The sequence below is a fragment of the Dehalococcoidia bacterium genome (genome assembly GCA_025054935.1).
Taxonomy (GTDB): domain Bacteria; phylum Chloroflexota; class Dehalococcoidia; order SpSt-223; family SpSt-223; genus JANWZD01.
In genome coordinates this window covers 114,832-172,502 of the sequence record JANWZD010000003.1, presented here as the reverse complement: position 1 = coordinate 172,502, position 57,671 = coordinate 114,832, and the positions used below count along the sequence as shown (strand labels likewise).

General features: G+C 67.4%; 49 protein-coding genes (2 of these 49 only partly in view). 19 read left to right on the top strand and 30 right to left on the bottom strand.

Features of this window, described 5'->3' with window-relative positions:
- The 5 genes from NZ773_05590 to NZ773_05570 all read left to right on the top strand — a co-directional run.
- Positions 1–1,428, top strand: the 3' portion of a protein-coding gene (locus NZ773_05590; protein MCS6801397.1) for a DUF2079 domain-containing protein. The gene continues 576 nt to the left of window position 1, outside the view; 1,428 of the gene's 2,004 nt are visible here — the last part of the coding sequence; the start codon falls outside the window, past its left edge; the stop codon is at positions 1,426–1,428.
- Entirely contained in the window at positions 1,425–3,533 is a 2,109-nt protein-coding gene (locus NZ773_05585; protein ID MCS6801396.1) for a hypothetical protein, read from the top strand. Before NZ773_05590 ends, NZ773_05585 begins: the two co-directional genes overlap by 4 nt.
- The gene (locus NZ773_05580) at positions 3,530–5,569 is read left to right on the top strand and encodes a DUF4832 domain-containing protein (GenBank protein MCS6801395.1); all 2,040 of its coding nucleotides are present in this window, start codon (positions 3,530–3,532) and stop codon (positions 5,567–5,569) included. Before NZ773_05585 ends, NZ773_05580 begins: the two co-directional genes overlap by 4 nt.
- Complete coding sequence (locus NZ773_05575; protein MCS6801394.1) at positions 5,566–7,956, top strand: DUF2079 domain-containing protein; 2,391 nt, start codon at positions 5,566–5,568, stop codon at positions 7,954–7,956. The genes NZ773_05580 and NZ773_05575 overlap by 4 nt, the downstream gene beginning before the upstream one ends.
- A 329-nt stretch (positions 7,957–8,285) precedes the next feature.
- Positions 8,286–8,516: a hypothetical protein gene (locus NZ773_05570; GenBank protein ID MCS6801393.1), complete on the top strand. Its 231-nt coding sequence runs from the start codon at positions 8,286–8,288 to the stop codon at positions 8,514–8,516.
- 169 nt (positions 8,517–8,685) lie between these two features.
- Here the strand turns inward: NZ773_05570 and NZ773_05565 are convergent, their stop codons facing one another.
- The 3 genes from NZ773_05565 to NZ773_05555 are packed head-to-tail and all read right to left on the bottom strand — an operon-like array spanning position 8,686 to position 10,184.
- Positions 8,686–8,997 carry a hypothetical protein gene (locus NZ773_05565; GenBank protein MCS6801392.1) on the bottom strand — a complete coding sequence of 104 codons (312 nt, stop codon included), beginning with the start codon at positions 8,995–8,997 and terminating at the stop codon, positions 8,686–8,688.
- 32 nt (positions 8,998–9,029) lie between these two features.
- Positions 9,030–9,875, bottom strand: a complete 846-nt coding sequence (locus tag NZ773_05560; GenBank protein MCS6801391.1) for a metal ABC transporter permease — start codon at positions 9,873–9,875, stop codon at positions 9,030–9,032.
- A gap of 42 nt (positions 9,876–9,917) precedes the next feature.
- Entirely contained in the window at positions 9,918–10,184 is a 267-nt protein-coding gene (locus tag NZ773_05555; GenBank protein ID MCS6801390.1) for a hypothetical protein, read from the bottom strand.
- A 9-nt stretch (positions 10,185–10,193) separates the two neighbouring features.
- On the opposite strand from NZ773_05555, the gene NZ773_05550 reads away from it, so the two are divergent.
- Positions 10,194–10,325 (top strand): hypothetical protein, encoded by a 132-nt coding sequence (locus NZ773_05550; GenBank protein MCS6801389.1) that lies wholly within the window; start codon positions 10,194–10,196, stop codon positions 10,323–10,325.
- Positions 10,326–10,661: 336 nt separating this feature from the next.
- Positions 10,662–12,359 carry a biosynthetic-type acetolactate synthase large subunit gene (gene ilvB / locus NZ773_05545; GenBank protein MCS6801388.1) on the top strand — a complete coding sequence of 566 codons (1,698 nt, stop codon included), beginning with the start codon at positions 10,662–10,664 and terminating at the stop codon, positions 12,357–12,359.
- A gap of 105 nt (positions 12,360–12,464) precedes the next feature.
- Here ilvB and NZ773_05540 read toward each other — a convergent pair whose 3' ends face one another.
- A complete protein-coding gene (locus NZ773_05540; GenBank protein ID MCS6801387.1) occupies positions 12,465–13,259 on the bottom strand; it encodes a TerC family protein in 795 nt (264 codons plus the stop codon).
- Between the two features lie 59 nt (positions 13,260–13,318).
- Complete coding sequence (locus NZ773_05535; protein ID MCS6801386.1) at positions 13,319–15,040, bottom strand: hypothetical protein; 1,722 nt, start codon at positions 15,038–15,040, stop codon at positions 13,319–13,321.
- A gap of 26 nt (positions 15,041–15,066) precedes the next feature.
- Between NZ773_05535 and NZ773_05530 the strand changes: the two genes are divergently transcribed.
- Complete coding sequence (locus NZ773_05530) at positions 15,067–16,359, top strand: MFS transporter (protein MCS6801385.1); 1,293 nt, start codon at positions 15,067–15,069, stop codon at positions 16,357–16,359.
- Here the strand turns inward: NZ773_05530 and ribH are convergent.
- The 9 genes from ribH to NZ773_05485 form a co-directional block, all read right to left on the bottom strand.
- A complete protein-coding gene (ribH, locus tag NZ773_05525; protein ID MCS6801384.1) occupies positions 16,356–16,838 on the bottom strand; it encodes a 6,7-dimethyl-8-ribityllumazine synthase in 483 nt (160 codons plus the stop codon). The two genes, NZ773_05530 and ribH, sit on opposite strands and share 4 nt — an antisense overlap.
- 9 nt (positions 16,839–16,847) lie before the next feature.
- Positions 16,848–18,047, bottom strand: a complete 1,200-nt coding sequence (locus NZ773_05520) for a bifunctional 3,4-dihydroxy-2-butanone-4-phosphate synthase/GTP cyclohydrolase II (protein MCS6801383.1) — start codon at positions 18,045–18,047, stop codon at positions 16,848–16,850.
- A 19-nt stretch (positions 18,048–18,066) separates the two neighbouring features.
- Positions 18,067–18,675 carry a riboflavin synthase gene (locus NZ773_05515; protein ID MCS6801382.1) on the bottom strand — a complete coding sequence of 203 codons (609 nt, stop codon included), beginning with the start codon at positions 18,673–18,675 and terminating at the stop codon, positions 18,067–18,069.
- Positions 18,668–19,792 (bottom strand): bifunctional diaminohydroxyphosphoribosylaminopyrimidine deaminase/5-amino-6-(5-phosphoribosylamino)uracil reductase RibD, encoded by a 1,125-nt coding sequence (gene ribD, locus NZ773_05510; protein MCS6801381.1) that lies wholly within the window; start codon positions 19,790–19,792, stop codon positions 18,668–18,670. Before ribD ends, NZ773_05515 begins: the two co-directional genes overlap by 8 nt.
- Before the next feature lie 154 nt (positions 19,793–19,946).
- On the bottom strand, positions 19,947–21,473 hold the full coding sequence (locus NZ773_05505) for an RNA methyltransferase (GenBank protein ID MCS6801380.1): 1,527 nt from the start codon (positions 21,471–21,473) through the stop codon (positions 19,947–19,949).
- A 106-nt stretch (positions 21,474–21,579) separates the two neighbouring features.
- Entirely contained in the window at positions 21,580–21,933 is a 354-nt protein-coding gene (gene rplT / locus NZ773_05500; protein MCS6801379.1) for a 50S ribosomal protein L20, read from the bottom strand.
- 13 nt (positions 21,934–21,946) lie between these two features.
- Complete coding sequence (rpmI, locus tag NZ773_05495; protein ID MCS6801378.1) at positions 21,947–22,144, bottom strand: 50S ribosomal protein L35; 198 nt, start codon at positions 22,142–22,144, stop codon at positions 21,947–21,949.
- Positions 22,145–22,202: 58 nt separating this feature from the next.
- Positions 22,203–22,775 carry a translation initiation factor IF-3 gene (gene infC, locus NZ773_05490; protein ID MCS6801377.1) on the bottom strand — a complete coding sequence of 191 codons (573 nt, stop codon included), beginning with the start codon at positions 22,773–22,775 and terminating at the stop codon, positions 22,203–22,205.
- 217 nt (positions 22,776–22,992) lie between these two features.
- Entirely contained in the window at positions 22,993–23,583 is a 591-nt protein-coding gene (locus NZ773_05485) for a hypothetical protein (protein MCS6801376.1), read from the bottom strand.
- Between the two features lie 284 nt (positions 23,584–23,867).
- On the opposite strand from NZ773_05485, the gene NZ773_05480 reads away from it, so the two are divergent.
- Together NZ773_05480 and NZ773_05475 are read left to right on the top strand one after the other, a co-directional pair.
- Positions 23,868–26,807: a bifunctional alpha,alpha-trehalose-phosphate synthase (UDP-forming)/trehalose-phosphatase gene (locus NZ773_05480; GenBank protein ID MCS6801375.1), complete on the top strand. Its 2,940-nt coding sequence runs from the start codon at positions 23,868–23,870 to the stop codon at positions 26,805–26,807.
- Between the two features lie 3 nt (positions 26,808–26,810).
- Positions 26,811–28,280, top strand: coding sequence for an ATP-binding protein (locus NZ773_05475; GenBank protein MCS6801374.1), 1,470 nt, complete (start codon positions 26,811–26,813; stop codon positions 28,278–28,280).
- Positions 28,281–28,319: 39 nt separating this feature from the next.
- Here NZ773_05475 and treS read toward each other — a convergent pair whose 3' ends face one another.
- The gene (treS, locus tag NZ773_05470; protein ID MCS6801373.1) at positions 28,320–31,664 is read right to left on the bottom strand and encodes a maltose alpha-D-glucosyltransferase; all 3,345 of its coding nucleotides are present in this window, start codon (positions 31,662–31,664) and stop codon (positions 28,320–28,322) included.
- Between the two features lie 206 nt (positions 31,665–31,870).
- Between treS and NZ773_05465 the strand changes: the two genes are divergently transcribed.
- Positions 31,871–32,131, top strand: a complete 261-nt coding sequence (locus NZ773_05465; protein MCS6801372.1) for a hypothetical protein — start codon at positions 31,871–31,873, stop codon at positions 32,129–32,131.
- A 42-nt stretch (positions 32,132–32,173) separates the two neighbouring features.
- Here the strand turns inward: NZ773_05465 and NZ773_05460 are convergent, their stop codons facing one another.
- Positions 32,174–33,856, bottom strand: a complete 1,683-nt coding sequence (locus NZ773_05460; GenBank protein MCS6801371.1) for a hypothetical protein — start codon at positions 33,854–33,856, stop codon at positions 32,174–32,176.
- A gap of 144 nt (positions 33,857–34,000) precedes the next feature.
- Between NZ773_05460 and uppP the strand changes: the two genes are divergently transcribed.
- The 3 genes from uppP to NZ773_05445 are packed head-to-tail and all read left to right on the top strand — an operon-like array spanning position 34,001 to position 35,387.
- Positions 34,001–34,816: an undecaprenyl-diphosphatase UppP gene (gene uppP, locus NZ773_05455; protein MCS6801370.1), complete on the top strand. Its 816-nt coding sequence runs from the start codon at positions 34,001–34,003 to the stop codon at positions 34,814–34,816.
- Positions 34,749–35,060, top strand: a complete 312-nt coding sequence (locus tag NZ773_05450) for a hypothetical protein (protein ID MCS6801369.1) — start codon at positions 34,749–34,751, stop codon at positions 35,058–35,060. The genes uppP and NZ773_05450 overlap by 68 nt, the downstream gene beginning before the upstream one ends.
- A gap of 42 nt (positions 35,061–35,102) precedes the next feature.
- The gene (locus NZ773_05445) at positions 35,103–35,387 is read left to right on the top strand and encodes a hypothetical protein (protein ID MCS6801368.1); all 285 of its coding nucleotides are present in this window, start codon (positions 35,103–35,105) and stop codon (positions 35,385–35,387) included.
- On the opposite strand, the gene NZ773_05440 is transcribed toward NZ773_05445, so the two are convergent.
- From NZ773_05440 to NZ773_05415, 6 genes are all read right to left on the bottom strand, one after another.
- Positions 35,384–35,896, bottom strand: coding sequence for a hypothetical protein (locus NZ773_05440; GenBank protein ID MCS6801367.1), 513 nt, complete (start codon positions 35,894–35,896; stop codon positions 35,384–35,386). The two genes, NZ773_05445 and NZ773_05440, sit on opposite strands and share 4 nt — an antisense overlap.
- 152 nt (positions 35,897–36,048) lie before the next feature.
- The gene (gene recO, locus NZ773_05435) at positions 36,049–36,834 is read right to left on the bottom strand and encodes a DNA repair protein RecO (GenBank protein ID MCS6801366.1); all 786 of its coding nucleotides are present in this window, start codon (positions 36,832–36,834) and stop codon (positions 36,049–36,051) included.
- Positions 36,835–36,838: 4 nt separating this feature from the next.
- Complete coding sequence (gene recR / locus NZ773_05430) at positions 36,839–37,438, bottom strand: recombination mediator RecR (GenBank protein ID MCS6801365.1); 600 nt, start codon at positions 37,436–37,438, stop codon at positions 36,839–36,841.
- Between the two features lie 30 nt (positions 37,439–37,468).
- Positions 37,469–37,765: a YbaB/EbfC family nucleoid-associated protein gene (locus tag NZ773_05425; GenBank protein MCS6801364.1), complete on the bottom strand. Its 297-nt coding sequence runs from the start codon at positions 37,763–37,765 to the stop codon at positions 37,469–37,471.
- A 65-nt stretch (positions 37,766–37,830) separates the two neighbouring features.
- Entirely contained in the window at positions 37,831–39,435 is a 1,605-nt protein-coding gene (gene dnaX / locus NZ773_05420; GenBank protein MCS6801363.1) for a DNA polymerase III subunit gamma/tau, read from the bottom strand.
- 183 nt (positions 39,436–39,618) lie between these two features.
- Positions 39,619–40,779 (bottom strand): NAD(P)/FAD-dependent oxidoreductase, encoded by a 1,161-nt coding sequence (locus NZ773_05415; GenBank protein ID MCS6801362.1) that lies wholly within the window; start codon positions 40,777–40,779, stop codon positions 39,619–39,621.
- 120 nt (positions 40,780–40,899) lie between these two features.
- Between NZ773_05415 and NZ773_05410 the strand changes: the two genes are divergently transcribed.
- Positions 40,900–44,052, top strand: a complete 3,153-nt coding sequence (locus tag NZ773_05410; protein MCS6801361.1) for a putative glycoside hydrolase — start codon at positions 40,900–40,902, stop codon at positions 44,050–44,052.
- Positions 44,053–44,095: 43 nt separating this feature from the next.
- Positions 44,096–44,548 carry an ester cyclase gene (locus NZ773_05405; protein MCS6801360.1) on the top strand — a complete coding sequence of 151 codons (453 nt, stop codon included), beginning with the start codon at positions 44,096–44,098 and terminating at the stop codon, positions 44,546–44,548.
- On the opposite strand, the gene NZ773_05400 is transcribed toward NZ773_05405, so the two are convergent.
- The 7 genes from NZ773_05400 to NZ773_05370 all read right to left on the bottom strand — a co-directional run bounded on the left by NZ773_05400 (position 44,505) and on the right by NZ773_05370 (position 50,284).
- Positions 44,505–45,200: a Crp/Fnr family transcriptional regulator gene (locus tag NZ773_05400; protein MCS6801359.1), complete on the bottom strand. Its 696-nt coding sequence runs from the start codon at positions 45,198–45,200 to the stop codon at positions 44,505–44,507. The two genes, NZ773_05405 and NZ773_05400, sit on opposite strands and share 44 nt — an antisense overlap.
- Entirely contained in the window at positions 45,197–45,808 is a 612-nt protein-coding gene (locus NZ773_05395) for a hypothetical protein (protein ID MCS6801358.1), read from the bottom strand. The genes NZ773_05400 and NZ773_05395 overlap by 4 nt, the downstream gene beginning before the upstream one ends.
- On the bottom strand, positions 45,805–46,488 hold the full coding sequence (locus NZ773_05390; protein ID MCS6801357.1) for a glycerophosphodiester phosphodiesterase: 684 nt from the start codon (positions 46,486–46,488) through the stop codon (positions 45,805–45,807). Before NZ773_05390 ends, NZ773_05395 begins: the two co-directional genes overlap by 4 nt.
- The gene (locus tag NZ773_05385; GenBank protein MCS6801356.1) at positions 46,485–46,826 is read right to left on the bottom strand and encodes a hypothetical protein; all 342 of its coding nucleotides are present in this window, start codon (positions 46,824–46,826) and stop codon (positions 46,485–46,487) included. Before NZ773_05385 ends, NZ773_05390 begins: the two co-directional genes overlap by 4 nt.
- A gap of 51 nt (positions 46,827–46,877) precedes the next feature.
- Positions 46,878–49,070, bottom strand: coding sequence for a ComEC family competence protein (locus tag NZ773_05380; GenBank protein MCS6801355.1), 2,193 nt, complete (start codon positions 49,068–49,070; stop codon positions 46,878–46,880).
- Between the two features lie 77 nt (positions 49,071–49,147).
- Positions 49,148–49,510 (bottom strand): hypothetical protein, encoded by a 363-nt coding sequence (locus NZ773_05375; protein ID MCS6801354.1) that lies wholly within the window; start codon positions 49,508–49,510, stop codon positions 49,148–49,150.
- 6 nt (positions 49,511–49,516) lie between these two features.
- On the bottom strand, positions 49,517–50,284 hold the full coding sequence (locus NZ773_05370; protein ID MCS6801353.1) for a hypothetical protein: 768 nt from the start codon (positions 50,282–50,284) through the stop codon (positions 49,517–49,519).
- Positions 50,285–50,410: 126 nt separating this feature from the next.
- Between NZ773_05370 and NZ773_05365 the strand changes: the two genes are divergently transcribed.
- Genes NZ773_05365 through NZ773_05355 form a run of 3 tightly spaced genes read left to right on the top strand, consistent with a single transcriptional unit; the run spans position 50,411 to position 56,790 of the window.
- A complete protein-coding gene (locus NZ773_05365) occupies positions 50,411–52,531 on the top strand; it encodes a hypothetical protein (protein ID MCS6801352.1) in 2,121 nt (706 codons plus the stop codon).
- On the top strand, positions 52,512–53,510 hold the full coding sequence (locus tag NZ773_05360) for a glycosyltransferase (protein MCS6801351.1): 999 nt from the start codon (positions 52,512–52,514) through the stop codon (positions 53,508–53,510). The genes NZ773_05365 and NZ773_05360 overlap by 20 nt, the downstream gene beginning before the upstream one ends.
- Before the next feature lie 25 nt (positions 53,511–53,535).
- Positions 53,536–56,790 (top strand): DUF2298 domain-containing protein, encoded by a 3,255-nt coding sequence (locus NZ773_05355; GenBank protein ID MCS6801350.1) that lies wholly within the window; start codon positions 53,536–53,538, stop codon positions 56,788–56,790.
- Here NZ773_05355 and NZ773_05350 read toward each other — a convergent pair.
- Positions 56,781–57,671 carry the 3' portion of a hypothetical protein gene (locus NZ773_05350; GenBank protein ID MCS6801349.1) on the bottom strand. It continues 537 nt past the right edge of the window, so the window shows 891 of its 1,428 coding nt (coding positions 538–1,428); the start codon falls outside the window, past its right edge; the stop codon is at positions 56,781–56,783. The two genes, NZ773_05355 and NZ773_05350, sit on opposite strands and share 10 nt — an antisense overlap.

Here is a 57,671-nt window from a genome sequence, read left to right as displayed (position 1 = left end):
ACAACCCCGCTGCTGCTGGCAGCGATCTTCTTCTTCGACACGCGGCGGATGGTGCCGCTCGCGGGCTGCCTCGGGCTGGCGCTGCTCTGTCGCGAGGAGATCGCGATCCCGGTGATGGCGTTTGGCGTCGCGCTCCTTGCCGTCCGCCGCTGGCGGTGGGGGATTGGGCTGCTTGTCGTCGGAGCAGCCTGGCTGGCATTTACCGTCGGCTGGGCCGTGCCCTACTTCCAGAATAGCCCCGTCTACTACTTCGTCGTCCGCTACGGCAAGCTGGGCAATTCGATCCCGGAAATTCTGCTGACGATCGTCACTCGGCCGCTCTGGGTGCTCGACTATCTCTGGACCGTTCCGCGGCTGGAATATCTCGTCCGGCTGTTCGCGCCGGTCGGCTTGCTCGGACCGCTTGGGCTGCCGATCTTTGCGCTGTCGCTCCCGATTTTCGGCTACCTTCTCCTCTCCGACTATCGCGAACAGTACGACATCGTCAACCAGTACAGCGCGCCGCTGATCCCGTTCATCATGGGCGGGACGATCGTCGCACTCGGCTGGCTGATGCGGCGGCGACCGTTCGCGAGCCTCGCCGGCCGCTACGCCCTCGCCAGCTACGTGCTGATCGCGGCGGCGACGAGCAGCATCACCTTCGGCCCGACGCCGATCGGCCGCCGGCATGACCCAGAGCAGTTTGCCATCACCGAGCGGCTGCGCTACGCTGAAGAGGCGTTTCGGCGCATCCCGCCTGACGCCTCGGTCTCAGCGCAGTCTGACCTTGTTCCTCATCTTGCCCACCGCCGCCAGATCTACGTCTTCCCCAATATCCATGACGCCGAGTATGTCGTCCTCGACAACTTCGCCGACTACTGGCCGCTCAGCGCGGCAGACTTCGGCCGCGCGCTCGACGAGATGTGGAACAACCCGCTTTATGAGCTGCTCTGGCAGGACGGCGGCTACGGCATCTTCAAGCGCAAGCCAGTCCCGCCGATCCAACAGCCGCTGACGGTCGGCTTTGCGGCGGGCGGCCGCCCCCAGATTGAGCTCGTCGGCTACGACCTGCCGAAAACGATCCTCCAGCCGGGAGAGCGCGTGACAGTCGGCCTCTACTGGCGGATGGTGACACCGATCGAAGTGCGCCGCGTCCGCTTTCGGTCGACAACCTCGCTCCAGCTGTGGACCTCTGACGGCCGCGCCATCGCCCAAGTGGATAAAGAGCCGTGGGACGGCCTGCTGACGAACGACCGCATCGCCCAAGGGGTCATTCACTACGACCGCTATTTCCTCACCGTGCCCGCCGACGCGGCGCCGGGGCGCTACACCCTCGTCACAGCGGTCTACAGCTACTACAGCAAGCGCCCGTGGACCGTCTTCGACGAGGCGGGCAACTCGACCGGCCGGTTCTCAGCGCCGATCGCGACCGTCGAGGTAGCCGAGTGACAGCCATCGAGACTGCCTCCTCCGCAACGACAGCGGGTCCCCCGAGGGTATCGCCCGCCCAGCCCGCGTGGCGCCCCAGCCGCGCCTTCGTCGGGCTGCTCGCGCTCTTCGTCGCGTTCCGACTGGCAGCCCTCCTCTCGTGGCGGCCCGGCGGCTATGTCGTCGACTGGTCGGAGCGCTACTTTTTCGGCTTCTGGCTGCGCTACGTCGACGCCGGCTATCTGCCCTTCGTCGACTTTTGGATGGAGTACCCGCCCCTGCTCCCCTACTTCGGAATTGCGGCGCACTGGCTGGCAGGATGGCTCCCGCCGTGGCGCGACCCGCAGCTCTGGTTTTCGCTCACGACCGGACTGCCGCTGCTGGCGGTCGAAGCGCTGACCCTGCTCCTCCTCTTCCAGATCGGGCGCCGCCTCTGGGGGGACCTCGCCGCGCTGCTCGGAGCGGCAATCTGGGCGTCGCTGCTGGCACCGCTCTACTTCTTCCTCTCCGGGTTTGACGGGCCGGCCGTGCTGGCGATCCTCGCGACCCTCTGGCTCGCGCTGCCCGGCGCGCGCCGGCCGCTCCTGCGAGCCGCGCTCGCAGGCGTCATCCTCGGCCTTGGAGCGCAGTACAAAGTGCTGCCCCTCGCCGTCGCGCCGGCGGCGCTGGCCGCCTTCTGGTCAGCAGGGCGCGCGGCCGCCCTGCTCTTCGGCGCGACTCTCGGCCTTACCATGCTCGCCGTGGCGCTTCCGTTCTTCCTTGCCAATCCCGAGATGACGCTCGCCTCCTACGCCAGCATTGTCACCCGCTCTTCCTGGGAGACGATCTACGCGCTGATCGACGGCTATTACGGCGGCGGCCTCGTCGCCCCGGTCGAGCAGCGGTTTGACCCGACGGTCGCCTATCAGGCGCAGCATCCGGCACGCTTTCCGTGGACTGTCGTCACGCTCGCTGCCGGAGCGATCATCGGGCTCGCCGTCACCCGGCGCCACGATTGGCGCCAGCCCCTCACCGTGGTCGCGCTCGGGGCGTTTAGCCTCCTCGTCGTGCTGCTCGCCTCGAAGGGCTGGAGCGCGCAGTTCGTCGTCTACCCGCTGGCGCTGATTGCGTTGCTGTGGCCATCGCTGCGCGGGACAGTCTCCGCGCTGCTCCTCTCGGCGGTCAACCTCCTCGAATGGCCGTTCTGGCTGGCGATGCTCGGCGAGAATGCCGCGATCCTGACCTTCCTCGTCCTGTTCCGGACCGCGCTGCTGGCGGCGCTCGCCGCCGAATGCTGGGGGCTGCTTCGACCGCTCGTGATCCCGACAGGAATGCGCCGGGCGGCGGCGGTCGGGGCGACCGGCGTGCTGCTTGCCGGAACGGTGGGCATGGCGTGGGCGTATTACGACGACGCCTTTCACTCCCATCCCTACCGGCCGCTGATGGAGACGCTTCAGGCCGAGGGCGGAATGGTGCTGCTGACTGACCCCGTCCTTTACACCGCAATCCGTCCCTTCCTCGGGCTCCGCCAGGCGGTCCACCTGCTCGACGTCAGCAGCGCGGCCCCCGACTGGACGACCCGCTCCGCTCACCTCCTCGCTGAAGGCGGACGCAGCGGGCCGGTCGCCCTCGTCTTCTCCGGGACAGACGAAGACCGGGCGCGGAACGCGGCCGTCGAGCGCTGGCTAGCGGCGCGCCTCTTTCCCGCCGGCGAGACATGGCTGGAAAATGCGCGCATCGCCCGCTTTGTCGCTGCCGGGCCGCTCGACCCTGTGCCGGGAGCGGCATTCGGCGGCGGCGTGACGCTGGAGCGCGCCGAGGTGGGACGAGCCCCCCGCGCCGGCGAAGTCATCCCGGTCGCCCTCGTCTGGAGCGCGAGCGGTCCCTTGCCGCCGTATTCGGTCTTCCTTCATGCCTACGACGCCGCGGGGCAGCTGGTCGCCCAGCGCGACGGCCCGCCCGCCGGCGGAACGCGGCCGACGACGGAATGGCAGCCGGGCGAAACGGTCGTCGACCGGCGCGCGCTCGTTCTTCCTGCCGGGGAGTTCCGCCTGCGCGCCGGGCTGTACGACGCCAGCGGAGCACGCCTGCCGCTCGCCGGCGGCGGTGATGCCGCCGACCTCGGCGTCGTGCGGGTGCGGCCATGATCCTATCTCCGTCCCAGCGGCGCGCCGGCTGGGCGATCCTTGTGCTCGCCTTCGTCGGGCTGCGGATCGCTATCCCAGCGGTGCTGCGGCCGGTCGGCTACATCGCGGACTGGAACGACTACTACTTTTTCGAAGGCTGGGCCCGCTTCACCGATGTCGGCCGCTACCCCTACCTCGACTTCTGGATGGAACATCCGCCGCTCTTTCCGTGGCTCGTTGTCGTCGCCTATCGGCTGTCGGCGCTCATCCCCCTGTGGGACACCCCGCATTTCGGGTTCAGCGTCGTCTTCGGGACAATCTTGCTGCTGTTCGAGGTCGGCAACCTGCTGCTTCTCGGCTGGATCGCGAGCCGAGTTGGCTGGCCGGACCGCGGTCTGCTCGCCGCCTGGATCTGGGCGCTCCTTTTTCCGCCTGTCTTCTTCTGGGCGGCGGGCTTCGAAAGTTATCCCCTGTTCTTCCTGCTGCTCGCGCTGGCGCTGCTCCTGCGCGCCTTCGACGGCGCGGCGAGACGCTGGGCCGCACTTGCCGGCGCGGCAGCGGGGGTTGGGATCATGGTGAAGCTGATCCCGGGCCTTGCGGTTCCCGTCGGCGCGGTCGCCCTCTGGCGAAGCGGACGGCGCGGAGCGGCCAGCCTGCTCTGCGTGGCAGCAGCGGCGACGGCGGCGCTGATCGCGGCGCCGTTCGTCGTGGCCAACCCGGTAATGGCGCGCGCCTCGGCGGAGAGCCTGCTCGCGCGCGGCAGCTGGGAGACCGTCTGGGCGCTTGCCGACGGCTATTACAGCGGCGGCGCAGTCGCCCGGCCGGAGATGCGGCTCGACCCCGCGACCGCCACCCAGACTGAACGGCCGACACGCATCCCGATGCTGCCCGTGCTCGGCATCGCAGCGCTGGTCGGCGGCGGGATCGTGCTTCGGGTCCGCCGCTGGGAGGCGCAAACCGTTGTCGCGGCGACAGGCCTCGCCCTCGTGCTCTTCTTCCTCGCCTCGAAAGGTTACAGCCCGCAATTTCTCGTCTATCTCCTCGCCCCGCTCGTCCTCCTCTGGCCGGACGGACGCGGCCTCGGCTACGCCTTGGTTCTCTCCACGATCAACCTCGTCGAATATCCGCTGGCGCTGCTGCTCTTCGCCGACCAGCCGGCGGTGCTCGTCACGACGGTGCTGGCGCGCACGGGAGTGCTCCTTATCCTCGCGGTCGACCTCGCCGCGGCGCTCTGGCAGCGGCGTTCGCCGTTCACTCCCCGGCTCGCTGTTCCGGCGGGCCTCGCTCTCGGCGCGCTCCTTGCCGCCGTCACGCTTTCCGCGACCGCAACCTACGCCGCAACGCGCCTGCCAAGCGAGTCGGCGCGCGAGGCGGTGGAAGCGCTTCGAGCGGGCAGCGGGACGGCAATGTTCAGCGACCGCGGGCTGTACGACCGGCTGACGCCGCTGCTGCGGGGCCGCCTCGAGACGCGGCTTGTTGTCGCCGACCGACCGCCGCGGCTCCCCGCGGGCGAGGTCTGGGAGGTGTATATCGACAGCGAGGAAGGGCGGCGGGTCGGCCCATCGCTCACCGCCGCGCTCGCCCGCGACCGGTTTGCCGTCGAGACGCGGATCGAGTCGGGGCTGCGGCTCACCCGCTGGATGCCGCTGCCGCTGCCCCCGAGCCGGCGTCTCGACGCTGACCTCGGACAAGCACGGCTTGCTGCCGTGGCGCTGCCGGAGCGCGCGGCAGCGGGAACACTGCTGCCGGTCCGGCTCGACTGGGAGGCGACGGCGCCGTTCGCTGCAGACTACACTGTCTACCTCCACCTGCTCGACCGCGACGGCCGGCTGGTCGCCCAGCGCGACGCGCCGCCCGCCGCCGGCAGTCGGCCGACCTCGTCGTGGCGGGCCGGGGAGACCGTTGTCGACCGCCAAACCGTGCTGCTGCCTCCTGACCTTCCTGCCGGCGATTTCCGCCTGCGCGCCGGTCTCTATGACCCGCGGACAGGAGAGCGTCTGCGCGGCGCGGCAGGCGACGGCGTCGATCTCGGAACGGTTCGGGTGACGCGCTCATGACTGCTCCTCGTCCCGCGCGCTCCCTTCGCCCGCGGCTCTCGTGGCGCCGGCAACTGCCGCTGCTGCTGCTCGCGGTGATGGTCGTCGCTTTCGTGGTCTTTTTCGCCGCGCTCTCGGTCCACCGCCACCTCACCTTCGGCACCGCCGGCAACGACCTCGGCAACATGGACCAAGCGGTCTGGAACACCAGCCAAGGGCGGTGGTTCGAGTCGACGAACTGGCGCGGCGGAACGAACCGGCTCGGCGCGCACGTCGAGCCGATCCTGATCCCGATTGCTGCCCTCTACTGGATTGCGCCGACGCCGCTGACGCTGCTCGTCCTCCAAGCGGCAGTCGTCGGGCTGGGCGCGATCCCGCTCTTCTGGCTGGCAAGGCGGCGGCTCGGCTCGGGCTGGGCAGCACTTCCGTTCGCGGGGGCATACTTGATGTTCCCGGCGCTCCAAGCGGCGGTGCTGTATGAGTTCCACCCGCTCACCCTGACCGCGCCGTTCTTCGCCCTCGCTGTTGCCGGACTGCTGGAGCGCAAGACGGCGCTGTTCGTCGCCGGCACCGTGCTCGCAGTCGCCTGCAAGGAAGATATGCCGCTCGTGGCGATCGGCATGGGGCTGTATGCCATCGTCTTTCAGCGGCGCTGGTGGCTGGGCGGCGCGACCGTCGCGCTCGCCACCCTCTGGTTTCTCTTCGTCAACCTTTTGGTCATCCCGTCGTTCAACCCGAGCGGCGCGTCGCCCTATCTGCCGCGCTATCGCGACCTCGGAAGCTCGGTGCCGGAGATCATCTTCACGATGATCTTCCAGCCCTGGCGCGCCCTCCCCTTGGTCGCCGACGGTGACCCAGCCGGTTATCTGCTCGCCCTGCTGCTGCCGGTCGCCTTCCTCGCGCTGCTCGCGCCAGAGGTCGCGCTCCTAGGCTTGCCGCCGCTGGCAGAAAACCTCGTCTCAAACAGCCCGCTGCAGAAACTCCCCGAGATCAACCACTATCCTGCGCCCATCGTGCCCTTCATGGTTGCGGCCGCGATCGTCGGAGCAGCGCGGCTCGTTCGCTGGGGCGCTCGGTTCGGCTGGCGCAGCCCGGCGCTGGTTGGCGTGGCGGCGCTCACGCTCCTCTTCACGCTTGGCTACAGCCGGGTGCGCGGGTTTACGCCGCTCGCTTGGGATTTCGAGGTGAAGCCGGCGGTTCCGCACTACGAGGTCGCGCGGCGGATCCTCCGTCTCGTGCCGCCGGACGCCTCGGTGAGCGCAACGCCGCAGCTGAACCCCCACCTGACCCAGCGGCGGCAGGTCGTCGTCTACCCGCGCAATCTCGACTCTGATGTGGTTATCCTCGACACGTGGCCGGGCAATGTGCCGATGGTCGTGGAAGACCAGTATCAGACGGTGCGTCAGCTGCTGAGGAGCGGCTACGGGCTGGTGGCAGCGGAGGACGGCATCCTGCTGCTCCAGCGCGGAGCGCCGAACGCGGCGACGATCGAAGACAGCTACCGCAACCAGCTCCGGGAGGCCCCGCCCGCCGAGCGCGCTGTCGTCCGGTTCGGCGCGAGCCTGATCCTCGAGGGCTACACGCTTGTCCCCGAGCCGCCGTCGACGCCGTACCTCGTCTTGGCGCTGCGCGCCGGGCCGCAGCCCAACGACCGCGACCGCCTGTTCCTCGTCGTCACCGAAGGAGAGGGGCCGCCTTCAGCGCGCGACGAGACCTGGCAGCTGCCCGGACCGACCTTTCTGCCGCCGACGTTCTGGGGAACGAGCGCCTTCCAAGCGATGACGCCGACCTTCGGCCGCTGGCGGCGTCCCGGCCGGTTTACCGTCTCCCTTGTCGCGACAAATGGCGGCAGCCCCTGGGATATCGGCAGTCGGCTGCCCGCCCAGCTTGGGGAGAGTGACCGCGAACTGACCGTGCGCGACGGCATAGTGCGCCTCGCGGTGCTCCACGCAGACGGCCGAGCGGTGCACGACGTAACGCCGCGGCCGCTGCGCGAACTGCCGGCATCTGCCCGTCGTCTCGACACGCCCGTTGGGGGCGGGGTTCAGCTTGCGGGGATCTCGCCGCTTCCCGCAGAGCTGACCGCTGGCGGCGAATTGACGCTCGACCTTTACTGGCGTGCCGACCAGCGGCTAGAGCGCGACTACGTCGTCTTCCTGCATCTCGTTGGTCCGGAGGGGCAGCTCGTCTCACAGCGCGACGGGCCACCGGCCTCCGGCCTCCGGCCGACAACAAGCTGGCAGGCGCGGGAGATCATTGCCGACCGGCGCACACTCCCGCTGCCGCGCGACCTTCCTCCGGGCGATTATCAGCTTCTTGCCGGGCTGTACGACGCGCACAGCGGTGAACGGCTTGGCCCGCCCGGAGCGGATGCCGCTCTCGCCGGCGCTCTGCGCCTCAGACGCTGACCGACGCCGCAAGGAAATCGCTCCGCGAGCGGCGGGGCCGGCGGAGGAGAGCGCTAGGTGCGCCGTCGATGCGCCACGCGCGTGTCCGCCCGTCGCGGGCCGGGGGCGCCGGGGAGATAGACCCGCTTCGCCGGCGGCTGGACGACAGGCGCGTACAGCGGCCGGCCGCAATTCAGGCATTCCGGCCCGTCCTCGCTGCGGAGTATCGTGCCGCCGCAATGGGCGCAAACCACTCGGGCCATCTTTCACCTCAAGGACAGTAACGCTGCCCCGAAGCGTACCGAGCGGACGTAATGAGGGGATGATCGTCCCGTTCGCAGTCGGTTAACATGATGCAGGTCGCCGCGACAGCACAGCGCTGGCTCGCGGCAGCGGAGGAAACAATGGGCAACTGTCCGGTGCCATTTCTGCTCGCCTTTTTTGCGCCGTTTGTCCTCGGGCTGTTCCGCACTGCCGGCCGAAAGCCGAGCAGCGCCGGGATCACGCCGCTGAAGCGGACGCCCGGGCGCTATCTTCCCAAGCAGCGCGTCAGCGAGCAGGAGCCCCTCTCGGCGCAGTAGCGCTTCCGCGCGCTCGCGGCAGGACCATAGCAGCGCGTCAGCGGTCGCGCGCCGTCCCCCCGCCTCCGCGGCGCTCGCCGTGGCCATCAAACGAGAGTGACCCGAGCGCCGCCTCTTTTCGCTCGCCAGGAGCGTCACACCGAGCAGGGGCTTGCGCTGCGCCTCGCGGCTAGCCGAGGTCTTCCGCTTCTTCCCCCGCCTTGACGATGCTCCCCTCAGTGAAGAGGATCCGCTGCAGCATCGCCCGCCAAGCAGGCTTGCGGCGGAGCAGAAATTCCAGTTCCATGCCGAAGTGCTTGAATTCCTCATGCTGCGCGTCAGCCATGATCGCGCGCGCGACGGGATCCTGTTCGACAGCAATCCGCTGCTCGTACCAGCTGATCGCCTCAGCTTCTTCGATCAGCGACGCGATCATCCGCGTGAATGTCCGCGCCTCTGCCGGCAGCTCCTGCGGCGGCTCGTGATACCGGTCGAACCTCATGCATTCGCTCCCTCAGGGAAGTGAACCTCAGTCTAGCCCAAGCGCGAGGTCGGGCGCTCCGAGCGCCGCAGAGGCAGGAGAAAGCGCGGTCCCCGCCCGGCTTGCTGTCGGCGCGACCGTGAGGCAACTGCCCCGACGGGAGGCACGCAGCAGACGGCCGTGAGGGAGATCAGAGAAGAGACGGCCGTTATGAAGAAGCTGGGTGGCCAAGGAACGAGAAAGGCAAGTGTCAAGCCGGTCCAGACACTTCCCACGGCAAAGAGGAGCGAAAGCGCGATCGCGCGGCCGGGACAAGCAGTCAGCCGCTGCGCAGTCGCGGCTGGGGTGACGAGCAGCGCGAAGATGAGGAGGACGCCCACCACCTGCACGGCTGTCGAAACGGTGAGCGCAAGCAGAACGAAAAAGCCGACCCCCAAGAAGCGGACCGGCACGCCGCGCGTCTCTGCAACGTCAGGCGCGATGGAGGCGAACAACAGCGGACGATAGGCGATGCCGAGCGCGAGGAGGCACCCTGCCCCGAGCAGCGCGGTGATCCCCACCGCCTCGGGCGAGATCGCGAGCAGATCGCCGAACAGGATGCTTGTGGCGTGGCCGGCGAGTTTGGTCGTCTGGCTGAGGAAGAGATAGCCGAGACCGGTGGTGAAGGCGAGCACGGTGCCGATAGCGACATCGCGGCCGCGCAGCCGCTCGCCGAGGAAGCCGATCCCAACCGCGGCGGCCACCGTAAAAAGAACCATGCCCGCAACGAGGTTCGTCCCCAGCCAGACCGCGCCGGTCGCGCCGCTGAACCCGATGTGAGCGAGCGCATGCGCCGCAAACGAGAGTTGGCGCAGCACGACGAAATAGCCGACTTTCCAGCCGTCACCGCTGTGAAGAATGACGTGGGCGCTCTGGTAGGCGCGGGCAGCAGCGGCATCCGCCTAGTAGTCGTGAGGATCGATATCAGCGCCGCTGATGACGTTGAATACGCGGACGCAAGCGCCGCCAAGCTGCAAGGCGAGGCTGCCGTACTGGTTTGCCGTCGCCACGACATTCAGCGGCGCCGCCGGACAGTCAGGCCCGGCGCCCGGCATTCCGACCGCCGCCGCGCCGGGCTGGGTCGGCGCGGCGCAGCTGACCGCGCCTATCACCCCGACGAGGAGAAGACATCCAGAGAGCAGACGAGCGTTCATCAGCCACCACTCCATTTCTCGATAATGATATTCAGTATCATTCTCGCTGTCGAGATGGAGCGCCGGCAGGGCGGGCTGAGCGACGTGGCCACGCCGCCCTTGAGAACGATTGCCAAAGCGGTCGCCGTTCGTGTACAGTTATTGGCGAACGGCTGAGACGGAGAGGAGTAATCGAGCCGCCTCGGAAAGCGAGCCCGGTGTGGTGGAAGCGGGTGCGAGGCGCTCGGTGAACGTCGCTCCTGAGCTGCCGCCCGAACGGCATCTGCCCAGTAGACGCGGCCGGCTCGTCCCCCGTTAGCGGGACGCGAAGCGCGTGCGCTTCGGGAGAGTGGCCCACGCTGGTGGGCAAGTAGGGTGGTACCGCGGGACTGGAACGTCTCGTCCCTTGCCGGACGAGACGTTTTTGATTCTGAGCTCAATGGCGAGCTCTCCGACCGGCAATGACTGCCGAAGCTGAAGGGCGCAAGCGGCGCCCAAAAAAGGAGGCGAGCCATGCGATTGAGCGGTGCGCAAATCATTATGGAAGCCCTGGTGCGCGAGGGCGTGACGACGATCTTCGGGTATCCAGGCGGTGCGGTCCTGCCGATCTACCACGTCATGCCCGACTATCCTCAACTGCGCCATATTCTCGTCCGCCACGAGCAGTGCGCAGCTCACATGGCCGACGGCTACGCCCGCGTGAAGGGCGACGTCGGCGTCTGCATCGGCACCTCAGGCCCTGGAGCGACCAACCTCGTGACCGGGCTGTGCAATGCGCAGATGGACTCAGTGCCGATGATCGCGATCACGGGCCAAGTCGCTCGGCATTTCATCGGCCGCGACGCCTTCCAAGAGTGCGATATCACCGGCGTCACGCTGCCGATTGTCAAGCACAACTATCTGGTGCGCTCGGCAGCAGAGCTGGCGCCGATCTTCGCCGAAGCGTTCTACCTCGCTCGCAGCGGCCGGCCGGGCGTCGTTCATATCGATATCCCGAAAGATGTTCAGCTCGAACTGGCCGAGTTTCAGTATCCCACGAGCGTTTCGCTCCCTTGGTACGAGCCGCAGCTGGAAGGCGACCCTGAAGCGGTCAAGCGGGCCGCAAAACTGATCAACGAAGCGAAGCGTCCTGTCATCATCGCCGGCCATGGCGTCATCCTCTCACGCGCCTACGCCGAGCTGCGCGAGTTGGCAGAAAAGGCCCAAATTCCGGTGGTCAATACGCTGCTCGGCATTTCGAGCTTTCCCGGCACCCATCCCCTCTTCCTCGGCATGATGGGAATGCACGGCATGGCCTGGGTGAACTACGGGATGGGCGAGGCCGACGTCATTATCGGAATCGGCCAGCGATGGGACGACCGGGCGCTGGGCCGCTTCGTTGACTTCGCGCCGCAGGCGAAGCTGATCCATATCGACATCGACCCGAGCGAAGTCAATAAAAATGTCAAGATCACTGCTCCTATCACGGGCGACGCGAAGCGGGTCCTCCGCCAGCTCCTCCCTCTCATTCAGCCGGCGCAGCACCCCGAGTGGCTGGCGCGGCTCGATGAATTGAAGCGAGAGCATCCCTCGCTCGAGATCCCGAACACGGGTCGGCTGATGCCGCAGCACGTTGCGCGCGCGCTCTACGAGGTGACAAACGGCGAAGCCTATATCGCCACAGGGGTCGGCCAGCACCAGATGTGGCAGGCGCAGTTCTTCTGGTATGACCACCCGAACCGGCTGATCACCTCGGGCGGGCTGGGGACGATGGGCTTCGCTCTGCCCGCCGCGATGGGCGCTAAGCTGGCGGAGCCGGACGCGATGGTCTGGGCGGTCGAAGGGGATGGCGGTTTCCAGATGACGCTCCAAGAACTGGCGACCTGTGTCCAAGAGAACATCCCGGTCAAGATTGCGATCGTGGACAACGGCTATCTCGGCATGGTGCGCCAGTGGCAAGAGCTGTTCCACGACAATCGCTATTCGCAGGTGGCCATGATCGGCCCCGACTACGTCAAGCTCGCGGAGGCGTACGGCATCCCCGGCTTCCGCACCGACCGGGTCGATGAGGTCGAGGATGTGCTGCGCGCCGCGATGGCGCACGACGGCCCAGCGCTCGTGCACTTCCTCGTCGAAGCAGAAGAAAACTGCTACCCGATGGTGCCTCCTGGCGCGGCGCTCTCCGAAACGATCAAAGACCCGCGCCTTGAGCGCTCGCTCGCTCGCGTCTAACGACCCGTGCTCCGCCCTGTGCGGCCTGCTTCGGATTGTCGGAGCAGGCCGCTTTTTGTGCCACAGCGCGGCTGCGCTCGCGCGCGAGCAGAACCGCCCCAGCGGCTACTTCGGCAGCTCAGAGACAGGCGCGTCGGCCCTTCCTGCCGGCAGCACCTCGCGAAGATACGGCTGCCGCAGGTGGACCGGCTCCTCCACGCGCTTGCGTCCAGCGCGGAGATTGAGGATCTCGACGAACACCGAGAAGGCGATTGCGAAGTAGATATAGCCTTTCGGGATATGGAAGTGCAGCCCTTCGGCAACGAGGCTCATCCCTATCAGCAGGAGAAAGGCGAGCGCCAGCATCTTCACGGTAGGATGCCGATTGACAAAGCGGCTGACCGCATCAGCCGAAATGAGCATGATCGCCACCGCGATGACGACTGCGGCGACCATAACGGCGATCTCGTTCGCCATCCCGACCGCCGTGATTACGGAGTCGAGGGAGAAGACGATATCGAGCAGCATGATCTGGACGATCACGCCGGCGAATGAGGCGGCCATCGCAGCGCGCCCATGTTCACCAGGGCCTTCGAGCCGTTCATGAATTTCGAATGTCGCCTTCGCGAGCAGAAAGAGCCCCCCGCCGATCAGGATCAGGTCCCGGCCGGAGACTGGATGGCTCAGCACCGAGAACAGCGGCGCGGTCAGCCCTATGACCCACGAGAGCGAGAGCAACAGCGCGATACGCATGCCGAGGGCTGCCCCGAGGCCAAGCCGTCGGGCGGTCGCCTGCTGGTGAGGCGGCAGCTTGCTGACCAGAATAGAGATGAAGATGATGTTGTCGATGCCGAGAACGACTTCCAATGCCGTCAGCGTGACGAGGGCGATCCAGCTGTCCGGATTGACGATCCAGTCCACGTTTCAGCGTCTCCAGAGTAGGCGTCCGCGGGACGATACCGCGCCTCGGGCACCCGGCGCTATGCAAGAACCGACCGGATTCGCTCCACGATCGCCGCGGGCGTGGCGGCGGGCGGGAGGTCGGCGAGGAGCGCCTCTCCCCGGTGCGCTGCAAGCCAGCGGCGGACGATGATCCCTCCGCGATGCGCCGCTTCATCTGGTAGGACGTCGGCGAGCGCCTCCGCAGAGAGCGCGGCGAGCGGGCCGTGCCAGCGGAGCATGCCGTCAACGACAACGTAGGCGCGCTCCGGCGCGGCGGCGGGGAGGAGAACCGCCACATTCGCCGGAGGGGAAGAGCAGTCGCGGCGCTCGCCATTCGAGCGAGCCAGCAGCATCCGGAAGAGGCCGCGCAGCCAGTCGCTTTCGGCGCGGTCGCCGCGCGCCGCTGCGGCAGCAAGACGTGCCTGCAGTTCGCGAAGAGCCACGCCGACCTCTCCGGAAAGATACTGCGCCGCCGCCGTGACGAGGCGAGCGTAGGCATCCGCCGGAACCGTTCCGGTGCAGGGGCCGAGGCAGCGTCCCTGCTCCAGCAGCCGACAGGGCGGGCGCGGCTTCGTCCGGCGCGGGACGCCGATCTTGCGCGCACAGGTCCGTAAGCGAAAGATGCTCGCCGCCAGCCGCGCCGCGCGCTCGGCGTGCGCCGCGCTGGGGTAGGGGCCGAAGCGGGCGGGGCCCGGCTCGGCAACGCGCCGCAGCCGCGGGAACGGCTCGTGGAGCGCCGCCTCGACCCACACCCGGCCCGGCACAACGCGGCGCTGGGTGTTGAAGCGCGGCCGAGCTGCCGCGATCAGCTCCATCTCACGCAGAGCGGCGGCGAGGTCGTCGGGCATCGCTTCCCACTCGATTGCGGCGGTCAGGAGGCGAAGCCCGCTGAGATCCCGCTCCCGGTCGACCGGCTGCGTCAGATACGAGAGCACGCGGCGGCGAAGCCGCTTCGCCTTCCCCACGTATAAGAGCTCGCCGCCGCCACCTCGGAAGCAGTAGACGCCAGGAGCGTCCGGCATCGCGCGGGCCATCTCCAGCAGCCGGTCAGGGCTGCGGCGCGGCGCGACTGCCGCGAGCCGCAAGGCAAGCTGGGCGACCAGCACAGCGTCGGCGGCCCCGCGATGCCGGCGTCCGAGAGGAATGCCAAGCCGTGCCGCGACGCGGGCGAGCGCCGGCTTCTCCTCGCCCGTCAGCGCAGCGGCAGCGAGGAGCAGGTCATGCGCGCGATTGGTGAAGAGCGGACGCCCTGCTGCTTGGCACTGCGCGTTCAGAAAGCGCAGGGTCCAGCCGGCATCCCAGGCGACAAGGGCGGCGCCGCCGACAAACTCGGCGAGACGTTCGAGCGCCACGCCGAGCGGCAGCGCGTCGTCGACAGCTGTCGGGTCAACGCCGAGCCGCCCGGCGAGCCAGTCCGGAAGCCGGCGCGGCGGCAGAACGAGCGCATGGAAGCAGGGTCCCGGCTGCCCATCGACGATCCGGCACGCCGCGATCTGCACGAGCGCCGCCCGTGCCGGATCCTGGCCGGTCGTCTCGATCGCGACCGCGACCGTGCCCTCGTCGGCCGCTCCTTCCCCGAGCCGCCAGCCGGCATCGGGAAGAGGCGTCCGAACAAATCGCGGCGCGTCGAGCACGCGCAGGAGCAGTTGCTGCCATGCCGGCCCGCTGCCGCCGAAGAGGGCGCGCGTTAAGGCATCGTCGGAGAGCCACCCCCCAGCGGAGCGCAGCAGCTGTTCAGCCCGGTCTCGGATCGCATCCATGACGGGAAGATTGTAGGATGCGTCCGATGACCGACGAGCACCCCTCGCCCAGCGCGGCGACTGCCGACGTCGCCTCCGGCCGCATCGCGACGCCAACGACGCCGCCGGAGCGGAGCGGCCGCGAGGTCGCGCGCGCCATCGCTTTGGCAGCGGGCGGCGCCGGCTGCTTCATGCTCGTCCACACCGCGACCTTCCCAACCCTGCCGATCTATCTCTCGCTGCGCGGGGCAAGCGACGCCGACATCGCCCTCATCATTGGCATGATCGGCATCGTCTCGATCGCGTTCCGTCCTCTCACTGGCTGGCTGATCGATGCGTGGGGGCGCCGCCAGATGATGGCGACCGCCCTGCTCTCTGTCGCCGGCGTCGCCGCAGGCTACGGCTTTGCTGCCCAGCTGTTCCAGCTCGGGCTCTTCCGCGCCGTGCAAGGAATGAACGTCGGCGTGATGAACGCTGCCGTCACCACCTACGTCTCGGACATCGCGCCGGGGCGCCGTCGCGCTGAGTTTCTTGGCTACTTGAACGCGGTCCAGACGACCGCCACCTCGATCGGCCCGACGCTCGGCTTCGCGATCCTGCTCTGGTCGGCGCCCAATCCTATGTCGTCGCTCGCCTTCTGGTGGCCCGACCTCGCAGCGTTCGGCGGCTACAACTTCGCGGCGCTCTTTCTGTTCCTGCTGCTGACCGCCGCCGTCGGAGCGCTCCTGACTCTCCTCGCGCCAGCGCCGCCGCGACACGGCGGGTGGCAGCCGCTTCGCTGGCACCGCCTAGTCTACCGCAAGGCGCTGGCGCCGATGCTGCTGATGGTTGGGCTGACCGTGCCGTTCGCCAGCGTCCTCACGTACCTGCCGTTCTCCGCTCCAAGCAAAGGGCTGAGCAACGTCGGGCTCTATTTCACGTGCCAAGCGCTCGGGGCGCTCGCTGCCGGCCTGACCCTCGGGCGCCTCGCCGACCGGCTTGGCCGACGGCCGGTCGTTACGGCGGGAATGATCGGCGCGAGCGCAGGGATGGGACTGCTCGCGGTTGCGCCGAATGCCGCCGTCCTCCTCCTCGCCGGCGTGCTCTCCGGCTTCTCTCAAGCAGGGGCACGGAACGGCATCGCTGCTTGGACGGCCGACCAGGCGCCCGCCCACGAGCGCGGCGCCGCGCTGAGCACCTCGTCGATGGGGTTCGACATCGGCGTCTCGGCGGGCTCGTTCGTTCTCGCCGCCATCGTTCCGGCCTTCGGCATCACCGCCGGCTGGTATGCTGCGGCCAGCGTTCCCCTGGTCGGCGCGCTCGTCGCCGGCGCCGTCCTGGAAGACCGGCGGCCGCGCTAACGCGCCGCTTCGGCGTCGATCGCCCGCAGCACGTTGACCATCTCGATCGCGGCAAGCGCAGCCTCATAGCCTTTGTTGCCGACATGACCGCCGGCGCGGGCGAGCGCTTGGTCGAGCGTGTCGACCGTCAGCACGCCGAAGATAATCGGCCGGCCGCTGTCGAGCGCCACCCGACCGATGCCCGTGGCGGCGCCGCCCGCCACGTAGTCGAAATGGGCGGTTTCGCCGCGGATGACGGCGCCGAGACAGATCACCGCGTCGTAGCGCTCAGTACGCGCGAGCCGGTCGGCAGCGAGGGGGAGCTCAAATGAGCCGGGCACCCACGCAATGTCGATGTCGTCGGGGTTGACGCCGTGACGTTCCAAGCCCTCGCGCGCCCCGGCGAGCAGCGCTTTCGTCACCAACTCGTTGTAGCGCGCGACCGCGATCGCGATCCGCAGGCCAGCGCCATCGGGACCGCCAGAGAAGACTGCGCCCACGCTGGCCTCCTACATAATGTGCTGCAGTTTTTCCTTCTTCGTCTTGAGATACCGCTCGTTGTACGGATTCGCCGCGACGAGAAGCGGCGTTCGGTCGACAATGCGCAGGTTGAACCCTTCGATGCCAGCGACCTTCCGCGGGTTGTTCGTCAAGAGGTTGATATCGCGCACGCCGAGGTCGGCGAGGATCGAGGCGCCGATCCCGTAATCGCGTAGGTCCGGGGCAAACCCCAGCTGCAGATTTGCCTCCACGGTGTCAAGCCCGCGGTCCTGCAGGGCATACGCCTGCATCTTGTTATGGAGACCGATCCCGCGTCCTTCTTGGCCGCGGAGGTAGATTGCGACGCCCCGACCGGCTGCCTCGATCAGGCGGAGCGCCAGCTGCCACTGCTCGCCGCAGTCGCAGCGGAGCGACCCGAAGACATCCCCCGTCAAGCATTCAGAGTGAACGCGAACCAGCACCGGCTCCGGTGTCGTGATATCGCCTTTCACGAGGGCGACATGATGCTCGCCGTCAAGAATGCTCTCGTACGTGATCGCCCGGAAGGTGCCGTATTGGGTCGGCATTTGGACTTCGTCGGCGACGCGGCGAACGAGCTTCTCATACTGGCGGCGGTAGCGGATCAGCTGGGCGACGGAGATGATCTTCAACCCATGGCGTTCGGCGAACAGTTCGAGATCGGGCATGCGCGCCATCTCGCCGTCGTCGCGCATGATCTCGCAGATGACCGCCGCCGGATACAGCCCAGCGAGGATGGCGAGGTCGATCGACGCCTCAGTCTGTCCGGCGCGCCGGAGCACCCCGCCCTCGGCGTAGCGCAGCGGCTGGACATGGCCGGGCCGAGCGAGGTCTTCCGGCCGGGTCATCGGGTCGATCAGGGTGCGGATCGTCGTCGCGCGGTCGGCGGCCGAAATGCCCGTGGTCACGCCGCGCTTCGCCTCGACGGTCACGGTGAAGGCGGTCCCAAAGCGAGACGAGTTGTCGGTGACCATCAGCGGGATCTTCAGTTCGTCGAGCCGTTCCCCCTTCATCGGCACGCAGATCAGTCCGCGGCCGTAGGTAGCCATGAAGTTGATCGCGTTTTTGTCGCAAAACTGGGCCGCGATGCAGAGATCGCCCTCGTTCTCGCGGTCCTCATCATCGACGATGATGACAAACTTGCCGCGACGGTATTCTTCGATCGCCTCTTGAATCGTTGCGAGCGGCACGCTGCGCTCCCCTCCGACTCTAGACACCGGCCGCAGACGGCAAGCTGCCGATGCGCTCTGCAACGAACCGCTCGACGTACTTGCCGACGATATCAACCTCGACATTCACCCGGTCGCCGGGCCGACGAACGCCGAGCGTCGTGACTGCCCGCGTGTGCGGGATGAGCGCGATTGTAAACCAGTCGGCGCCTGTTTCAACGACCGTAAGCGACACGCCATCTAAGGCGATAAACCCTTTATTGACAATATAGCGCGAAATGGCGGGCGCCACACCGAAACGCGCTACTACCTCGTTCCCGCGGGGGGTCAGCGCTTCAAGCGCGGCAGTGCCATCGACATGGCCTTGGACGAAGTGTCCGCCGATCCGGCCATCGGCGCGCAGCGACCGCTCAAGGTTGACCGGGTCGCCAACCGAGCAGTCGCCGAGGTTGGTTCGTCCCCAGGTTTCCGGCACGACCTCGACACGAAACCAGTCCGCGCCGAAGGCGACGACAGTGAGACAAGCGCCGTTGACGGCAATACTGTCGCCGACCCGCATGTCCTCGAGGACTGTGCTGGCACGGATGACGAGGGAATCCTCCGTCCGCGCCCTGACGGTACCAAGCTCTTCGACGATCCCGCTAAACATCGGCAGTCTCCCGCCCGGCGATCCAGCCTGACACTAGGATATCACTCCCAAGCCGCTCGACTGTCGGGTTGACGAGCCGCCACCCCGCTCCGACGCTTTCCACGCCGCGTCCGCCAACCGCCGGTACAGCATCAACCCCGCCGAGAATGACGGGCGCGAGATAGGCATACTGGAAATCGACGAGACCGAGTTCGTAGGCCGAACCAAGCAGGGCGCCGCCCCCTTCGAGAAGCACTTCCAGCATCCCCCGCCGTCCCAGTTCGTCGATGAGGGCGCGGAGATCGACTTTGCCCTGCCAGTCGGGAAGCGCCAGCAGTTCGGCGCCCGCTGCACGCAAGGCCGCGGCCCGCTCCGGGGGAGCATCGGCACGGTGGGCAACGACCGTCGCGCCGGGCTGCCGCAGCAGGGCAGCCGTGGGAGGAAGGCGCAGGTGACTGTCGACAACGACGCGCAGCGGCTGATGCCCATCGTCGGGAAAGCGACCGCCGGGCCGCGCGGTCAGCTGCGGGTCGTCGGCAAGGGCGGTGCCGATGCCGATGACGATCGCATCGAGCATGGCGCGCACGTTGTGCGCATGGGCGCGGGACGCTTCGCTGCTAATCCACTCGTGTCGACCGGGACGAGCAGCGATCTTGCCGTCGAGGCTGGCCGCGAACTTCGCCGCGACGAAAGGACGGCCTGTGCGGATCCAGACGCGAAACCCGCGGATCTCCTCGCGCGCCTCGGCGGCGCGCCGACCGAGCCGCACCTCGACCCCGGCCGCGCGCAGGGTCGCCACTCCCTGGCCGGAAACCCGCGGGTTCGGATCGAGGATGCTCGCTTCGACCGCGGCGATCCCCGCCGCCACGATCGCGTCGGTGCAGGGAGGCGTGCGCCCGTGATGACAGCACGGTTCGAGCGTGACAAAGAGGGTGGCCCCCCGAGCGCGTTCCCCCGCCTCGCGAAGAGCAATAACCTCAGCGTGAGCTGAGCCGGCAGGCTGGGTCCAGCCGCGCCCTACGATCGTCCCGTCGCGGACAACGACGGCGCCGACTGGCGGGTTGGGACTGCTGCGACCGCGAGCGCGCCGAGCGAGCCGGAGCGCCTCTCCCATCAGCTCGTCTGCTCGCTCAGTCATCACTCGCTCACCCGTCTGGCAGCCGCCCTCGTGAGGGCAGCAATGGCATGTGGATGTGAGCGCTCAGGCGCGCGAGAGCACACGTATCCCTGCGGCGAATAGGACCACTGGTCGATCGCGGAGGAGGAAGGTCGCCACATCTGTTGCGGCGCGCCTAGCGGTCGCGCCCGCCGCCGCCTCGATAGGGCGGCCGAGGATTCGAAGGGCGCCCGCCTCCGCCCGGCCGTCCTCCGCGCGGCGGCCCGCCGCGGAACGGCGGCTCGTCGTCAAAATCGCTTGGTCGGCGCGGTGCCCCGCCAGCGGGATAGGGTCGGCTGCCTTGGCCTCCGCCGAACGGCCGGCCGCCGCTGTGCCGATCGAAGCCGGGACGCCACCCGCCATCGCGCTGGGGCGGGCCGTCGCGGAACGGGGTATTGCGGCCGAGGTTCGGCCGCTGGCCGCGATCGTGCCGCGCGCCGCGCTCCTGCTGACCGCGCCGCTCGCTCACTTGGCGTGACGCCTCGAACAAGAGGACCCCTGCCGCAACGGCAGCATTGAGCGAGTCGGCTGCGCCGACAATCGGGATCGACACTTTTCCGTTGCCGGGTCCGCCGGCGAGCCGCAACGCGCCAAGGCTCGGCCCCGCGGCTTCGTTGGAGATGATCAGCGCTGTTGGGCGCGTCCAATCAACTTGATAGTAGACCCGTCCGCCGACCGGCGCACCGACGAGCCGTTGCCGGCCGGCCGTCATCCGATCGATCTGCGGCCAATCGAGCCCGGTGAAGAGATCGAGATGGAAGTGGGCGCCCATCGCTGCGCGCACGACCTTGGGGCTGTAGACATCGGCGCAGTCGGGGCCGATAATCACCGCATTGACCCCGCTGGCAACGGCGGCGCGCAAGATCGTTCCGACATTGCCGGGGTCTTGGACGGCGTCGAGGACAAGCACGAGGCGGCCAGTTGGCGCAGCTTCGGCCGGCTCCGGCACGCGGACCATGCCCACGATGCCTTGCGGGGTTTGGGTGTCGGCGACACTGCGCAAGACCCGGTCGGTGACCGGGATCGCCACGTCGCCGAGGGCGTCGATCAACTGGCGAGCGCGGCTGTTCCGGGAAACTGCCTCCGGGTCGTAGAGCACGAGCGGGATGTCGGCGCCGGCGCTGAGCGCCTCTTCAACGAGCCGCACTCCCTCGATGAGGAACGCGCCGAGCTCATCGCGGTGGCGCTTCTCGTGAAGACTGCGCACCATCCGGACGCGCTCGTTCTCGAGGCTTGCGATCGGCTCCTTCTCAGACGGGCGGGCAACAGGGCGCGCGCTTCGCTCTGCAGCGGCGGCTCCTAGGTCGGGCGCCGGCGGCGCGGTGTCGATGCGCTCGGGTGCCGCCGCGAGGTCGCCCACGGCACTGAGCGGCGGCACGTCTGTCGGCGCGGCACTCTCCTCACGAGGCGGAGGCGCAGCGGTCTCCGCAGCCTCAGCGCGGCGTTTCCGCGAGCGCGATTTTGGCGCGACCTCCGAGACGGGCGCTTCAGCGGCAGGAGCGGCTTCGGGGGCCGCCGGCATCTCTGGAGCGGCGCGTCGTGATCGCGAGCGCTTCTGGGGAGCGGGTGCTGGCGCCGCCGCGCCGACTTCCTCGGCCGCGAAGACGGCCGGGGCGTCCTCCTCGGCAGGCAGCGGCGGCGCGCCCTCGGGTGGCTCCGTCACCACAGCAGACGCGGCGCCGTTAAGAGCCGAAGGCGCCTCCACTGGGAGGCTCACTGGTTCGTCAGCGGCGGTCCGTTTGGCGCGCGGCATGAGGATCTCCTGAGCGCTACGCTGACGCGAGCGCAGTCTTGACGATAGCGCTGAACGCCGAGGGGTCAGAGACGGCGAGGTCCGCCAGCATCTTGCGATCGATCGCGATCTGGGCCCGTTTCAGGGCGGCGATGAATTGGCTGTAGCTGAGGCCATGAAGCCGCGCGGCCGCGTTGATCCGCAGGATCCACAAGCGGCGAAAATCGCGCTTCCGCGCTCGGCGGTCGCGGTAGGCATAGGCGAGAGCATGGATGAGCGACTCATTTGCTTGGCGGAAGAGCTTATGGCGGCCGCCTCGATGGCCGGCGGTCTGGGAGATGACCTTCTTGTGGCGCCGCCGAGCGGTGACGCCACGTTTCACTCGGGTCATGACGGCACTCCTCTCATGCGTACGGCAGGAGCTTTCGGATTCGCTTTGCGTCCGCTGGCGACGTCGGGATCATTTTGTCGAACAGTGCCTTGACCCGGGCGGCCTTTTTTCGACGCAGGTGGCTCTTGCCGCCATGGACGCGCAGGATCTTGCCCGAGCCCGTGATCTTGAAGCGACGGGCGGCACCCTTATGGGTCTTCATCTTTGGCATGACGTTCTCCCTAGCGCACGGCGCCGGTTTCACGTTCGTGGTGCCCGAGAGGGGCGAGTTAACTCTTGGCCGGTTCGCGGGGGTCGCGGGCAGGAACGCGCGGCGCGACCGCTTGTGCCGCTTGAGAAGTTGGCGCCAAGGTCATTGACATCGAGCGCCCTTCAAAGACGGGAGGCTTTTCGACGGCCGCATACGGCTTCACTTTTGCCAGCACACTGTCGAGAAGCTGCTTCGCGATCTGCGGATGCGCCGCTTCACGCCCGCGGAACAGCACATTCACTTTGACCTTGTCCCCTTCGCTGAGGAACCGCAGGATCTGCTTCACCTTGAAATCGACATCATGCTCGCTGATTTTCGGCCGGAAACGAATCTCTTTGACGAGGACCTGCTTCTGATGTTTCCGGGCCTCCCGCTCTTTCTTCGACTGCTCGAACTTCCACTTCGTGTATTCCATCAACCGACAGACGGGGGGAACCGCTGTCGGAGCGACCTCGACGAGGTCGAGGCCGCGATCTCGAGCATACTGGAGGGCCTGCAGCAGCGGGTAGATCCCGAGCTGTTCGCCGTTTTCGCCAATGAGCCGGACCTCGCGAGCACGTATCCGCTCATTGATTCGCAGTTCTCGATTAATGTCGAACCACCTCTCTGATGATCCCCTCTCTTCCTCGCGGAGCTCCCGGCTACCGAGGAAAACACAGGATAGCGGAAATCGGATCCGCCGCTGGTACGATACCACAGCTCTGTCTAGGCGTCAACGCTTGGCCGCTCACGAGGGAAGCCGGCGCTATCTCTGCCCCAGAGCGGCGTCTGATTGCGCGCCCCAGTCCGTCGCCGCGCTGACGTCATGCTCACGGCACGGCCGCGAGGGCGGCAACGGGAACGAAGCGCAGTTCGACGCCGCCGACCACCTGAACGGTGCGGCTGATGATCGTCCAACTGTCGAAGCTCGTCTTGCCGTCTCCATTAGCGAGGAGAAGCGCTGCGGTCAGCTGCGCTGGGCCGTTCGTCGGCGGCGCGGTCCAGTGCACCGTCCAGCTTGTCGCGGTCCGAGTGAGGTGGGTTAGTTCCATGCTGTCAGCAACGTAGCGCGCGGTCGGCCCGGGCGCAAGGAGCCCGCGGCTGGCGGAGAGATTGAACCCCCCGCCAAGCCCAAGCGGCCCCTGCTGGTCGGAGGTGCCCGTTAGCGAGAGCGTGACCGAGACTGTCGTTCCCGCCGTCACGGTCGGGGGCGCCTCGATCGCCGAGGAGAGGATCACGGTCCCGGGGTATGGCTCTCCATGGCAGAAGCATCCCTCCCCTTGCCAGAGCCCTGGAACCGTCACCCCCGCAGGCCGCGCCTCGACAGCAGCGGCACCGACAGCCATCCCCGCGGTGATGAGGACCGTAACCGCCCCGGCGAGGAGCCACCCTGCGCTCCCGGACTGGAAGATCACGCGCACGGCACCCCCGCCTCCCCGCGTGACGAGCGCCGGTCAGGCGTCCGGCGCGCTGCAGGAGCGAAGCGCGCGCCGCCTCGTCGCCGCGAGCGGAGAAGCGCAAGGGGATAGGCGCTTCTGGCCGTGCGCCGATGCAATCGGCATCGGGCCCGGGCGACTCTCGCGCGCTCTCTCCTCATCCTCCCTCATCCTCGCAGTTTCTGCGCCAGTTGTTCGGCAAGCACTTCAAGGCGGTATCCTTGGAGTGTGCACCGCTTTGGGGTCTGAGAGCAACGGAAGGAGCATCCATGCGGCTGGTTATTGTCTCAAACCGGCTTCCGTTCAGCGTTAAACAAGAGCGAGGACAGTTTTCGATCCAGCCGAGCGACGGCGGCTTGGCTTCGGGAATGCGAACGTATCTCGAAGTGCTCGGCTCGTCGCCGAGCGAGTTCAGCGACCATATCTGGATTGGCTGGCCGGGAGCGGCGATTGAAGGAGCGGCGGAGCGGGAACGGCTCCGCCGGCAAGCGCGCGATGATTTTAACGCCTATCCTGTTTTTCTTAGTCGAGAGCAAATCGACTCCTTCTACTTTGGTTTCTGCAATTCGACAATTTGGCCGCTCTTCCACTACTTCGCCTCCCAAGCAACCTTCGATGACCAGCAATGGGAGGAGTACAAAGCGATCAACGAGCTGTTCCGAACCGCGGTCCTCGAGGTAATCCGGCCGGACGATATCGTGTGGGTCCACGATTACCAGCTGATGCTGCTGCCGGCGATGCTCCGGGAGCGCTTTCCGCGGCTGGCAATCGGCTTTTTCCTGCATATTCCTTTCCCCTCGGTCGACGTTTTCCGCCTCCTGCCCAATGAGTGGCGACGCGCCATCCTCGAGGGGATGCTCGGCGCCGATCTCGTCGGGTTTCATAACGAGAGCTATACCGACCATTTCCTCGAGTCGGTCGAACGGATCCTCGGCATTGAGGCGGTCGATAACCGGCTCCATGTCGAGAACCGCATTGTCACTGTCGGCGCGTTCCCGATGGGGATCAACTTTCGCAAGTTCGAAGATGCGACCCGAGATGCGGCCGTCGAGCGTGAGCGGCAGGCGCTGCTCGGCTTACTTGGCGATCGGAAGATTATTCTTTCCCTCGACCGGCTGGACTATACGAAGGGCATTCTCAATCGGCTGTATGCCTATCGCGCTTTTCTCCAGAACCATCCCGAGTGGCGCGGCAAGATTGTGCTCGTTTTAGTTGTCGTCCCCTCGCGGGATGTCGTGACGAAATATGCCGAGCTGAAAACTCAGATCGAGCAACTTGTCAGCCAGATCAACGGGGAGTTTGGAACCCTCGCGTGGACGCCGATCCTCTACCAGTATCGCGGCGTGCCGTTCGAGGCGCTGGTGGCGCTCTACAGCGTCGCCGACGTGGCGCTCATCACCCCGCTCCGCGACGGCATGAACCTCGTTTCGAAGGAGTACATCGCGAGCCGCCCGGACAACAGCGGCGTTCTTATCCTGAGCGAGATGGCCGGGGCAGCAGACGAGTTGACCGGCGCGATTATCGTCAACCCGAATGACGAGCAGGAAGTGGCGCAGGCGATCAAGCGGGCACTCGAGATGCCGCTCGAGGAGCAGGCGATCCGCAACGCCAACATGCGTCGCCACATTCAGGAGAATGACGTTGTCCGCTGGGGCAGTGCCTTTGTCAATGCGCTGATCGCGGCGCGCAAGGAAGCCGAGAAGGTGCAGGCAGCCGACTTTAATTTCCAGCCGAGCCAGGACCTAATCGAGGCCTACAAGGCGGCGAAAAAGCGGCTGCTTTTCCTCGACTACGACGGAACGCTCGTGCCGTTCGCCGACACGCCAGGCCGGGCGTGGCCGGACAGCGACCTGCTGCGCATCCTCGCTAACTTGTGCGCCGATCCTCGGAACGAAGTCGTGATCGTGAGCGGACGCAGCCGCCATGATCTCGAATACTGGTTCGGCGAACTGGACCTCGCCCTCGCCGCTGAGCACGGCCTCTGGATCCGCGAGCGCGGCCGCGACTGGGTGGCGATGGCGCCGCTCGCCGATCAATGGCGCGAGGTCGTCCGCCCGATCCTGACCAAGGCGGTTGAGCGCCTACCCGGCTCTTTCATCGAGGAGAAAGAAGGAGCGCTCGTCTGGCATTACCGCCTTGCCGACCCTGACCGCGCCGAGACCGTCGTCAACGACCTCGCCGCCGAGCTGCGCGCCATCTCAAGCGAGCATCAGTTCCAAGTCACGCTCGCCAACAAGGTCGTCGAGGTGACGACCGCCGGCATCCACAAGGGACGAGCGGGGCTGCACTTCCTTGCCCGAGGCGAGTGGGAGTTTATTATCGCCCTCGGGGATGATTGGCCCGACGAAGAGCTGTTCGGGATCCTCCCGCCTTCTGCCTTCATCGTTCGGGTGGGCAACGCCCTCAAAGGCGAGACCTACCGGCTGCGCGACTTCACCGAAGCGCGCGCGCTCCTTGAGACGATGATCGAAGCCTCGCGCTCCGATCCGGAAGCGCGGCTGAACGGCGAGACGCCGCGCGAACGGTCGGCGCCGACGGCGCGGATCCTTGTCGTCGATGATGACCCGGCTGTGCTAAGCGGCCTGCGCCGGGCGCTCGCGCTCGAAGGCTATGAAGTGACAACCGCGCTCGATGGGGAAACCGCGCTCGAGGCGGTCAGCAAGGGCTCACCGGATCTCATTGTCCTCGATGTCATGCTGCCCGGCATCAACGGGCTTGACGTCTGCCAGCGGCTGCGGGAGAAGGGGATCATGACCCCGATCCTCATCTTGTCGGCGCGCGACACTCTGCCCGACCGGATCGCGGGTCTTGATCGCGGCGCCGATGACTACCTCGTCAAGCCGTTTGCCCTCGATGAACTGCTGGCTCGCGTGCGGGCCCTCCTGCGGCGCTCGCAAATCGTCTCGGAGACGACGCTCGAGTTTCTCGGCATCGTCCTCGACACGAGAACCCATGAGGCGCGGCGAGACGGGGAACTGTTGAAGTTGACCCCGCGGGAGTTTGAGCTGTTGCGGCTTTTCCTCCGCAACCCTCGTCGTGTGCTCACCCGCGAGCAGATCTCGCAGCACCTCTGGGGCGAGGATTTCTCCGGCGAGCCCAGTTTTGTCGATAACGCAATCAAAGACCTCCGGAAGAAGCTCGAAGCCGACCAGCACCCGCGGGTGATCCAGACGGTCCGCGGCTACGGCTACGCCCTGCGCGAGGAGTGACCCGTGTCCCTGCGCCTGCGCCTCGCGCTCACCTACAGCATTCTGATGGTGATCACCATCGCCGTGCTGGGAGTGACGATCCTCGCGACGGCAGCCCAGAGCCTCGGCGCCGAGATGGACCGCCGTCTCGAAGTGCGCGCCGAGCAGGTGCGGCTGACGATCCTCCCGCGGGGGATTGTCCTCACCTCCTCTGACCTCGCCTACCTTGACCTCCGTCCGCTCTCCTCCATCGACGCGCCGGGGATCTTCGTCCAAGTGATGGACCCGACCGGAGCTGTCGTAGCCGCCTCAGAGACGCTGAACGAGAAGCATCTTTCGGTCGACAACGCCGCTTTCCAAGCCGCCTTGATGGGCCGCACAGCGCTCGCCGAGAACTACGTCGGCGGACGGCCGATCCGGATCCTGACCGCGCCGATCCGCTCCAGCGGCGCGACCGGCCCGGTCATCGGGGTGATGGTTGTCGGCCAATCGCGCGAGCCGCTTTTCGAGCTGATCGAGAACCTGCGGACGCTGCTGATCACCCTCGGCGCCGGCGCCGTTCTGGTCTCGGGTGCGGTCGGCTGGTTTGTCGCTCTGCAAGGGCTGTCGCCGCTGAAGGCGTTCGCCCACCAAGCGGCGATGATCGCGGCCGGGCGCGATTTCAGTCAGCGGCTGAAGCCGTCCACCCAATCCGATGAAGTCGGCGAACTGGCGCGCACGATCAATCATCTGCTGCTCACTGTCGAGGACACGCTGCGGATGCACCGCGAGTTCGTCGCCGATACCTCGCACGAATTGCGCAATCCGCTGCTCGCCTTGCGGACGAACCTTGAGCTCCTTGACCGCGTCTCCGACCCGGCAGACCGCGCCGAGTGCATCCGGGAAGCGCGCCACCAAGTCGAGCGGTTGAGCCGCCTCGTAACAGACTTGCTGGTCCTCGCGCGCGTCGAAGCGGGGCTGGTCGTCGAGCGCAACCGCGTCAAGCTGGATGAGCTGCTGACGCGTGTCGTGCGCGAGGCGGAGCGGCATGCGCAAGGCCAACTGCTCTCCCTCGAGGTGAGCGAGCCGATCGAGGTGCTCGGCGATGAAGGCCGGCTCGCGCAAGTCGTCGCTAACCTGCTCGACAACGCGATCAAGTTCACGCCGGCAGGGGGACGGATCGACGTTCGGCTCGACCGCCTCGGCGACCGCGCTCGGATTACCGTCGCTGACACGGGGGAAGGCATTCCCGCGGAGCATTTGCCGAACATCTGGAAACGGTTCTACCGTGTCCACAAGGCCGGGCCGCGCGCCACCGCCGGGGCCGGGCTCGGGCTGTCGATCGTGAAATATCTCGTCGAGGCGCATGGCGGCGAGGTCAGCTGTCAAAGCGAACTCGGCCGCGGCACGACGTTTTCCATCCTCTTGCCCATCGACGGCGCCCCCGCCAAGCCGCCGCTCCTCCTCCCGGCCATGGCGGAGACGCCCGCCGTCCTCCAGAGCGCCCGCGGCTAGCCCCTCTTCCGTCGGCCGCCGCCGCGCGGCGAGCGCTACTCAGCCGGTCAGGACATCCAAGATCGATCGCGCCGGCACGCTGACCCGGTCAGGATGGTTGCGCAAGGTGTTCCGCAGGTCGGTCATCGACCGTTCGAGGAGGAACGTGTCGATCAAGATCTGGAGGCGCGTCGGGTCACTCGGCACGAGCCCGTGACGGGTCGCCGTCGGCACATATTCCTGCAGAAATGCGAGTTGCAGCCAATGATGCGTGAAGCGCGCGAGCGGCTCGCGGAGGGCGGCGGCTTCGCCAAACGGCTCGTCCGCCTCCGGGTCGGCGAGGGCGGCATAGGAAAGGTTGTGAAGCGAAGCGAGCATACTCGCAACATCCCGGATTGGGCTGCGCTTGATGCGCCGCTCTGACAACGGCCGTTGGAACTCGCCCTCGAAGTCGCCCAGCACTAGGTCGTCTCCAACCTTGAGGAAAGAGCCCAAGCGGAGGTCGCCATGACAGCGGATGCGGAGCGCGTCGATCCGGTGATCCTTGATAGGGCGGAAGAAGCGATGAAGCTCGCGATGATGGGCAAGGAGGTCGAGAAGGGCCGCCGAGGTGGCAGAGCCCGCCTCGGCGACAAGCTGGCGAATCCGCCAGAAAGTGCGCTCGGCAGCGCTCAGCATCCCGTAGAACAGCGCCTCCTGATAATGCTCCGTGAACGGCTCCGGCGCAACCGCCGGGTCGTCGCCAAGACGGGCCAGGGCCACGTGTAGCTCGACCGTCCGCCGGCCGGCAAGGCGAACGAGTTCGACAATCGGCGCGAAGGCGGTCGGGACACTCGGGGGGAGCGACCTGCCAAGGTCGTCAAGGCGCAGCCGCGCCGGGGTGGTGCGCCCGAGCGTTTCGATCGCCGCGGCATCGGGGCTGCGGTAGAGCGCCGCGACCTGACGACGGAGGATCTCCCAAAGGTCGGACGCCCCCGGGAGATAGTCGCGGAGCACTGCGATCGTCATCGGCTCGCTGTCGGACTGGCAGTAGTCGATCCAGCCGAGGACGGGCACCAAGCCGCGAAAGCCGCTCTCCTGCAGGCGCGGGGCAATCTCCACCTCGGGATGGAGGCCGACATCAGGCCGTCCAATCAGTTTGAGCGCCAGCCGGTCGTCATAAATCACTTCGCGGTGGCGCGCATCGACGAAGACCAGGCGCGACTCCTCGACTGCGGTTCGGCTGACCCGCCGTCGACCAAGCCGTGTCAGCGTTCCGTCGAGCTCCCCATGCATCCCGCGCAGCCGACGCTCGCGCAGCACCGTTTCGAGCAGCGCCTTGCGGATCGCCGGGTCGGCGAGCCCGTCATAGATCAGGCCGCGGTCGCCCGTCTCATTCGCAACGACGCGCGCGATCTCGGCTGCCGGCTGCCGCTCTTGCCAGTCGGCAGCGGCCTCTCCCTGCGCAATGCCGAGCGGGACGGCGCACGTCTCGGCATCCCCCTCGCGCGGGTTGAGGCGCGCAATGGCGAGATAGGCGTCATTCCCTTGCTCCTTGGGCAGACGAACCGCATCCTGAAACTGGACCGACTGCAGGGCAAGGGGACGCCGCCCAAACCAATGGTGGGTCAAGAGGTAGGGCATGATCGCGTCGGCGGCGCCGACTTGGGGGCTCGACCGTTCGAGGAGCTCTGCCATCCGGCTCCGGACCTGCAGGGTCGGGATGCGGTCGCGGCGGCTGCGCTCGACCAGCGTAACCGGCCGAGGAGCCGCTACTTGAAACCAGTAGAAGCCGTGAGGACCGAGCGTAATAAAATACGGCTCTTCCCCAATGGGCGGAAGCGTGCTTCCGCCAAACATCTCGACCAGCTCGCAGCCGCGGAACGAGGCGAGGTCTAGTTTCACCGACTGCACAAACCGTGAGAGGTTCGCGACGACGAGGATGGTCTCGTCCTGCCAGCGGCGGAGAAAGGCGAGCACCCGGTGATTGTTCGGCTGCAGGACCTCCAGGGAGCCTCGGCTGAACGCCTTTGACTGCTTCCGCAACGCAATCAGCTGCTTCATCCAGTTGAGCAGCGACTGCGGGTTCTTCTGCTGAACCGCTACATTCACGGCCTGGTAATGATATTCTGGGTCGACGATCACGGGCAGAAACAGCCGCTGCTCATTCCCCTCGGAAAATCCTGCGTTACGATCGCTGCTCCACTGCATCGGCGTTCGAACACCATCTCGGTCGCCGAGATAGATGTTGTCGCCCATGCCAATCTCATCACCGTAGTAGATCACCGGAGCGCCGATGATCGAGAAGAGCAGCGCGTTCATCAGTTCGATCCTTCGCCGGTTATTGCGCATCAGCGGAGCAAGGCGACGGCGAATTCCAAGATTGATCCGCATCTGCGGATCTTCCGCATATACGCGATACATATAGTCGCGTTCTTCGTCCGTCAGCATCTCGAGGGTCAATTCGTCATGATTGCGAAGGAAGACGCACCATTGGGCATTGTCCGGGATGGACGGCGTGCGTTCGAGAATATCTGTGATCGGAAATCGATCTTCCTGATGAATCGCCATAAAGAGCCGCGGCATCAATGGAAAGTGAAAGGCCATATGACATTCATCGCCCTCTCCAAAGTAGGCGACTGCATCCTCTGGCCATTGATTTGCCTCGGCGAGCAGCATCCGGTTGCCGTATTTCTCATCGATATGACGGCGCAGCTTCTTGAGAAATTCGTGGGTCTCGGGGACGTTTTCGCAATTTGTCCCTTCACGCTCATAGAGGTAGGGAACAGCGTCAAGCCGCAAGCCATCGACACCCATGTCCAGCCAATAGTCAACCACCTTGATCATCTCCTGCTGGACACGGGGATTGTCATAATTCAGGTCAGGCTGATGGGAATAGAAGCGATGCCAGTAGTAGGCGCGCGCAACAGGGTCCCACGCCCAGTTGGAGGTTTCGAAATCTTTGAAGATGATGCGCGCCTCGCGATACTTGTCAGGGGTATCGCTCCAAACATAGAAGTCTCGCCAGACTGAACCCGGCTTGGCGCGGCGCGCACGCTGAAACCACGGATGCTGGTCTGAGGTGTGATTTGCAACCAGTTCAAAGATCACGCGGATGCCGCGGCGGTGCGCCTCGTCGATGAACTGCTTCACATCGCGCAGCGTGCCGTATTCCGGCTTGACCCCGCGGTAATCGGCAATATCATAGCCGCCATCACGAAGCGGCGAGGGGTAGAACGGCAGCACCCAGAGTGCGGTCACGCCGAGATCTTGGATGTAATCGAGCTTTTCGATCAGCCCACGGAAATCTCCGGTCCCATCGCCGTTCGAATCGCGGAACGACCGGACATACACCTCGTAAATGACAGCATCTTTGTACCAAAGAGGATCTTCGGCAATGTTCTGAGCAAAGACGCGTTTTGGCATCGACCCGAGTTCCTTCAGGGCGCGGATGTTCAGCGGACGGTGACCCACTGACGGCAGTTCGAGATGCAGCCGCCGCGCAACGGCAGCGGCGCTCCATTAATAGAGTAGCGAATCGCCGGCCGTGTGGTGACGCGATCGCGGGAAAGCGCATAAGGTATAACTTGGAACACGAGCCCGGCAGTATGCTGCCGGGAAAGGAGCGACCAATGGACGAAATCCGCAGCAACGCCGACGAGCGCGAATACGTTGTGCGCATTCGGGTTCCTCGCGCGCCGCAGCTGCCGCGCATTCGGGTTGAAACGGTTGACCCGCTTTTCTGGCTGCCCGAGGAGACGCGCCGTCACCTAAATCAGATGCAGCGGGAGGGGCTGCTCGCTATCCGGAGCGTTCTCGACGCGATGATCGACCGCCTCGAAACGCAGCCGACCTCCACCGGCGCCCGTGCTCCGCGCATCGAGATCGACTAGGGCACTCCGGCGCCGCGGCGAGCAATGCCCGCGCTCGCCGCGCTACGGCAGCCACGTCGTGCGGTGACGGGGAGTGTTCTGCGTTCGAACGACGACCGCCGTCGACGGAGAAGGCGGCGCGCTTCCTGCCGGCGGTTGCGCACTGACAACGGTCGGCCGGGGGCGCGGCGCAGCCGAGGTCTGGAGACTCGCAAGGCAGGCGTCGGCCGCGCCCCCGAGACGCTGCGCCTCCCCGCAGAGAAGAGCCGCCTGCTGACGCTCGCCGCGCCGCAGCGCGCTCCAGCCCCAGTTGATCAGGCTCGCCGTCAGCAGCCGGCGCGCCTCGCCGAACGTCGGGTCGATGGCGGTCGCGTGGCCGAAGGCGCGGACCGCCGTCGGCCAGTCCGCCGCGTCGTACGCTGCTTGGCCGGCAAGGACGTGCGCAGCAAGCTCGCTCCCCCGCAGCGCCGCAGGGTCATCCGGACGGAGCGCGAGCGCCGCGCGAAAGGCATCTGCCGCGGCGCTGATCTCGCCGACTTCTGCCAGCGCCTGCCCATAGCTGACATACGCGCTCGCGAGCTGCGCCGCGATCGCGCGGTCGTCCGGCTGCAGCGCAGCCAGTTCCTGCAGCGCGTCGATAGCGCACGGCCAATCCCGGCCCCAGCAGGTGTGCGCGCGGCCGAGCGCGGTCTCAGCGGGTGCGGCGGCAGCCAGCGGAGCGTGCGCGAACGTTCCTGTTCCGTGCTGGGAGGAGGCGGCAATCGCGCTCCTCGACCCCGGCTGCCCTGCCGGGTCGTCGAGCGCGCGCGCTGCCGGCAAGCTCCCCGCGAGCAGGAACGCCGCCGCACCGGCCACGGCTGCCACCGCGCCGCCGAACCAGAGCCAGCGGCGCGCCCATCCCCGCCGGACGGCTGACGACGGAGCCCCCCGCAGCGCATCGAGCCCCTTGATCAACGCTCCAAACGCTCGGCGGCGCTCGGCAGGGGAGAGGGCGAGGCTGCGCGCGAGAGTGGCGATGAACGCTTCTGGAACCCTGGCCGCCGCGAGCGCGCCAGAGAGCCGCGCCTGACGCTCGGCGAGGGAGTCGTTGGGGTTCGTGACGGGCGGCGCGCCGGAAACGAGCCAGACGAAGAGCGCCGCCGCCGCGTATTGCTGCGCCGCGCGGTCGGCGCTCTGCCCGGCAACCAGTTCCGGAGCGCGGACTGCGGCCGCGACCGCGCACGCCCTCCCGCCAATCCCGGGCAGAACCGCTGCCGGCGGAAGCAGCGGCAGCCCGCGCTCCGCCACCTGCACCTGCCCGTCAGGCGCGACAAAGATGTTCGCGGGGGAGAGGCCGGGGTGAGCGACAGCCGCGCTGCGCGCCGCTTCGACCGCGCGCAGCGCATCTCGCACCACTCCAGCCGACCACGCGAGCGGTGACGGCCCGCGGGCGAGCACTGCCGTAAGCGGGAGGCCAAGCGGCCGCTCGCAGACGATGACAATGCGGTCGTCATCGCAGCCAACCTCCCGGATCGGCACAATGTCCGGCCGCCGAACGCCGACCGCGGCTGCCAGCCGCGCGAGGAGATCGGCGCGCACCGCGGCGTTCGCCGTCGCGCCGGGCCGGATCACCTGAATGAGTGCGTCCTCTCCGGTCTGACGGTCGACCGCCCAGTAGGCATCCGCACTCTCGGTGCTTCCGACAACGCCTACAAGCCGAAACTGGTCACGCAAGAGCGACGCGGCCGCCGGGGTCGTGACTGTCATGAGCGCCCTCCTCGGCCACGATGCTAGCGGAGCAGGTGAGCAAGCGGAAGCAGTTGGCGGCGCAGTTCGCGCCAATCCGGCCGCCGCTCGACCGCAAGGGAGCGGGCCAGTACAATCCCCCGGCTCCGGCGAGGAGGGCAAAGCGTGGACGTCGTGCAAGCGGTTATCCTCGGCGCCATCCAAGGGCTGACCGAATTTCTGCCGATCAGCAGTTCGGGACACTTAGTCATCGCCCACTCGCTGTTCGGCTGGCAGACCGAGAACGACCTCGCTTTCGACGTCGCGCTCCATCTCGGAACGCTTCTCGCTGTGCTCTCCTACTTCGCGCGCGACCTGTTCGGGATCGTCGGCGCCGTGCTTGCCGCCCTCCGCCGCCGGTCGTTCGCCGACCCGCAGGCGCGGCTGGGGCTGCTGATCATCGTCGGCACGATCCCTGCCGTCGTCATCGGCGTGCTGGTACAGGACCTCGCTGCCGAGGCGTTCCGTGATCCCCGGCTGACCGCCGCAATGCTGGTGATCTTTTCCGGCGTGATGTGGCTTGCTGAGCGCGTTGCGCTGCAGAAGCGCGACCTCTTCGGCGTGCGCCTGCCGGATGCGCTCATCATCGGCACAGCGCAGGCGATCGCACTCGTGCCGGGCGTCAGCCGCAGCGGGATTACGATTTCCGCTGGTCTCTTCCGCGGCATGCGCCGCGCTGACGCCGCGCGGTTCAGTTTCTTGCTTGCCGCGCCTGTCACGTTTGGCGCGGTCGTCTTGGAGTCGGTCAAGCTTGCCCGAACGGGCATGCCAGACGGTCTCGCCTTCGCCTTCGCCGCTGGCATCCTCTCTTCGGCGGTCGTCGGCTTTCTCTGCATCGCCTTTCTGATCCGCTTCCTCGCCCGTTTCTCGCTCAATGTCTTTATCGTCTACCGTCTCGCCCTCGCGCTTCTCGTCCTCGCGCTCACCGTTCCGCAGCGGTGACGACCAGACGCCCCGTCCCTACCGAAGAACGCTCGCCGCGCTGCAGCGGGGCGACGCCGACCTCGCCCTGATCACCCGGCCAGCGCCCGCGACCCCCACGCTCCGCGCCGTGGGGCTCGGCCGCGCCGCCCACCCCACAAGCTCGATCACCAGCGTCAGCAGCGGCTCGCTGCGCCAGCTCTCCCGCAGCTGGCGGCGCGATGGGGCTGACTGGGCGGCCCTCCCGGCGCGAGTGTGGTGCTGATGCCTGAGGAGGGGGCGGCTCGCGGCTGGCAGCGGAGCAGCAGTGGTCGGCGGTCGCTCCGTCACTGCGACTGCGCTGCGCTCCCGAGAAGCGGTGATGCTCGAGCGGATAGCGGCTCCCCCCACGGCAGGCGACCCCGTCGGGCTTGGCGCAGTGACGTCGGCGGTGAAGGCGGTGCGGATCCACAATGTTTCGCCCGCTGTTGCGGGACGGTACCCGCTCGTCCGTCCGATCGTCATCCGCACGGGCGCGTCTGCTGCAGCCGCCGGATTGTTTGACGTCGCGGCGCGCCCCGCCGGCCCGCGCCCTTCAGGGCAGCCGCGCTAGCGCCGAGCAGAAGCGGCCGCCGCAGCGCGAGCGCGGGCCGCCGCCCCGTTCGACCGCAGCGGTGCGCCGACACGGCCGACCTGCCGGTCGTAAAAGTCGTGCCAATGGTCGGCCACCCACGTTTCGTACTGCTCCGCGAGCGCGCTCAGCCCGCGACGCGCAAGCTCTCGTCCCACGACATTGCCTGCATGCGGATGGGGATATCGTTGGGGCAACGGCGACCCAAACCCATGGGCGTAATGACAGAGTTCGTGCGCCGTTGTCAGCACGACCACGAATTCCGGCACCTCAGGATGACGCAAGAGCCCATTAATACCTATATAGGTGTGGGCTCCGCTCTCAGACATGCGGATCAGGCCAAGACGGCTCTTCCAGTGGCGCGAAAACTCAATCGTGACCTCGTTGGCGCGTTCAACGTCGCTGAAATGCTTCATCCAGATCGTGTCGAGGAGATCGGCCAACCATTCGTCGGTTCGAAGCAGCGCTACTCCGCGTCGGTGAGAAGACAACGGAATGCTCCTCCTGAGGTCAATCCTTCCGTCCGTGAAGGACAGCCATCCCGTGCTGGCCGGGCATCATATCGAACGGCCAGCGAGAAATCAACGCGTCTACGCGCTGACAAGAACGCGATTTTGCGGAAAATCTTGCCCTTGGCCGGCTGCTAGCGAGCGAGGGGAGGGGCTATCTTGCTCTCGGCTGTCTGGCTGCGCACGAGGCTCAAAAATTCTGTCGATTTCATCTCCCGCTCGAGGATGGCAGTGATCGCGCGGCGCAGCTGCCCCTCGACTTCCCCGAGAACCCGCGGACTGGGCGCAAACCGGAGCGCGGCATTGAGCGGGTTCGCCTGAAGGAAGCGCAGCACCTTGAGCGCGTCAACGCTGATCGGCCAACTTGTCATGTCGGCCGGGCAGTCGGGACAGGTCACGCCTTGGGGACCGAAGCGGTTCACTTGGGGCTCAATCTCGCGACGGCAGACGAGACACCGCCGCAGTTCCGGCCGAAAGCCTGACCGGTCGAGCGCGTGCAGGTCGAAATAGCGCAGCAGCACCTCGGGCCGGCGCGCACGCTCAAGCGCGGCAAGGCACTCAACGAGGAGGTCATAGAGGGGACGGTTTTCCAGCCGTTCTTCGCTCAAGCGATCGGTCAGTTCAAGGAGATAGAAGGCGCAGCTCGTGCGCCAGAGGTCTTGGCGCACCTGCAGGTAGCTGCTGATCGTTGAGGCGCCGGCGATGACGTCGAGCGTCTGCCCCTTCGCGATCAGCAGCTGGCTGCGACAGAACAGGTCGAGGTGGCCAGAGAGCTTCGACCCCGGCCGACGAACTCCCTTGGCGAGCACGCGCAGTTTGCCGTGATCGGGCGTGATGAGCGAGAGGATCCGGTCTGCTTCGCCAAAGTTGTAGTAGCGGAGCACCACCCCTTCGGTGCGGTACGTGCGCGGCGCCCTCATTGCGTCAGCTTAATTCCTGCCGATTCGCCACGGCGCGCGAAAGTGTCACCTCGTCTGCGTACTCGAGGTTGCCTCCCATCGGCAACCCGTGCGCGAGACGAGTCAGCCGAACGCCGAGCGGCTTAAGCTTGCCTTGGATGTAGTAGGCAGTCGCCTCCCCGAGCTGGTTCGGGTTGGTCGCCAGGATCACTTCTTCGATCCCGCCAGCGCGCACCCGCGCAACGAGCTCCTCGATCTTCAAGTCGTCCGGACCGACCCCCTCAAGGGGCGAGATCGCGCCGTGGAGAACGTGGTAGCGGCCGCGAAACTGGCGCGTCTTCTCGATCGCGAGCACGTCGAGCGGCTCTTCGACAACGCAGATCTGGCCCGGATTGCGGTCAGCGGACGCGCAAATGCCGCAGGGGTCGATGTCGGTGATGTTAAAGCAGACAGAACAGAGCCCAATCTTCTCCTTCACCTCGATGATCGCGTTGGCGAGCGCGCGCGCCTGCGCCTCCGGCATGCGCAAAAGGTAGTAGGCGAGCCGCTGGGCGGTTTTTGGGCCGATGCCGGGGAGCTTATGAAACTCGTCGATCAGCCGCGCGACGGGCTCGGCGGTGACCACAAACGTTGGAGGCTGCACCGTGCCCTCGCCTCACAGCCCCGGGATCCCGAGTCCGCCCGTCAAGGGGCCCATCCGCTTCTGAATGAGCGCGGCCACTTTCTCCTGCGCATCGTTGAACGCCGTCACCAGCATGTCTTGGAGCAGTTCGATATCTTCCGCCGCCTCAGGGTCGATAGTGATCGCTTGGACCTTCTGATGACCGGTCATCACAATCCGCACGGCGCCGCCACCGGCGGACCCTTCCACCGTCTCACTGGCAAGCTCTTCCTGAGTGCGCAGGATCTTCGCTTGGAGCTGCTGCATCTGCTTCAACATGTTTCGGTTCACGATCCCTCCGACGCGCGTTCCAGCGCCCTCCCATAGTGTACGCTGAGCGGCGCGTCAGTTCCGCGCTAGGCGTCGTGCTCGACGCCGGCGATTGTCGCGCCGTAGGTCTTCATCGCATGCTGAACCGTCGGGCTGCGCACGAGCTGCTCGAGGTCGGTGGGGGGGGTCGGCTCGCCCTCGGGCGACGCAGCCGCCGCGTTCTCGCGGCTCGTCTGAACAATCAGCTGGACCGGATGCCCGTAGAGCGCCGCGAGCGCCGTTTCGAGCGATTTGCGCCGCCGCTCAACATGCGACTTCATGCCGTCGCGGACTGTCACGACCACGCGCTCCTCGCTCACCTCGACCGGGCGCGCCGTCACCAGCACCGGCGCAGCGATCGGCTCTCGCGCCTTCAATCGAGCGTACAATTCGCGCCAGCGGTCGAGCAGCGGGCCCGAAGGGTGGTACGGCAGATCGTTGGCGGGCAGGTCGTGCGGCCGGCGAGCGGCTGACGGCGGCGCGCTCTTGGCAGCGGGAGGCGCTGCCGTTGCCGCAGCCGCCGCGCTGGGCTGAGGCGGCCACCCTCCCTGCACGCGCTCGCTTGGCGCAACCAACTGCACCGCGCCAACGCAAGCATCGTACAGGGCGAGCTCGAGCGCCAAGGTCGGGACGCTCTCACTGCGCAGATCGAGCTCGCTGAAGCGCTTCGTGATGCTCACCACCCGGTCCGGCTCTGCCCGCTCCGCGAGCGCGCGCAGCGCCTCACGCTCCGGGTCCGTCGCATCGATCAGGTCGCCGGCGCCAACCTGCAGCAGCACAACTCGCCGCAGCACTTCGATGACCTGGCGCGCAAATTGGCGCAGGTCGACCCCCTCGGTCGCCGCCTCGTGGAGAACGCGCAGGCCGCCGACAAGGTCGCGATCGAGCGCTGCCCGGACTACCGCCTGCGCGCGCTCATCGCTTCCTACTCCAAGCAGGGCGGCAAGGTCCTCAACCGTCACCCGGCTGCCGTAGTAGCTCACCGCTTGGTCGAGCAAGTTCTCCGCGTCGCGCAGGCTGCCGCTGCTGGCGCGGACGATCAGGGCGAGCGCAGCGTCATCGATCGCAATGCCTTCCGCTGCCGCAATCGTCCGCAGCTTCGCGAGCGCTGCCTCGGCGGGGATCCGGCGAAAATCGAAGCGCTGGCAGCGAGAGACGATGGTGAGCGGCACCTTGTGCACTTCTGTCGTCGCCAAGATGAACACGACATGCTCGGGCGGCTCTTCAAGCGTCTTCAGCAAGGCGTTGAAGGCCTGCTCCGTCAGCATGTGCACTTCGTCGATGATATACACCTTCCGGCGCGCCTCGGTTGGCGCGAAGCGCACTTTCTCGCGCAGGTCGCGGATTTCGTCGATGCCCCGGTTGCTCGCCGCATCAATCTCGATCAGGTCGATGAGCCGCCCCTCGTTCACCGCCTGACACATTCGGCACGCATTGCACGGCTCGCCCTCGCGCGGATCAAGACAGTTGAGCGCCTTTGCGAGGATGCGCCCGGTGCTCGTCTTGCCCGTGCCGCGCGGACCGCAGAACAGGTAGGCATGCGTTGTCCGATTGCTGGCAATCGCGTTCTTGAGGGTGCGCGTTATCGCCTCTTGCCCCGCCAGCTCACTGAACGATTGCGCGCGCCACTTGCGATAGAGGGCTTGAGCCACCTGCCTCCTCCGGAGAACGACCGCAGCGCCGAGGCTCTGCCGTCGGATTGTACGGGAGTGACTCGCCCGTCCGAAGGGGATACCGCACCGGGCGGTATAGAACAAATGTACCACACGGAGAGACGCCCGATCACGCCCCGCCGCGCCGCAGAGCGCAACGGCACCCTTCAGCGCCGCGCGACCCTACGCCCAGGCAGCGACCAGCCGCGCCACTTCATCGGCAATCGGCAGCGCACAGGTCAGCCCCGGCGACTCAATACCGAGCAGGTTGACCCAGCCGGGAAACCCTCGCGCGCTCTCCTCAGCAATCACGAAATCGGCGAAGCCGTGACGCGCCGCGCGCAGTTTTGGCCGCAGCCCCGCGCTTTCCGGCGTCACGTCATCCGGCTCGAGAAACGGCAAGAAGCGGCGGGCTGATTCGTAGAACGTCTCAGCAATTTCAGGCCGAACGCGGTAGTCTTCGCGGCGCTCAGCGAGGTATTCGACGTCCGGACCGAGCCGGAGCCGGCCATCTACGCTCACCGTCGCGTGGATGCCGAGGCCGGAAAACGCCGCTTGGCCAGCCGCCGGGTCCACCCCCTGATACACCGGCGCGGGATAGATCGGCCGACTGATCAGGCGCTGCTTGCCGTTGCCAACTTGGGCATAGCTGCCTTTGACCCACTCCTGCCGGTAGCCAGCCGCTTCGACGTCAAGCCCCGGCAGCGCCGCGACGCGGTCTGCCTCCAGCCCGGCAGCATTAACCACGACCCGTGTCGTGAGGCTTTCATGGCGCCCATCGCCGTACGCGACGCCCAGCCGATAGCCTCCGGCGAGCGGCTCGGCGCTCTCCAGCCGGCAGCCGTAGACGATCATCGCTCCGCCGGCAATCGCCCGCTGGGCGAGGTAGCGCAGCCACCCGTGCGAGTCGATGACCCCCGTCGACGGCACGACGATCGCGGCGGCGGCTCGGACATGCGGCTCAAGACGCGCGATCTCGGCAGGGGCGATCAGCCTCAGCCCTTCGACGCCGTTCTCGCGCCCGGTCGCGATCAGGCGCTCGAGGAGCGGGATCTCCGCCGGCTCGACCGCCACGATCAGCTTGCCGGTGGGACGGAAGGCGAACCAGCCCGCCTCGGCGAGGGCCCGGATGCGGCGATTGCCTTCGACACACAGCCGCGCTTTCCACGAGCCGGGGAGATAGTAAATGCCCGAGTGGACAACCTCGCTATTGCGGCTGCTCGTTCCCGTCCCATAGGTCGGCGCACGCTCGATCACAACCACCGTTCGGTCGGCGCGCGCCACAGCGCCGGCGACGGCGAGGCCGATGACGCCCGCCCCAACGACCACAACGTCGGCGTCCACTCGTTCCTTCCTTCCCGGGATGACGCGGGTGCTGCCGGCATTTCAGCGCAGCGACCGCTCTAGCTGCTTGTAGCAAGCAGCCGTCCTAATCATACTGGCCCCGTTCGGAGGTCTTCCGCTATGCGTGCCCTCGGCTCGGGCTGCCGATCGCTCGCTTCGCTGCCGCTTCACCGTGGCCTGCTGCTGGCCGCGCTGCTGATCCTCCTCGCCGCTCTGACCCTGCCGACCGGAACGCCGGCCGCTGCCGCCGACCCGCGGTATTTTCCCGCGACAGGATTTCGGATCAGCTCGGACGCGTTCTGGAACTACTTCCAGCGGCGCGGCGGCTTGCGGACCTTCGGCTATCCGGTGTCGCGGGAGTTCACGCTGCTCGGCTCCACCGTGCAGATCTTCCAGCGGCAGGTGATGCAGCGCCGGCCCGATGGTTCAGTCGGCCTGCTCAATCTGCTCGACCCCGGGCTCATGCCCTACACGCGCATCAACAACGCGAGCTTGCCCGCCTTCGACCCCACCGTCACTGCCGGCGCCCCGACCCCCGGCTCCCCGGATTACGACCAGGCGGTCATTCCCTTTATCCGCGAGCGGGCGCCCGACCGCTGGCTCGGACATCCCGTCAACTTCTACGCGACGTTTCTTGCCACCGTCGCGCTCGACGAGGCGTATCCTCATGGGGAGGGCAGCGCCGCCCTCCTCCCCTATCTCGCGCTCGAGATCTGGGGGCTGCCGACTAGTCATCCGACTGTCGACCCCGCGAACTCCTCCTTTATCTATCTCCGGTTCCAGCGCGGCGTCATGCATTACGACGCGACAACAGGCGTGACCCAAGGCATCCTGCTTGCCGACTACCTCAAGGCGATCCTCACCGGCGAGGGGCTGCCCGCCGACTTGGAGCGCGAGGCGCGCGCCAGCCCGCTCTACAAGCAGTATGCAAGGACGGCTCCCCGCTGGATGAGCCGGCCGGACGCCTTGCCCGGCACCGACTTAACCAGAGCGTTTGAACCCGAGGCGCCTCCGTCGCCGGCTGCCAGCGCGACGGCGACGCCGCGCGCGGGCGCACCCCGCCCGCAGGAGACCTCCTCCATCGCCAATGAGCGGCTTCACCTCTCGCTCGGCATTGGCGGCCCCGAGCACGGCCAGCTCACTATCCGTTCGCGCTCCGGCGACCTCCGCGCGTGGACAGTTCCCACCCTCGGGCTGAAGAACGGCGCCCGCCTCAGCCTCAAGGACGACACCGTCGCCGATGGGGCGCGCTCGCGCAGCTTGCCCTTCAGCGACCCCTTCCTCGGTGAAGGGCACCAGCTGGAAGCGGAGCTCCCGCTCAAAAGCGGCGGGAGCGTCACGCTGCTCGCGACACTGTACGCCGGAAAAAGCGCTCTGACCGTACAGCTTGCAGTCCGCGGACTGGCGGGAGGCCATGCCGTCACGTCGTTCCGCCTGTTCGACGGAGAGCACCTCGGCTGGATCGATCTTGGCCCAGCGACGACCTACTTGACCGACGACGGCAACCTGCGGCGAGGAGCGGTGGCGGACGGTCACGTCACCGGCGAAGCGCATGCCGGCAAACCGCTGCTTCTGAACGACCCGGTGCGAAAGCGGGCAGCGGTCCTCGCCACGCTCGACGCTGTCGACCATGCTGTCACCTTCCAACTCCGGCCGACCAATGAGCCGGCCGGCATCCGGCTAGGCTATGAGATCACCCTGCCGCCGCAGGGGCCGACCGCGGAGGCGCTCTCGCCCCGCCTCTTCATTGACTTCACTCCCTCCGACGACCCGAACATCATGCTGAGCGGCTATCGGCGCACCATTGCTGCGCTCTACCCGAACCCGCCGCTTCCCTCCTGGGTGCGCTACCAATGGCTGGCTGCCCGCGCGCTCGGCAACGACCTGAACGAAGCGGCTCTCCGCCAGCATATCGACTTCATCGCCGCCGCCCTCGCCGACCTCGGCCCCTGGCAGATCGTGATCGAACATGGCTGGCTGCGGGTCGACGACAGCGGACGGACCGTCGACCGAACGCGCTTTCCAAGCGGGATGCGCGCCCTCGTCGACTATGCCCATCTGCGCGGCATCCGCGTTGTCCTCGGCGTCCCCGGTCCGCTTCTCGACAGCGGTGCAGCTGCTCATGCTGCCCTGCGTCCGCTGGTCGATCAGCAGCCCGCCTGGTTCATTCCGCTCGCGACCGCGAGCGAGAAGCGGCTGTTCGACTTCAGCAATCCCGCCGTTCGCGCTTGGTGGGCAGAGCTGGTGCGCGACATTGTCGTCACCTATGACGCCGACGGGATCTGGATCGACGGCTACGGCGAGACGCTCGCCGCCGTCGCGAAAGAGCGGCCGCGCCCGTCGCTCCAAGCGGCCGAGTTGTACCGTCTCACAGCCGAACACGCCTGGGCGGCCAAGCCGAATGCGTACATCGAGGCCGGGTGGTATGTCCCTCCGTTCGCCAATCCCTATGTCCATGCAGTTCGGTTCGCGGACCAAGCGCCCGCCTTTGACCGCGCTGCTCCGCGCGCTGGGCTGCGCCAGCATTTCGACTACGCGCTCTTCCAGCGCATCGCCCTCAACCAGCGCCCCCATCTCGGCGCGGCGGCGGAGGGCGACGGCGACGCTGCCTCCCTCCGCTTCCGCTGGATCGAGACGGCCCTCGCTGTCGGCGGGATGACCGGCCTCGGGTTCCCGCTGACACGGCTTGAGGAGCCGGCAGTGGCGCAGCTGCGGCGGTGGCTTGTCCACCTGCGGCCGTTCGCCGGACAAACCGCCTTCTCCTTCGGCACGAACGCCGAAGTGGTCGCAACCCGCGTCGAGGGGCTGACGTACCTCGCTTTCATCAACCGCTCAGCGAGCCGGCGAACGATCACCGCGAAGCTGACCGATTTTGGGCTGCAGCACCGCCCCGCCGTCGTGCGCGACACCGGCACGGGGACAACGTTTCTCGCCGACACCGCGATCGCTGCGGACCTGCCGCCGGCGAGCCTCAAGCTGTTTATCGTGCGCCAAGAGGCAGGCTGGCTGTGGACAGCAAGCGCGGTCACTGGGGAGGCAGCGCCCGGCGTGCTCCGCTATCAGCTCCGGGGGCCGGCGTCGGTGCCCGGCAGCATCGAGATCGCCGCCCCGCCCCCGACGCGCGTCCTTCTCGCCGGGGAGCCGTTGCCCGCTTCCGCCTTCACGTACGACGCGCGCGTCGGCATCTTGCGCTTGACCTACACGCACGAGCACGCGCGCGAGCTGCGCGTCGAGTATGCCGCGGGCGCGCTGCTGCCTCAACGACAGCGCTGACAAGAACGTCGTAGGATCACGGAAAAATCGTGCCGAGGCAGGAATGACGGACGACGAGCGCAAAGCGGTGGTCCAGCGCTTCTACGATGAGGTCGTCAATCGTGGGAATTTCGACCGTGTTGACGAGCTCTTTTCGGACGACTTCGTCAACCACGACCAAAATCCTGCCTTCTCGCCCGGCCGCGCCGGGATTAAGGAGCTCTTCCGCCATCTCCGGACAGGATTTCCCGACCTGCATTACCGAGTTGATGAACTGCTCGTGTCTGGCGAGAAGGTGATCGACCGGGGAACGGCGACCGGAACGCACAGCGGCCCTTACGGTCCCTATCCGCCCAGCGGCCGGCGCTTCGAGATGAAGGAGATGCACATCTACACGGTGCGCGATGGCCGCATCACCGAGCGGTGGGCGGTCGCCGACGCCTTGAAAATGCGCCAAGACCTCGGGCTTGGGCTCAGCCCGCCGAGCCCAGCTGGCGCCGAAGCCCCTCAGGCTTGAGAATGACGATGCGCTGATGAGCAACGGCGATGAAGCCGCGAGCGACGTAGGAGCGCAAAGCGCGGTTGACGCTCTCGCGGCTCGCGCCGATAAGCTGCGCGAGGTCCTGCTGGGTTAGGGAGATGTCGATCTGGGTCCCCACGGGCGAGCGCACCCCGTGGGTTGCGGCAAGCTCGAGCAGCCGCTTCGCGACCCGGCCGGGCACATCATAAAAAACGAGGTCGTACAGCTGCTCGTTGGTCTGGCGGAGCTTTTGACTGATCAGGAGGATCATCCGCTTCGCCAGCACCGCGCTTTGGTCGAGGGCGCGCAAGAAATCGTCGCGCAGCAGCATCACCGTCTCGGTCCGGTCGACCGCGACCGCATCAGCCGAGCGCGGCTCGCCGTCGAGAACCGCCAATTCGCCAAAGCACGCGCCGGGCCCGAGGAGCGCCAATACTGTTTCGCGCCCATCGTCCGCCGTCAGCCGGATCTTCACCCGACCGCTGCGGATGACATAGAGCGCGGTGCCGACGTCATCGCGCCGGAAGATGATCTCCCCTTCGCGGAAGACGCGCGCTCGCACCCGCTCTTCGAGCAGCGCTAGGGAGGAGGGGTCCAGTCCGTCGAAAAGGGCGAGGGAGCGCAGCAGGCCGGGCGAGGAGCTCATCATCGCTTGCCTCCTCTTCGGAACCACGCCTCAAGCGCAAGGCAGCCGATACCGCTCAGCGCAAGCAAGGCGAACCAGAGCGCCGCCGCGCGCTGGTAGAACCGCTCGGGGTAGAGGGCGGCGAGCAAGACATCCTCAGGGAGCTGCCAGTCATCGCTGGCATAGGCAAGCCGGTGATAGAGCGCCCAGATCGCCGGGAAGAGCGCGAGGACGGAGAGCAGCCCGATGCCGCCCAGCAGCAGCGACACGCGACCGGCGCCCCGGACCGCCGCGCGCGGGCGCGCCCCGCCGAGAACGATGCTTGCCAGCCCCGCGAGCCAGCCCACGCGCCAGATCCGGCGCAGAAGCTGCCGGACTTCGGGCAGATGGCGGCTCGTCTCTTCCGGCAGCTCTTCGAGCGGCGCCCCCTTCGCCTTCCACACCTCCCGCGGGTCTCCCCCGCGCACGAGGATCTCCACGACCGCCTCCGGCACCGTCGGACCGCGCCGCAGCGCCCACGCCGGCGCGAGGTCGCGCTGAAGCCAGCGGTGCAGCCAGACCGCGCCTACCACCCCTCGCAAGATCGCGATCGCCGTCGCGATGCTCGCAAGAAGGGCGGCCAGCCACGTCACGCCGATCCTCGCAGTGCCGCCAGCGCCGCCGGCCGATTGGTGAAAATCCCCCTCGCCCCCTCGCCAAGAAGCCGGCCCGCCGCGCTCACGTCATCAACCGTCCAAACGAATGTCGGCTCGAATGGCGGCGCGCCTGTCCAGCGTCTCACCGCAAGATGCAAGGCCGCAGCGCCCACTGCTCGCGCTTGCACGGCCGCGTCCTCTGCCGGCAGGTCAGCGACCAGCGCCCGCGGCACTTCCGGCAAGGAAGCAGCGAGCGCCTCCAAGAGCCGGGGCGAGAACGACGAGAGCGCGGCAACCGTGCCCCCCACCGCCGCGGCGACCGCTGCGACCTGCCTCGCCATCAGCACGGGGTCGGCACCGGACTTCACTTCGATGATGAGGGGGAGCCCAGTCCGCGACCAGACCAGGGTTTCCGCAAGCGTCGGGATCCGGTGGCCGCCTTCTAGGCGCACTGCCGCAACCTCCGCGGCGGTCAAGGAGTCGACCCGCTCGGGCCTCCCCGCAAGACGAACGAGGTCAGCATCGTGAAAGACCACGGGGACGCCGTCTCGCGTCAGGCGAACGTCGCATTCGACGGCGTCAGCGCCGTGGCGAGCAGCGAGGTCGAAGGCGGCAAGGGTGTTTTCGGTAACCTCGGCAGATGCGCCGCGATGGGCGATCAGCCGCCAGCGGCTCACCGCGCGCGAACCCGCGTTGACCGAGCGCGGATCACGATCGCCTCGTCGATCTCAATGAGCGGCACGTCGTCGCGCGGCGTGCGCCCACGCGAGAGGAGGAAGCCGGGCCAGCGCCGCAGGCCGGCGACCGCGAGGCTCGCAGTCACTGCAACGGCAGCGACCCCGCCTGCAATCGGCAAAAGAGGCCGCAGCAGCGTTGGCCAGGCCGAACGCTCGACCCGCGCCGGGAGAGCAGGAGAGGAGACTACCGCCGGGAGCGTGGGCGAAGAGGACGCCCTGCAGGAAAGACACGCTTCGGCTTCTTCGAGCAGCTCTGCGCCGCAGGATGGGCACATCATCGGTCCCGCTCCCTTCCTCGCAATGATACCAGACGATCGGCAGCGGACTGCTCAGCGCTGCGCGACATCGACCCGCAGCTCGGTTCCGATTACCAGCCGAACTGCGCCATGCCGGGCGAGCCCATAGCGCTCCCCAGCGACCTCGACCGTTGGCCGGCGGGCAGAGTCATAGGCTGCGCCAAGAGCGGCGCCGCGGCGGCGCCCCGCCTCATTCAGTGCGACCGTCGCTGCCGGCAGAGCGAGGCGGACAGCAAGGGGCGTCGCTGGTTCGACCCAGAGGCGGGAGCCATCGCCAAGGGCGATATCGACAGGACGGTCGATTTCGATGAAGGACAAGCGGCGTTCGCCGAGCACGGCCGACCACCGGCGATCATCGTCGGGCAGCGGCGGGCCGAGAACGCGGTCGACGGGCACGCGGCGCGCAACGTCGTTGAGCGCTGCGGCGTGCTCCGTCCGCCAGCTGCTCGCAACGTAAAGGTCAACTCGCCGATCCCAGAGAGGCAGCAGCCGGTCCAGCTCAGCCAGCAGCCGAGCGGCCTGCGACCCGCCATCCACGACGATGATGCGCCCGCCGGGCGTCCGCGCTACTGCGCCTCCTTCGATGAAGACAACGGTCCCCTGGCGCGTTTCGGGCGTCGCGACAACCGCCGTCCAGCTTGCGGCAGCGGCGAGCCCTGCGAGCGCAAGGAGCGCTCTCCCCCGCGCGCCGGCAGCGACGCTGCCCACCGCGCGTCGGACCGGCGGGAACAGCGCCGCGCCAAGCCCTAGATAGACCGCCAGCGTCGCCCAGCCGGGCGGCGGCGCGACCGCGACGGCGGCACCCGGAATAGCGGCAGCCGCTTCGACAGCCGCCAGAATGGCACTGGTGAACAGCCATGCCGGCAGCGCGGTGAGGTGACCGAGCAGCGGGTGGAGAAGCCCCGCCAGCCCGCAGAGCGCGGCCGTTGCCATCGCCGGAGCGATGAGCGGCGCAACAATGACATTGACCGGCACCGCGACGAGCGACACTGTCGCAAACGTCAGCGCGACGATCGGGAGGGTCGCCAGCACCGCCGCGAGGGTCGACGCAGCCGCCTCGCGCAGCGGCGCGAGCACCTCGGCGCGGAGCAGCGCAGCGCGCCGCAGCACCGCCTCGATCGGACCGGCAGCGATAAGCAGCCCCGCGGTCGCTGCCACGCTCAACTGAAATCCGACATCGTCGACCACCCGCGGATCGACGAGCGCAAGGGCTGCAGAAGCGAGCGCGAGAAGAAGGAGCCCGTTTCGCTGCCGACCGAACAGCAGCCCGACCAACCCCAGCGACGCCATCACTGCAGCGCGCAGCACCGCGGGGGTTCCCGTCGTCACCCCAGCGAAGAGCCAGATGGCAACCAGCGCGCCGAGTGCGGCACGCCGCCGCCCGACAAGCGGGAGAAGCACGCCGAGCGCGCCGGCGCCAACCAGCATCATATTGAAGCCGGAGACAGCGAGCAGATGGCTCGTGCCAGTGCGCGCGAAGGCATCGCGAACAGCCGCCGGCAACTCCTCTCGGCCGCCGATCACGAGCCCCGCCGCGATCGCCGCTTGGGGCTGAGGAAGCGAACGGCTCAGACTGGCACGCAGATGCTCGCGAACTGCCGCCAGCACGCCGACGATCGGCGCTCCCGCGCGCTCCCCCGTCTGGTGCAGCGAAGGAAAGCGCATCGTCGAGCGGATGCCTTGGCGCTCGAGCACCGCGCGATAGTCAAATCCGGCGAAGGCGGGCGGCGCCGCAACCACCCCGTGGAGAAGGACGACCTCGCCCGGCAGCACCTGCTCGTCCGGGCCGAGGTCCACCTGCATGCGGCCGGAGGCGGGCGCGAGCGGCGACCCTGCCTCGAACACGTCGACAACCACCCGCCGAAACCGCTCCCGCCGGTCGCCCAGCTCGGCAACAACGCCTTTCACGAGGGTCTGCTGGCCGTTGAACCGACTGATATCGTCGTGCCCGACTGCTCGGGCCGACTGCGCGCGCAGATGGCCAGCAGCGAGAAAGAGGAGCGCAATCGCTACCAACGCGACCACCTGGCGGCGCAGCGGGAGGGCGAGGCTGCCTATCCCCACTGCCGCAAGGAGGCCGGCGACAAGCGCAACAGCTGCCCAGCTTGCGAGCGCCGCCCCGACGACCGCAGCAACGGCCCCGACCGCCGCAGCCGGAGGCAGCGCGCCGCCATCAAGACCGTGGACACCCGCCCGTCCCATCGGCAAGCCAGCCGCTCCCGCCATTCCGGACGCCCGCCTCGTGCTGCTGAGGATGGGCGCATCGTACCAGATTGGTGCCGCGCTGCTGGCGGCAGCACCCCTCAGCGCCGGCCGAGCAGGCTGTCGACAGCGCGGAGAAACGCGCGCGGGGTGACCGGCTTGTGCATGGCGATCGGCGCGACCTGCTTGAAGCGCCGCAAGTGGTTCAACTCACTGCTCAGGACGACCAGAAGGACCCCTTGCGCCGCGAGGTCGGACGCCGCCTCAGCGCCGAGGGGATGGTCGAGGTCGACCGCAGCGGCAGCGGGCCGGCCGAGCTGAAGCAGCCGGTCAAACCGGGCGCGCTCGCTGGCGACCCGCACGGTGACGCTTTCGGCGGTGAGCGCGCGCTCAAGGGGAGCAATGCTCGCCGGATCGCCGACAAGAAGGACCCATTCCGGCGGAACGAACAACAGCTCGCTCATCGCCGCTCACCCGACCGGCCGATACTCGACGAGCACGGTCACGGTCGCCGTCGACTCAACGAAACTGGACGCGGTCGTCGTCGCGACAATGCCGATCGCCGGCGCATGCCAAGCATGGACGACGGAGAAGGCCGGACTATCGGGAGAGCGATACGTTGAGCGCACGAGCAAGGCGTTAGAGAACTGGCCGGCAGGAACGCGCACATCGCCGCAGCCGACCACTTCGTGCTCTGCCGTCATCTCGATGGCAAAGCGCGAGTCGCGATAGCGCTGCTCCCATCGCTGCCCTACGCGGAGAACTCGCGGCAAGACCCGTTGGGGCGGCAGGATCAGCACTGGGAGCGTTCGGTCGCCGTCGCCGAGCCAGTACCACCCGTCGTCGCGTTCCTCGTAAAACCGGAACATCGGTGCGCTTGCCGCTCCCTCGATTTCGGTTTGGACCGCGAAGGACGCTGTCGGAAAGGCGGCCGCGTGCGGCGTATCCGCAACCGCGACGACAGTGCGAACTTGGCGCGCAGCCGGCACGCCGAATGAACGGAGGTCCCACGGCCCCGTCGGTGCCGGCCGCGCCATGCCCTCAACCGCGGCGTACACCGCTTCCACCCACTGCGTTCCCACTGCCGCCGCCAAGCGGCTTGCGAGAAGACACTCCGCCGCTGCTCCCCCGCGGCCCTCGTCTTCCATCCAAATGCAGCCCGCGCAGAGAAGCATGCTCCCAAGACCGACCCCTAGCCGGATCAGGCGCGCTGCCGTGCCCGCTGCTGTTGTTGCCATCGTGCCCAACCGTTACGCTTTCGCCTGTCATTTTGTGCGCCTGGAGAACTGCCGCGTCAACCGTAGCGTCTTCTCCGCGAGCCACGCCAGTCGCAGTTCCAGCATGTTGCCAGAGGAACGATGCTCATGCGGCGATCCCTGCTTCTCGCGCTTTCGCTGCTCCTGCTTTTTGGGCTGCTTCCAACCCGAGCGCAGAGCCGCGATGACTTCCCCATCCCTGGCGGATGGTTTTACAGCCAAGCCAACGGGAAGGGCGGCGGCGGCGACCTCGGCTTTCGCGTCACCAATGAGGGAGGCATTCCGTTCTGGGAGTGGTTCAACCGCTACGGCGGGGTTCCCAATGTCGGCTATCCGATCTCGGAGCGCTTTCTCTGGAACGGGTTCACCGTGCAGGCGTTTCAGAAGGTCGTGCTTCAATGGCGTCCGGAAAGCAGGACCATGGCGATCGTCAACGTTTTCGACGAGCTGAGTGCCGCCGGAAAGGATGACTGGCTGCTGACCGTGCGTCAGGTGCCACGGTCGCAGGACTGGTCGAGCGACCGCGGCAAAGGGTGGGAGCAGATCGTTGCCGCGCATCTAGCCCTTCTCGATCCCTACCCCGCCCTCCGAGCGGCCTACTTCGCCGCGCCCGACCCGATCGCGCTGAACGGTCTGCCGATGGGCGTCCACGAGCTGCCGAACGTGATCGTTGTGCGCGCTCAGCGCAAAGTTTTCCAACAATGGAAAGTGGATGTTCCGTGGGCGCGCGCCGGCCAAGTCGTCGTCGCGAACGGCGGCGATGTCGGCAAAGAGGCCGGACTGTATCCGGCGCAGGCGCTTGTTCCGCGGACCCCCGCAGGCGATCTCCCGCGCAGTCCCCACTTGCCGCCGGCTTCCTCGCCTGCTGTCTCAAGTCTCGCCGGGCCGCTGCCGCCTGGACCGCCCACTCAGAAGTCGCTGATCGCGGGGCTTTGGCATAAACCGCTCGTCAACGACCTCTTTATGACGCGGATCGGGGAGAGCGGAGCGGGGTGGGTCCGGACTTTTCTGACTTGGGAGGAGATCGAGCCGGTCCAAACCTCTCCCCCCACCTACAACTGGGCGAGCGCTGACCAGGCGATCCGGCTGCTGCGGGAACAGGGGGTCAATCCGCTCGTCAACATTGTCGACCCGCCGACATGGGCCGCCTTCCCGACGTGCGGTCCCTTCCGCACCGCGGCGATGCAGAACCGCTGGCTTCAGTTCGTTCGCGCCGCAGTCGAACGGTACAAGCAGCCGCCGTACAATGTCCGCTACTGGGTGTTGTACAACGAGCCCGACTTCCGCATTCAGAACCCGAACGACAAGTTCGGAGGCGGCTGGGGCGGCGGCTGCTGGGGCAATCACGCTGCCGAATACGGCGCTCTGCTGCGCGCGACCTATCCCGTGATCAAGGCCGCCGACCCCCAAGCGATCGTTGTCATGGGACCCCTTGCCGCTGACGGCTGCGAGCCGAGCTTCAATTGCGCTTTCTTGCGCGAAGTGCTCGACCCGGCGAAAGGCAACGCTGCCGGCAGCTTCGACATGGTCTCGTTCAACTACTTTCCGTTTTACCGCCGCAATTGGGAGCAGTTCGGGACATCGCTGCTCGGCAAAGCGGAAGGGTTCCGCCGCACGATGGCCGAATTCGGCACGGTCAAGCCGATCATCGTTGCCGAAACCGGCATTGTTCTTGACGGAACTCCCGCGACCGAGCAAGCGCAGGCGAACTACGTCGCCCAAGCGCTCACCCTCGCCCTCGCCGATAACGGACGGGGCGACGGCAATGGCGTTCAGATCGCAGTCTGGTTCACCCTGCGCGACAGCGACGACCCGAATGACCGCTGGGGACTGCTCACTCCGCGCGGCGAGATCAAGCCGTCATTCCGTGTCTTCCAGACGTGGGTCAAAGAATTGGCCGGAGCGCGGCTGCTGCGGAACGAGAGCGAGCCGACCTACGGCAACAGCCCGGCGCGGCGCTGCGATACCGGTCCCTTCTTCTGCGACGCGCTGCAAAAATACGTCTTCGCTGTCGGCGACGAGGAGAAATGGGTGCTCTGGATCGACAGCGGCCCCCAGCGTCACGGCGACCGCTACCGCACCGACGCGACGCGCACGGTGGAGCTGCCCGCTGACCGGCTCGTCGTCGTCCGCGATATGATGGGGGGGCTCCTGCCAGTGACGCGCCGCGGCGCTACCGCCATCTTGACAGTAACCGAAAGCCCGGTCTATGTCACGCTTCGGCGGTGAGCGGCACGCCCCCAGCGTCTCTGTCGTCATTCCGGCCTACAACGCCGCGGAGACGCTGCCCGCTTGCCTTGCCGCCCTGCGCCGCCAAACCGTGCCGCTCGCCCCGCACGAGATCGTTGTGGTTGACGACGGCTCTGAGGACGGCACCGCGGCTATCCCGGAGGCGTTCGGGGTCCGTCTTATCCGGCAGCGTCACGAGAACCAAGCCGCAGCGCGCAACCGTGGCGCGCAGGCGACGAGCGGGGCGATCCTCCTCTTCACCGACGCCGACTGTGAGCCAGCGCCCGACTGGGTGGAGCGGATGCTCGCCCCGTTCGCCGACCCGGCGATCGCCGGCGTCAAGGGACGATACCGCACGAAGCAGACCGGCCTCGTCCCTCGCTTCATCCAGCACGAGTTCGAGCAGAAATATGCGCAGCTCTCCCGCGCCACGCAGCTCGACTTCATCGACGGTTATGCCGCTGCCTATCGGCGCGAGGCGTTTCTCGCGCTCGGCGGCTTCGACCCCCGCTACGCCCCGGTTGAAGATATTGAACTGTCGTTTCGCGCAGCGCGACACGGCTACCGTCTCGCTTTTGCCGACGACGCGATTGTCTATCATCGGCACCGCGAAACCGTGCTGGAGTTTGCGCGGACAAAAGCGCGCGCGGCGCGGCTGTGGGTCGACGTGTATCGCGCGCATCCGCAGAAACTGGGCCACGACAGCCGGCGGCCGTGGCTTGTCCTCATCCAAATCGGGCTTGCGGGTATTGTCTTGGGGTTCGGGGCCGCTGGCGTGATCGCGCGTCCAGCCCGGCTTGTCTCTGCTGCAGCCGGCGGCGCGCTGCTGGCGTCGAGCTTTCCGCTGGTCCGACGGGCAGCGAGCACCGACCCGGGCGTCGCCGCTGTCGCCCCGCTGCTCACCGCGGTGCGGGCGTTCAGCCAGGCGGTTGGGATTGCGGTGGGGGTTGCCCACCGCCTTGCGCGCCTCCGCCGCTAATTCCCTCAGCGGAGCGCCTGCTCTCGTGACTTCTCGCCGCTTCCGAGGATGTCTCTCCAAAATCGGCGAGGCGGCGCGTCTCACGCTGCCGTGGCCCTGGCTCGGCCTCGCTGGCAGCGGCGCCCTGGGGCTCGGCCTCACCCACGCTCCCGAGGCGCAGAGCGCGGCGGCAAGCGCCGTGGGCGGAGCGTGCCTCCTCCTCACCCTGCGGGCCGCTGCGGGAGCAGGGCCGGCGTGCTGGCTTGCTGGGCTCAGCGTGACGGCGCTCGCCGTCGGCATCCGCGCTGAGGCAGGCACGATCGCTCTTCTCGCCGGACCGGCGGTCGCCAGCGCAATGCTCGCCGCCGGCCGCTGGACAACGACCTCTGCGCTGGCGCTCGGCATCGCGCTCGGCAGCACAGTCGCCAGCACACTCGCAGCGCTGCTGCTTCTTCCCGCCGCAATCGTCCTCGCGCGGGGCGCCGGCTTGGCAGCGCAGCGCGACCGCCGTCGCGCGCTCGACGATGCCGTGCTTGGGATCGTTGTCTCAAGCGGCGCCGCCATCCTCAGCTTCATCGCGGTCGCAACCGTGCTGGTCGGAAGTCGGGAAGCGCTTGCTCGTCGGGTCGCCCTCGAGCTGCTGCAGCTCCAAGGCGTTGCGCCGGCCCCCGAGGCGGCGCCGGCACCGCTGGGATTGGCCGGCTGGCTGGCGGTGGGCCTCTTCGTCGCGGCGCAGTGGTGGCGCCGTGCTGAGGCGTGGAGAAAGGCGGGCGCTCTGCTCCTCCTGCTTCCCGCCGTCGTGCTCTGCGGACCGGCGCGCCAAGTCGAGAATGGGATGCTGGTCGTCATTGCCGCGCTCGCCGGCCCGGTCGGACACGCACTCGCGCTCTCCTTCGCGAAGAGGCGACGGCTGGCGCTGGCGACCGCAGCCTTTGGCGGAGCGGCGCTCCTCACCCTCGGCAGCCCGCGGATCGCGTTCCCCGCAGGACCGCTCGCAGCATCGGACTCCCATCCGGCCAGCGGGCTCCTCCAATCGGCCGAACGGCTGGCAGCAAACGCGAGCGCTCTGCCGTGGAACGTTGTGTTCGATCTCCCATGGCAGGATGGCCCCCTCGTTGTCCTCGTCTGGTATGCCGCTCTTGCGGGAATGGCGGCCGCTGCGCTTCCGCTCGTGGCGCTCGCCGCGCGGCCGCTGCCCGACTGGGGCTTCGCTCTTGCGCGGCCCTTCGGCTTGCTGCTTTGCGGCTGGCTCGCCTGGCTTGCGGCGAGCATTCCAATCGCGCCGTTTGACCGGCTAACAATCCTCGGCGCAGCAGCTGGAACGGCTGTGCTCTCGCTCGCCGTGCTGATCGCTCGACGCGATCTACGCAGCGGCGTGCAGGAGCGCTGGCGTCAGCTTGTCGGCTGGGAACTGATCTTCAGCGTCAGCTTTTTGGGGTTTGTCGGGATTCGGGCGCTGAATCCCGACCTTTGGTTTCCCCTCTACGGCGGCGAGAAGCCGATGGACCTCGCGATCCTGACGGCGGTAACGCGCTCGACGTATTTCCCGCCGACCGACCCCTGGTTTGCCGGCGGAACCCTGAACTACTACTACTTCGGCCAGCTGCTGGTCGGAACAGTCGCCCGGCTTACCGGCATTGCTCCCGAGGTTGCGTACAACCTCGCGATCGCAACCCTCTTCGCGATGACCGTGACGGGTGCCGCCTCGCTCGGCAGCAACCTCGCCGCGCTGGGAGGCTGGCCACGCGGCCGCCGTCCCGCCGCGCTCCTGTCCGCGCTTTTCGTCGCCGTCGTGGGCAATCTTGACCTCCCCATCCAGCTGCTCAGCGGGCTGGCACGCGGGGAAGGGCTCGCTTTTGACTACTGGAACAGCTCGCGGATGATGCCGGAGCAGAACACGATCACCGAGTTTCCGTTTTTCTCCTTTCTTTTCGCTGACCTCCACGCCCACGTGATCGCGCTGCCGCTGACCCTTGTGGTGCTGGGACTGGCCACCGCGCTTGCCTGCGGCGGCGGCGTGGCAACGGCCAGCGCGGCTGGCCTCGTCGTCGGGGCGCTGCGCGCAACAAACGGCTGGGACTACCCGACATCGCTCGGGATCAGCGTGAGCGCGGCGTTCATCCCACTCCTCCGGGACGCGAGCGTCCGCGCTCTTGTCCGGGCTGCTCTGCTTGCCCTGCTTGTCGCTGCCGCCGGCTGGATCGCGTTCCGGCCGTTTACCGACTCGTTCGAGCTGTTCTACCGCTGGGTTGTGGCCTCGACCGAGACCACCCCTCTGCGCCAGTACCTCGCGATCCATGGGCTCTTTGTCTTCGCGTTCGTCACGCTCCTCTTCTTCGGGCTGCGCGACCGCGCCCGCGCGATGTGGGCGTGGCGCAGGGGACTGCTCATCGCCGGCATCGGGCTGGGCTGCGCGGCGGCAGCGGGCTTTGCGACAGCGGTTTTTGTCCTTCTGCTCGCGGCAGGGTGGCTTTGGTATTGGGGACATCACGCCGGAACCGGGGAACAGCGGGCGGGGCGGGCGATGCTCGCGCTGATCGGCCTCGTCGGGTTGGTGCTCAGCGCCGCAGTCGATCTTCTCACGCTCGCCGGCGACCCGACGCGCACCAACACCGTCTTCAAGTTCCTCTTCCAAGCGTGGACGCTCCTTGCGCTCGGAGCCGGCCAAGCGACAGCGCTCACCCTCCCCCTGCTGCTCAAGGCGCGAACGCCGCTTCGCGCTGCGTGGGCAGCGCTCGGCGGGCTCCTCTTTGGCGCTGCCCTCCTCTGGCCGATCGCAGCGACACCCGCGCGGATCGCGCAGCGCTTTGTCCTGCTGCCGCCCACCCTCGACGGGCTCGCTTATCACTGGAGCGCCACCTATCACGATGAGCGCGGCCCGGTCGACCTCCGCGCCGAGCGCGAGGCGATCGAGTGGCTGCGGCTGCATGGCGGGCTCGCCAGCATCCTCGAGGGGCAGACGCCGGCCGGCGCATGGGGAGCGCGGTTCTCGGTCCACACCGGCATGCCGGCGGTGCTCGGCTGGGAGTTCCACCAGACGCAGCAGCGGTACGGCTACCGGGCGCTGGTCGCCGCACGGGCGCGGGATGTCAACCGCTTCTACGCGAGCGGCGACCCGGCGACCGTGCGCGACGTGCTCGCGCGCTACCGGCCGGCGTTCATCGCTGTGGGCGAGCTGGAAGCGCGCCGCTATCCAGCAAGCGGTCTCGAGGCGATCCGCTCACTCGAGGGGTCGGTCCTCGAGGTGGCCTACCGCAATCCCACGGTGACGATCTACCGCCTGCGGGAAGATCAGCCGTAATACTCCGGCAGGAGCGTGCCGACGATCACGACCGCATCGAAGAGCAGCAGCAGCCACGCTCCCCCAATCGCCGCGAGCCGGCGAGCGCGCCGCGGGAACAGCTCGGCAAGCCCCGCCGTCAGCACGATCAGCAGCGGCGAGAGCGAGACGAAGAGATAGCGGCCTTGCGGCGCGGTGCCGTCCTGCGAAAAGTAGAGGGCGTAGATGAAAACTAAGCCGACGGAGAAGAGGAGACCGACAAGCAGCCAGCGCAACGCGGCGCGCCCGGGCGCATCCATTGTCGGGAAGGTGCGGATCGCGAAGAGCACGGCGCCAAGCAGAGCGCTCAGCAGGGCAAACCCCGCCAGCAGATACCACACGGGGAGAAGCGCGACATCGACCCACCCGAAGAGCCCGATGCTCGACTGAAAGAACAGGCCGGAATAGAGGACAAAACTGCGCAGAAGGTTCTGCCATGCCGGCGAGATCCCTTCGATTGCAGCGAGGTTCGACTCGACCGAGGCATTGGCGAAATAGCGGTCGGCGGTGTAGGCAACAGCGTTGCGCAGCGGAGGAAACGTCTCGATGGCGGCAACTGCCGCCACCAGCGCGAAGAAAGCGATGGTGGCGGCCGCCACGCGCGCCCGCCAGCCTTGCCGCCAGATGGCAAGCGCAAGGACAAGGCCGACTAGGGGGATAAGGATAAGCGTGGTCCGCTTGGTGTAGAGCGCAACGACAGCAAGACCGATCAGCGCGAGCACCCATTCCGGCCGGTAGCCGCGGCGCTCAACGAGCGCGATGCCGAGGAACGTGGCAGCGCCGACGAGGTTTGCCAGATTGTCGTTATTCACTGCTCCGCCGAGCGCGGCAGCCATCGGCAGCAGCGCCGCGGCGAGCGCCGC

Bases quoted from the DNA above. Each gene is read 5' to 3' on its own strand.
- NZ773_05360 (MCS6801351.1), top strand. From the start codon at position 52,512: ATGTCACGCTTCGGCGGTGAGCGGCACGCCCCCAGCGTCTCTGTCGTC.
- NZ773_05550 (MCS6801389.1), top strand. From the start codon at position 10,194: ATGATATTCAGTATCATTCTCGCTGTCGAGATGGAGCGCCGGCAGGGC.
- NZ773_05535 (MCS6801386.1), bottom strand. From the start codon at position 15,040: ATGGATGCGATCCGAGACCGGGCTGAACAGCTGCTGCGCTCCGCTGGG.
- NZ773_05375 (MCS6801354.1), bottom strand. From the start codon at position 49,510: ATGAGCGAGCTGTTGTTCGTTCCGCCGGAATGGGTCCTTCTTGTCGGC.
- NZ773_05460 (MCS6801371.1), bottom strand. From the start codon at position 33,856: ATGACAGTCACGACCCCGGCGGCCGCGTCGCTCTTGCGTGACCAGTTT.
- NZ773_05370 (MCS6801353.1), bottom strand. From the start codon at position 50,284: ATGGCAACAACAGCAGCGGGCACGGCAGCGCGCCTGATCCGGCTAGGG.
- NZ773_05480 (MCS6801375.1), top strand. From the start codon at position 23,868: ATGCGGCTGGTTATTGTCTCAAACCGGCTTCCGTTCAGCGTTAAACAA.
- ribD (MCS6801381.1), bottom strand. From the start codon at position 19,792: ATGACTGAGCGAGCAGACGAGCTGATGGGAGAGGCGCTCCGGCTCGCT.
- rplT (MCS6801379.1), bottom strand. From the start codon at position 21,933: ATGACCCGAGTGAAACGTGGCGTCACCGCTCGGCGGCGCCACAAGAAG.
- recO (MCS6801366.1), bottom strand. From the start codon at position 36,834: ATGAGGGCGCCGCGCACGTACCGCACCGAAGGGGTGGTGCTCCGCTAC.
- NZ773_05565 (MCS6801392.1), bottom strand. From the start codon at position 8,997: ATGAGGTTCGACCGGTATCACGAGCCGCCGCAGGAGCTGCCGGCAGAG.
- treS (MCS6801373.1), bottom strand. From the start codon at position 31,664: ATGCCAAAACGCGTCTTTGCTCAGAACATTGCCGAAGATCCTCTTTGG.
- NZ773_05410 (MCS6801361.1), top strand. From the start codon at position 40,900: ATGCGTGCCCTCGGCTCGGGCTGCCGATCGCTCGCTTCGCTGCCGCTT.
- NZ773_05515 (MCS6801382.1), bottom strand. From the start codon at position 18,675: ATGTTTAGCGGGATCGTCGAAGAGCTTGGTACCGTCAGGGCGCGGACG.
- NZ773_05555 (MCS6801390.1), bottom strand. From the start codon at position 10,184: ATGGAGTGGTGGCTGATGAACGCTCGTCTGCTCTCTGGATGTCTTCTC.
- NZ773_05385 (MCS6801356.1), bottom strand. From the start codon at position 46,826: ATGATGTGCCCATCCTGCGGCGCAGAGCTGCTCGAAGAAGCCGAAGCG.
- NZ773_05575 (MCS6801394.1), top strand. From the start codon at position 5,566: ATGACTGCTCCTCGTCCCGCGCGCTCCCTTCGCCCGCGGCTCTCGTGG.
- ilvB (MCS6801388.1), top strand. From the start codon at position 10,662: ATGCGATTGAGCGGTGCGCAAATCATTATGGAAGCCCTGGTGCGCGAG.
- NZ773_05405 (MCS6801360.1), top strand. From the start codon at position 44,096: ATGACGGACGACGAGCGCAAAGCGGTGGTCCAGCGCTTCTACGATGAG.
- NZ773_05580 (MCS6801395.1), top strand. From the start codon at position 3,530: ATGATCCTATCTCCGTCCCAGCGGCGCGCCGGCTGGGCGATCCTTGTG.
- NZ773_05380 (MCS6801355.1), bottom strand. From the start codon at position 49,070: ATGGCGGGAGCGGCTGGCTTGCCGATGGGACGGGCGGGTGTCCACGGT.
- NZ773_05450 (MCS6801369.1), top strand. From the start codon at position 34,749: ATGTCTTTATCGTCTACCGTCTCGCCCTCGCGCTTCTCGTCCTCGCGC.
- NZ773_05365 (MCS6801352.1), top strand. From the start codon at position 50,411: ATGCGGCGATCCCTGCTTCTCGCGCTTTCGCTGCTCCTGCTTTTTGGG.
- NZ773_05570 (MCS6801393.1), top strand. From the start codon at position 8,286: ATGATGCAGGTCGCCGCGACAGCACAGCGCTGGCTCGCGGCAGCGGAG.
- NZ773_05465 (MCS6801372.1), top strand. From the start codon at position 31,871: ATGGACGAAATCCGCAGCAACGCCGACGAGCGCGAATACGTTGTGCGC.
- rpmI (MCS6801378.1), bottom strand. From the start codon at position 22,144: ATGCCAAAGATGAAGACCCATAAGGGTGCCGCCCGTCGCTTCAAGATC.
- NZ773_05530 (MCS6801385.1), top strand. From the start codon at position 15,067: ATGACCGACGAGCACCCCTCGCCCAGCGCGGCGACTGCCGACGTCGCC.
- NZ773_05400 (MCS6801359.1), bottom strand. From the start codon at position 45,200: ATGATGAGCTCCTCGCCCGGCCTGCTGCGCTCCCTCGCCCTTTTCGAC.